The 57,094-nt window shown below is 72.2% G+C and carries 51 protein-coding genes (2 of these 51 cut by a window edge); 27 read left to right on the top strand and 24 right to left on the bottom strand.

The genetic code is table 11. The annotated features are described in order from the left end of the window. On the bottom strand, positions 1-913 hold the 5' portion of the coding sequence (locus A4E84_RS17940; RefSeq protein ID WP_062927557.1) for a DNA repair helicase XPB. The gene continues 731 nt to the left of window position 1, outside the view; the window shows 913 of its 1,644 coding nt (coding positions 1-913); it begins with the start codon at positions 911-913; its stop codon lies beyond the left edge, outside the window. 181 nt (positions 914-1,094) lie between these two features. On the opposite strand from A4E84_RS17940, the gene istB reads away from it, so the two are divergent. Further along, positions 1,095-2,324, top strand: coding sequence for an IS21-like element helper ATPase IstB (gene istB, locus A4E84_RS17935; RefSeq protein ID WP_062927556.1), 1,230 nt, complete (start codon positions 1,095-1,097; stop codon positions 2,322-2,324). On the opposite strand, the gene A4E84_RS17930 is transcribed toward istB, so the two are convergent. The 3 genes from A4E84_RS17930 to A4E84_RS17925 form a co-directional block, all read right to left on the bottom strand. Further along, entirely contained in the window at positions 2,302-2,490 is a 189-nt protein-coding gene (locus A4E84_RS17930; protein WP_062927555.1) for a hypothetical protein, read from the bottom strand. The genes istB and A4E84_RS17930 overlap by 23 nt on opposite strands. A gap of 97 nt (positions 2,491-2,587) precedes the next feature. After that, the gene (locus A4E84_RS45240; protein WP_257784341.1) at positions 2,588-2,719 is read right to left on the bottom strand and encodes a hypothetical protein; all 132 of its coding nucleotides are present in this window, start codon (positions 2,717-2,719) and stop codon (positions 2,588-2,590) included. Positions 2,720-2,888: 169 nt separating this feature from the next. Continuing rightward, positions 2,889-5,429, bottom strand: coding sequence for a helicase C-terminal domain-containing protein (locus A4E84_RS17925; protein ID WP_062927554.1), 2,541 nt, complete (start codon positions 5,427-5,429; stop codon positions 2,889-2,891). A 152-nt stretch (positions 5,430-5,581) separates the two neighbouring features. On the opposite strand from A4E84_RS17925, the gene A4E84_RS17920 reads away from it, so the two are divergent. Together A4E84_RS17920 and A4E84_RS17915 are read left to right on the top strand one after the other, a co-directional pair. Next, complete coding sequence (locus A4E84_RS17920; protein WP_062931502.1) at positions 5,582-6,571, top strand: hypothetical protein; 990 nt, start codon at positions 5,582-5,584, stop codon at positions 6,569-6,571. A gap of 79 nt (positions 6,572-6,650) precedes the next feature. Continuing rightward, on the top strand, positions 6,651-7,283 hold the full coding sequence (locus tag A4E84_RS17915; RefSeq protein WP_062931501.1) for an HAD family hydrolase: 633 nt from the start codon (positions 6,651-6,653) through the stop codon (positions 7,281-7,283). Here the strand turns inward: A4E84_RS17915 and A4E84_RS17910 are convergent. Continuing rightward, positions 7,262-7,510, bottom strand: coding sequence for a hypothetical protein (locus A4E84_RS17910; protein WP_033312232.1), 249 nt, complete (start codon positions 7,508-7,510; stop codon positions 7,262-7,264). The genes A4E84_RS17915 and A4E84_RS17910 overlap by 22 nt on opposite strands. Before the next feature lie 164 nt (positions 7,511-7,674). Between A4E84_RS17910 and A4E84_RS45365 the strand changes: the two genes are divergently transcribed. After that, on the top strand, positions 7,675-8,058 hold the full coding sequence (locus A4E84_RS45365; RefSeq protein WP_033312231.1) for a cold-shock protein: 384 nt from the start codon (positions 7,675-7,677) through the stop codon (positions 8,056-8,058). Between the two features lie 17 nt (positions 8,059-8,075). Here the strand turns inward: A4E84_RS45365 and A4E84_RS17900 are convergent, their stop codons facing one another. The 4 genes from A4E84_RS17900 to A4E84_RS17885 form a co-directional block, all read right to left on the bottom strand. Then, on the bottom strand, positions 8,076-8,924 hold the full coding sequence (locus tag A4E84_RS17900) for a 1,4-dihydroxy-6-naphthoate synthase (RefSeq protein ID WP_062927553.1): 849 nt from the start codon (positions 8,922-8,924) through the stop codon (positions 8,076-8,078). Then, on the bottom strand, positions 8,914-9,624 hold the full coding sequence (locus tag A4E84_RS17895) for a futalosine hydrolase (protein ID WP_079129376.1): 711 nt from the start codon (positions 9,622-9,624) through the stop codon (positions 8,914-8,916). The genes A4E84_RS17900 and A4E84_RS17895 overlap by 11 nt, the downstream gene beginning before the upstream one ends. Continuing rightward, a complete protein-coding gene (locus A4E84_RS17890; protein ID WP_174569436.1) occupies positions 9,594-10,067 on the bottom strand; it encodes a DUF2771 domain-containing protein in 474 nt (157 codons plus the stop codon). The genes A4E84_RS17895 and A4E84_RS17890 overlap by 31 nt, the downstream gene beginning before the upstream one ends. Positions 10,068-10,143: 76 nt before the next feature. Beyond that, positions 10,144-11,577, bottom strand: a complete 1,434-nt coding sequence (locus A4E84_RS17885) for an MFS transporter (protein ID WP_062927551.1) — start codon at positions 11,575-11,577, stop codon at positions 10,144-10,146. A gap of 272 nt (positions 11,578-11,849) precedes the next feature. Here A4E84_RS17885 and A4E84_RS17880 point away from each other — a divergent pair, with 272 nt between their 5' ends. The 3 genes from A4E84_RS17880 (at position 11,850) to A4E84_RS17870 (ending at position 17,652) form a co-directional block, all read left to right on the top strand. Continuing rightward, positions 11,850-12,776, top strand: coding sequence for a DUF3027 domain-containing protein (locus tag A4E84_RS17880; RefSeq protein WP_062927550.1), 927 nt, complete (start codon positions 11,850-11,852; stop codon positions 12,774-12,776). A gap of 693 nt (positions 12,777-13,469) precedes the next feature. Beyond that, positions 13,470-16,601 carry a sacsin N-terminal ATP-binding-like domain-containing protein gene (locus tag A4E84_RS17875; protein WP_062927549.1) on the top strand — a complete coding sequence of 1,044 codons (3,132 nt, stop codon included), beginning with the start codon at positions 13,470-13,472 and terminating at the stop codon, positions 16,599-16,601. A 184-nt stretch (positions 16,602-16,785) separates the two neighbouring features. Beyond that, positions 16,786-17,652, top strand: a complete 867-nt coding sequence (locus tag A4E84_RS17870) for a DUF5707 domain-containing protein (RefSeq protein WP_062927548.1) — start codon at positions 16,786-16,788, stop codon at positions 17,650-17,652. A gap of 128 nt (positions 17,653-17,780) precedes the next feature. On the opposite strand, the gene A4E84_RS17865 is transcribed toward A4E84_RS17870, so the two are convergent. The 3 genes from A4E84_RS17865 to A4E84_RS17855 all read right to left on the bottom strand — a co-directional run bounded on the left by A4E84_RS17865 (position 17,781) and on the right by A4E84_RS17855 (position 21,783). Further along, on the bottom strand, positions 17,781-20,174 hold the full coding sequence (locus tag A4E84_RS17865; protein ID WP_062927547.1) for an HAD-IC family P-type ATPase: 2,394 nt from the start codon (positions 20,172-20,174) through the stop codon (positions 17,781-17,783). Positions 20,175-20,319: 145 nt separating this feature from the next. After that, positions 20,320-21,165, bottom strand: coding sequence for a class I SAM-dependent methyltransferase (locus A4E84_RS17860; RefSeq protein ID WP_062927546.1), 846 nt, complete (start codon positions 21,163-21,165; stop codon positions 20,320-20,322). Positions 21,166-21,507: 342 nt separating this feature from the next. Further along, complete coding sequence (locus A4E84_RS17855) at positions 21,508-21,783, bottom strand: DUF2530 domain-containing protein (RefSeq protein WP_079129006.1); 276 nt, start codon at positions 21,781-21,783, stop codon at positions 21,508-21,510. A 117-nt stretch (positions 21,784-21,900) separates the two neighbouring features. Here A4E84_RS17855 and A4E84_RS17850 point away from each other — a divergent pair, with 117 nt between their 5' ends. Further along, positions 21,901-23,352 carry an NCS2 family permease gene (locus tag A4E84_RS17850; RefSeq protein ID WP_062927544.1) on the top strand — a complete coding sequence of 484 codons (1,452 nt, stop codon included), beginning with the start codon at positions 21,901-21,903 and terminating at the stop codon, positions 23,350-23,352. Here A4E84_RS17850 and A4E84_RS17845 read toward each other — a convergent pair. After that, positions 23,322-23,555, bottom strand: coding sequence for a ribbon-helix-helix protein, CopG family (locus A4E84_RS17845; protein ID WP_062931499.1), 234 nt, complete (start codon positions 23,553-23,555; stop codon positions 23,322-23,324). The two genes, A4E84_RS17850 and A4E84_RS17845, sit on opposite strands and share 31 nt — an antisense overlap. 155 nt (positions 23,556-23,710) lie before the next feature. Between A4E84_RS17845 and A4E84_RS17840 the strand changes: the two genes are divergently transcribed. After that, positions 23,711-24,148 (top strand): MarR family winged helix-turn-helix transcriptional regulator, encoded by a 438-nt coding sequence (locus A4E84_RS17840; RefSeq protein ID WP_062927543.1) that lies wholly within the window; start codon positions 23,711-23,713, stop codon positions 24,146-24,148. A 27-nt stretch (positions 24,149-24,175) separates the two neighbouring features. Next, entirely contained in the window at positions 24,176-25,552 is a 1,377-nt protein-coding gene (locus A4E84_RS17835; protein ID WP_062927542.1) for an MFS transporter, read from the top strand. An 8-nt stretch (positions 25,553-25,560) separates the two neighbouring features. Here A4E84_RS17835 and A4E84_RS17830 read toward each other — a convergent pair whose 3' ends face one another. Together A4E84_RS17830 and A4E84_RS17825 are read right to left on the bottom strand one after the other, a co-directional pair. Then, the gene (locus tag A4E84_RS17830; RefSeq protein ID WP_062927541.1) at positions 25,561-26,148 is read right to left on the bottom strand and encodes a Uma2 family endonuclease; all 588 of its coding nucleotides are present in this window, start codon (positions 26,146-26,148) and stop codon (positions 25,561-25,563) included. Positions 26,149-26,246: 98 nt separating this feature from the next. Then, on the bottom strand, positions 26,247-26,768 hold the full coding sequence (locus A4E84_RS17825; protein ID WP_062927540.1) for a GNAT family N-acetyltransferase: 522 nt from the start codon (positions 26,766-26,768) through the stop codon (positions 26,247-26,249). Between the two features lie 25 nt (positions 26,769-26,793). Between A4E84_RS17825 and thpR the strand changes: the two genes are divergently transcribed. After that, a complete protein-coding gene (gene thpR, locus A4E84_RS17820; RefSeq protein ID WP_062927539.1) occupies positions 26,794-27,366 on the top strand; it encodes an RNA 2',3'-cyclic phosphodiesterase in 573 nt (190 codons plus the stop codon). A 233-nt stretch (positions 27,367-27,599) separates the two neighbouring features. On the opposite strand, the gene A4E84_RS17815 is transcribed toward thpR, so the two are convergent. Both A4E84_RS17815 and A4E84_RS17810 read right to left on the bottom strand, forming a co-directional pair. Next, positions 27,600-28,592, bottom strand: coding sequence for an aldo/keto reductase (locus tag A4E84_RS17815; RefSeq protein WP_062927538.1), 993 nt, complete (start codon positions 28,590-28,592; stop codon positions 27,600-27,602). Positions 28,593-28,898: 306 nt separating this feature from the next. Then, entirely contained in the window at positions 28,899-29,573 is a 675-nt protein-coding gene (locus tag A4E84_RS17810; protein ID WP_062927537.1) for an SGNH/GDSL hydrolase family protein, read from the bottom strand. Positions 29,574-29,706: 133 nt separating this feature from the next. Between A4E84_RS17810 and A4E84_RS17805 the strand changes: the two genes are divergently transcribed. Further along, positions 29,707-30,678, top strand: coding sequence for a hypothetical protein (locus A4E84_RS17805; protein ID WP_062927536.1), 972 nt, complete (start codon positions 29,707-29,709; stop codon positions 30,676-30,678). A gap of 298 nt (positions 30,679-30,976) precedes the next feature. On the opposite strand, the gene A4E84_RS17800 is transcribed toward A4E84_RS17805, so the two are convergent. Then, positions 30,977-31,738 (bottom strand): TetR/AcrR family transcriptional regulator, encoded by a 762-nt coding sequence (locus A4E84_RS17800; protein ID WP_062927535.1) that lies wholly within the window; start codon positions 31,736-31,738, stop codon positions 30,977-30,979. Between the two features lie 108 nt (positions 31,739-31,846). On the opposite strand from A4E84_RS17800, the gene A4E84_RS17795 reads away from it, so the two are divergent. From A4E84_RS17795 to A4E84_RS17780, 4 genes are all read left to right on the top strand, one after another. After that, positions 31,847-32,806, top strand: coding sequence for an ATP-binding cassette domain-containing protein (locus A4E84_RS17795; RefSeq protein WP_062927534.1), 960 nt, complete (start codon positions 31,847-31,849; stop codon positions 32,804-32,806). Further along, positions 32,803-33,621, top strand: a complete 819-nt coding sequence (locus A4E84_RS17790) for an ABC transporter permease (protein ID WP_062927533.1) — start codon at positions 32,803-32,805, stop codon at positions 33,619-33,621. The genes A4E84_RS17795 and A4E84_RS17790 overlap by 4 nt, the downstream gene beginning before the upstream one ends. A gap of 148 nt (positions 33,622-33,769) precedes the next feature. Next, positions 33,770-35,287: a cellulase family glycosylhydrolase gene (locus A4E84_RS17785; protein WP_062927532.1), complete on the top strand. Its 1,518-nt coding sequence runs from the start codon at positions 33,770-33,772 to the stop codon at positions 35,285-35,287. A 232-nt stretch (positions 35,288-35,519) separates the two neighbouring features. Next, entirely contained in the window at positions 35,520-37,130 is a 1,611-nt protein-coding gene (locus A4E84_RS17780; protein ID WP_062927531.1) for an alpha/beta hydrolase, read from the top strand. A 165-nt stretch (positions 37,131-37,295) separates the two neighbouring features. On the opposite strand, the gene A4E84_RS17775 is transcribed toward A4E84_RS17780, so the two are convergent. From A4E84_RS17775 to A4E84_RS17765, 3 genes are all read right to left on the bottom strand, one after another. Beyond that, positions 37,296-39,497: a hypothetical protein gene (locus A4E84_RS17775; RefSeq protein WP_062927530.1), complete on the bottom strand. Its 2,202-nt coding sequence runs from the start codon at positions 39,495-39,497 to the stop codon at positions 37,296-37,298. After that, the gene (locus A4E84_RS17770; protein ID WP_237304946.1) at positions 39,485-40,168 is read right to left on the bottom strand and encodes an ABC transporter ATP-binding protein; all 684 of its coding nucleotides are present in this window, start codon (positions 40,166-40,168) and stop codon (positions 39,485-39,487) included. Before A4E84_RS17770 ends, A4E84_RS17775 begins: the two co-directional genes overlap by 13 nt. Before the next feature lie 83 nt (positions 40,169-40,251). Continuing rightward, positions 40,252-40,626, bottom strand: a complete 375-nt coding sequence (locus A4E84_RS17765) for a hypothetical protein (RefSeq protein WP_159029589.1) — start codon at positions 40,624-40,626, stop codon at positions 40,252-40,254. A 213-nt stretch (positions 40,627-40,839) separates the two neighbouring features. Between A4E84_RS17765 and A4E84_RS17760 the strand changes: the two genes are divergently transcribed. Next, positions 40,840-41,490 (top strand): formylglycine-generating enzyme family protein, encoded by a 651-nt coding sequence (locus A4E84_RS17760; RefSeq protein ID WP_062931498.1) that lies wholly within the window; start codon positions 40,840-40,842, stop codon positions 41,488-41,490. Between the two features lie 63 nt (positions 41,491-41,553). Here A4E84_RS17760 and serC read toward each other — a convergent pair whose 3' ends face one another. Next, complete coding sequence (gene serC / locus A4E84_RS17755; protein WP_062927527.1) at positions 41,554-42,672, bottom strand: phosphoserine transaminase; 1,119 nt, start codon at positions 42,670-42,672, stop codon at positions 41,554-41,556. A 72-nt stretch (positions 42,673-42,744) separates the two neighbouring features. Continuing rightward, complete coding sequence (locus A4E84_RS17750) at positions 42,745-44,091, bottom strand: glycoside hydrolase family protein (RefSeq protein ID WP_062927526.1); 1,347 nt, start codon at positions 44,089-44,091, stop codon at positions 42,745-42,747. Between the two features lie 207 nt (positions 44,092-44,298). On the opposite strand from A4E84_RS17750, the gene A4E84_RS17745 reads away from it, so the two are divergent. The 8 genes from A4E84_RS17745 to A4E84_RS17710 all read left to right on the top strand — a co-directional run bounded on the left by A4E84_RS17745 (position 44,299) and on the right by A4E84_RS17710 (position 54,711). Further along, positions 44,299-45,318, top strand: coding sequence for a LacI family DNA-binding transcriptional regulator (locus A4E84_RS17745; RefSeq protein ID WP_062927525.1), 1,020 nt, complete (start codon positions 44,299-44,301; stop codon positions 45,316-45,318). Positions 45,319-45,400: 82 nt separating this feature from the next. Next, a complete protein-coding gene (locus A4E84_RS17740; protein WP_062927524.1) occupies positions 45,401-46,741 on the top strand; it encodes an ABC transporter substrate-binding protein in 1,341 nt (446 codons plus the stop codon). A 103-nt stretch (positions 46,742-46,844) separates the two neighbouring features. Then, positions 46,845-47,837 carry a carbohydrate ABC transporter permease gene (locus tag A4E84_RS17735; RefSeq protein ID WP_062927523.1) on the top strand — a complete coding sequence of 331 codons (993 nt, stop codon included), beginning with the start codon at positions 46,845-46,847 and terminating at the stop codon, positions 47,835-47,837. Positions 47,838-47,844: 7 nt separating this feature from the next. Continuing rightward, complete coding sequence (locus A4E84_RS17730) at positions 47,845-48,687, top strand: carbohydrate ABC transporter permease (protein ID WP_062927522.1); 843 nt, start codon at positions 47,845-47,847, stop codon at positions 48,685-48,687. A gap of 23 nt (positions 48,688-48,710) precedes the next feature. Next, positions 48,711-51,596, top strand: coding sequence for an FAD-binding and (Fe-S)-binding domain-containing protein (locus A4E84_RS17725; protein ID WP_062927521.1), 2,886 nt, complete (start codon positions 48,711-48,713; stop codon positions 51,594-51,596). Positions 51,597-51,779: 183 nt separating this feature from the next. Beyond that, complete coding sequence (locus tag A4E84_RS17720; protein WP_062927520.1) at positions 51,780-52,916, top strand: lipid II:glycine glycyltransferase FemX; 1,137 nt, start codon at positions 51,780-51,782, stop codon at positions 52,914-52,916. Between the two features lie 160 nt (positions 52,917-53,076). Continuing rightward, a complete protein-coding gene (locus tag A4E84_RS17715; RefSeq protein ID WP_062927519.1) occupies positions 53,077-54,036 on the top strand; it encodes an EamA family transporter in 960 nt (319 codons plus the stop codon). A gap of 72 nt (positions 54,037-54,108) precedes the next feature. Beyond that, entirely contained in the window at positions 54,109-54,711 is a 603-nt protein-coding gene (locus tag A4E84_RS17710) for a DinB family protein (RefSeq protein WP_062931497.1), read from the top strand. Between the two features lie 32 nt (positions 54,712-54,743). On the opposite strand, the gene A4E84_RS17705 is transcribed toward A4E84_RS17710, so the two are convergent. Then, entirely contained in the window at positions 54,744-55,706 is a 963-nt protein-coding gene (locus tag A4E84_RS17705) for a hypothetical protein (protein ID WP_237304945.1), read from the bottom strand. 201 nt (positions 55,707-55,907) lie between these two features. Between A4E84_RS17705 and A4E84_RS17700 the strand changes: the two genes are divergently transcribed. Then, complete coding sequence (locus A4E84_RS17700) at positions 55,908-56,702, top strand: TIGR03084 family metal-binding protein (protein WP_062927518.1); 795 nt, start codon at positions 55,908-55,910, stop codon at positions 56,700-56,702. A gap of 31 nt (positions 56,703-56,733) precedes the next feature. Then, positions 56,734-57,094, top strand: the 5' end (the start) of a protein-coding gene (locus tag A4E84_RS17695; protein WP_062927517.1) for an acyclic terpene utilization AtuA family protein. The gene runs 1,310 nt beyond the window's last position; only the first 361 of its 1,671 coding nucleotides appear in the window; its start codon is at positions 56,734-56,736; its stop codon lies beyond the right edge, outside the window.

Here is a 57,094-nt window from a genome sequence, read left to right as displayed (position 1 = left end):
GCGCGGGCAGCAGGTGCACCTCGTCGTAGACGATCAGCCCCCAGTCCCGCGAGTCGAACAGCTCCAGGTGCGGGTAGACGCCCTTGCGCCGGGTCGTCAGCACCTGGTACGTGGCGATCGTGACGGGCCGGATCTCCTTCTTCGTCCCGCTGTACTCGCCGATCTCGTCCTCGGTGAGCGACGTCCGCTTCACCAGCTCGTGCTTCCACTGCCGCGCGGAGACGGTGTTGGTGACGAGGATGAGGGTGGTCGACTTCGCCTGGGCCATCGACCCGGCGCCGACCAGCGTCTTCCCGGCGCCGCAGGGCAGGACGACCACGCCCGAACCGCCGTGCCAGAAGTTCTCCACGGCCTGCTTCTGGTACGGCCGCAGCGCCCAGCCGTCCTCGGCCAGCTCGATCTCGTGCGCCTCGCCGTCGACGTACCCGGCGAGGTCCTCGGCCGGCCAGCCCAGCTTCAGCAGCGTCTGCTTGATCTGGCCTCGCTCGGAGGGGTGCACGACGACCGTGTCCGGGTCGATGCGGGCGCCGACCAGGGGCGTGACCCGCTTCGACCGCAGGATCTCCTCCAGCACCGGGCGGTCGGTGGTGGTCAGGACCAGTCCGTGCGCGGGGTGCTTGGAGAGGGTGAGACGGCCGTAGCGGTCCATCGTCTCGGCGATGTCGACGAGCAGCGCGTGCGGCACCGGGTAGCGGCTGTACTGCACGAGCGCGTCCACGACCTGCTCGGCGTCGTGCCCCGCCGCGCGGGCGTTCCACAGGCCCAGCGGCGTCACACGGTAGGTGTGGATGTGCTCCGGCGCCCGCTCCAGTTCCGCGAACGGGGCGATGGCCCGGCGGCAGCCGTCGGCCTGCTCGTGGTCGACTTCCAGGAGCAGGGTCTTGTCGGACTGGACGATCAGCGGACCATTCACGCGCGGCACCCTTTCTACGGCCGGAGGGCTCGGACGGCTCGACAGCGCGACGCCTCGGCCAAACGTCCAGTGTGCCTGATCGACCGCGTCAGGTGGTGTGATCTGCGCGTCCGGTCGTACTGAATGCCTATTCATCCCAACGTGTGGTGTGAATTCAGTTTTTCCAGTGCGGCCCCGAAGAATGGCGCAGGTGCAGAACCCGACGACCACCACGCTCGGCTACGCCCTGTTCGCCACCCGCTGGCTCCAGGCCCCGTTGTACTTCGGGCTGGTGGCCGCCCAGGGCGTCTACGTCTACAAGTTCTTCAAGGAACTCTGGACCTTAATCCTGATGTGCGTGACCGGGCACGCCACCGAGACGTACGTGATGCTCGCGGTGCTCAAGCTGGTCGACGTCGTCATGATCGCCAACCTGCTGATCATGGTGATCGTCGGCGGCTACGAGACGTTCGTCTCGCGCATCGGCCTCCAGGGCCACCGTGACCAGCCGGAATGGCTCTCGCACGTCAACTCCAACGTGCTGAAGGTCAAGCTCGCCACGGCGATCGTGGGCATCTCCTCCGTGCACCTGCTCCAGATGTTCGTGGACGTGCACCACACCTCCCGGCACGCCCTGCTGTGGGGGACGGTGATCCACATGGCGTTCATCGCCTCGGCGGCGATCCTGGCGTACATGTCGGGCCCGATGGTCGCCCACACGGACCGCGGACACGCCGACCCCTCACCGGCCGCGCCCGCGCAGGCCCCCGACCACGGAAGCCGGCAGCACACGGAACCGGAATCCGGGAGGGCCCCGGCTGCCGCCATCCCTCCACAGCCCGATCCCGACGCCGACGCCGAAGCCCGGATCCGTGCCGCCGGGTTCCCGGCGCGCAAGGTGCTGGAGGAGTTCGACCAGCGGCATCCCCGGGGCTTCGACCGGGAGGCCCTCGCGCGGCTCGGCAAGGCGGACTTCGTCGACGCCCGGCGGAACGTGGTCTTCGTCGGGCCGCCCGGCACCGGCAAGACCCACCTGGCCGTCGCCCTGGGCGTGCGGGCCTGCCAGGCCGGGCACCGGGTGCTGTTCGCGACCGCCGCCGAGTGGGCCGCCCGGCTCTCCGATGCCCGGGCCGCCGGCCGGCTCGACGCGGAGCTGGCCGCTCTCGACGATCACCCCCTCCTGATCGTCGACGAGGTCGGCTACACGCCCTGCGACGCGGCGACCGCGGGCCTGTTCTTCCAGCTCGTCGCGCACCGCTACGAGCGGGCCTCACTGATCCTGACCAGCGACCGCCCGCTCGGCCGCTGGGACGAGGTCTTCGGCCCGTCCGCCCCGGCGCTGACGGACCGCCTCGCCCATCACGCCGAGATCGTGCGGCTGGACGGCGACAGCTACCGGACGCGGCGCGCTACTTCAGCGTGGGCAGACTGACGTTGTTGACCAGCGGGCCTTCGATGGAGACCCCCTCGGTGACCAGCGGCTCCACCGCGGTGACCGGCAGGGGCAGCGGCGGTGGAGAGGCCGCGGCGGCGGAGGGCGCGAGCACCCCCACGAGCACGACGGCACAGACGGCGACGGCGGGCAGGTTCTCACGCATGAGGACGGCAGGGCCTTTCCAGGACCGAGGGACGGGACACCGCACCGCGGGCCGGTCCGGGGCGTCTGGACCGGCCCGGTGGGTGCGCGGGAGCGGATCAGATCTGCGGTGTCTCCAGGACGAGGCCGGCGACATCGATACTCACCGCGGAGGCCGGGGTGGCGAGCCCCCCGAACGTCATCAGGGCGGCGGTGGCGAGGACGGCGGCGACGCGACGGACAACGCGCATACGGGGGACTTCCTTTCGGCGATGCTCACAGGACACCCGGTGGCTGCCCCCGCGCACCCGGCGTGATGCGGCACGCCCGGGAAGGTCGCCCGAGCGTGGGACATCCCCGGCGTGGCGTGCATGAACGCCCGCCCGCACCCGAACGGGTGACGCGGGCCGCGAGCCGCCGTCAGCCCGCGTCGTCGGCGAGCTCCGCGACCCCGGTGATCCGGTGCAGCGGATACGTACGGACCTCGTCCGCGGTGTGGTCGTACGCCGTGACGAAGCCGCCCTCGACACGCACCGGGGCGATGACCCGCTGGCTGGCGGCCCCCTCGGCGTTGACGTAGCCGATCCACAGGGACTCGCCGGTGAGGACGGCGGCCTGCATGGTGGCCAGGGTCTCGGCGGCACCGGTGCGGGGCAGCTCGCCGTTGCCCGCCGGAGCCGTGCCGGGCTTGCGCGGGGTGGTGGAGGCGAGATCTCCGGCCCGGATCGCGCGCAGCGCGGCCGCCAGGAGGGTGTCGTCGGGGACCGGCGGGCCGTCCGGCACCGGCTCGGGCGCGGCGCGGGGCGGGGTGCGGCGGGCCAGGGCGCGGGTGATCAGCACATCGCCCTCGGCGGACTCGGCGGCCGGCGCGAATCCCATCGCCCGCAGGCCTTCCAGGAGCCCCGACGGGTCGGTCTGCGCGGCCAGTACGGTCGGCGCGAGCCGGCGCAGCCCCAGCCCGGCGGCCCGCTTGTCGGCGAGGATCTCGCTGAGCACCGCGTCGTCGTCGCAGCGCACGTACGCCGAGGCCGCGCCGACGCGCAGATGGCCGTGCCGGCGGGCCACGTCGTCGATCAGGTACGCCAGCGGCTGCGGCACCGGCGTGCGGGAGTGCGCGGCGAGGAAGGCGTGCAGGTCGGAGGCGGCCTGTCCGGCGTCCAGCGCCCGCCGCACCGAGCCGGGCGTGAAGCGGTAGACGGTCGCCCCGCCCTTGGACTCGACGTCCGCCAGCACTCCCAGCATGTCCGCGAGCGGCCGCCGCAGGGGCCCGGGCGCCACCGCCGTCAGGTCGGCCTGGAGCAGCACGTGGTCCAGCGGCTCGGGCAGCAGCGGCGCGAGCAGCCGCGCCGCGGCGGCCGAGGCGACGGCCTGCTCGGCGGGGGAGAGGGGAGCGAGCGGGGCGGGCCGGTGATGGTGGTGGACGGGCAGTTTGTCCCCCGGGCCGGAGGGCTCCCCCGCCGGGCCCGGCGCGGGAGCCGCGGGCGCGCCCAGCAGCGCCCGGCCCTGGGCCGACAGCGCGCCCCGGCCCGTGACGCCCAGCTGCTCCGCCTCGGACAGGGCCCACTCGGCGAGCCGGCCGCGCAGGTCGTCCTCGCGCCGGTCGCCGCGCAGGGGCCGCTCCCAGCGCAGCCGGGCCAGCACCGAGGCGGCGGCCGGAGCGGCGCCCTCCGGCAGCCCGGCCAGCAGCGCCAGCACCCGGTGCCGTACCTCGGGCGCCGCCGAGCGGTCCAGGCCCGGCCCGAGCGCCGACAACGTACGGTCCTTCGCGTCCCGCCCGCCCACCAGACCGGCCGTGCGGGTCGCCGCGAGCCAGGCCGTGACCAGCCGCGACCAGCGCTCGGCGGGGGGCTGCTCCAGCCACTCGTCGTACGCCGGGGTCGCCGCGTACCGCTCGTCGGCCTCGCCGTCCGAGGCGATCAGGCCCGCCGCGTACGCCAGCTCCACCCAGAACGCGGCGGTCGGCTCGGGCACGTCGAGGGCGACCGCGGTCCGCTTCAGGTCCCGCACGCTCAGCCCACCGGCCCGCAGCACCGCCGGCCCGCCCTCGTCCCAGTCCTTCAGCAGCTCCTCGACGGTCGCGAGCGCGGTGTACGCCTGCCCGGCCGCGGCGCTGTCCACAACCTGTGGACGGTGAACGGCGGCCGCCTCCACGACCGGCGGCACGGGCTCGGGCGTCCGGTGCGCCAGGCCCCGTCGCAGGTGCAGGGCGACCTCGCGCGGCAGGACGACCGTCCCGGGCGCCGTCGGCAGCAGCAGTCCGCGGTCCAGCAGCCAGCGCAGCCGGGGTGCCGGATCGTGCGTGACCTGCCCGTACGGCGGCCCCCACGTCAGGCGCTCCAGCACCTCGACGGAGTCGGCCGGGGCGGCGGCGAGCAGCGCGGCCATCCGGGCCCGGTCCGTGAACAGCCCGGCCAGCGCGGTCACGGCGGAGACCGAGTCGTGCGTCGAGGCCAGCCCGGCGGCCGTGACGATTTCCTGGATCCGCCCCGGGGACATCCCGGCGGTGGCCTCCTGCACCGTCGGGCCGAGCCCCGTCGGCGAGGGGTGCTGCGGCGAGGGGGCCAGCAGCTCACGCGCCGTGCGGACCAGCCGCAGCCGGTCGTCGTCGCCCCACACCAGGGCCTGCTCGCGCAGCAGGTCCAGGGCATGGGGCAGGGCGGTGACGACGACCGGGTCGGCGTCGTCCCCGGCCATGAGCCCGAGCAGTTCGCCGTAGGACGCCGGTTCCGCCGCCACGGCCAGGGCCTCCGCCGTCTGCAGCGCGAACCGGTCCAGCCGCTCCAGGGCCCGCACGACCGAGGCACGGGTGCCCGCGCGGGTCGCGAGCTGGGTGAGGTCGGTGGGGACGGGCGTGATGAGATCCGGGCGGCTGCGCAGGAGCGCGCCCAGCGCGGCGTCGCCCCGCGCGCGGAGCGCTTCCGCGAGGGAGCGGGGGGCCGGGGGCCTGTCCTCGGTGCTCATCCGGTCCACGGTAGCGGGTCGCCCACGGCGGCCGGGCCGACTGTGAGCGGCCTCGCCCCCGAACGCGGGACGGGCTTTTGGCCGCCCCGCCGGTCCTCGCGGTACCGTCGTCCGACGGCGTCACGCAACGCACCCGCCCCGGAGGGGACTTCGTGGGGATTGAGAGCGACCAGGTCGTTTACGAGTATCTGAGCCGCGTCGGCGACGTGGCCCAGCAGCGGCAGTTGTCGTCGGCCACCCGTATGCGACTGGTCGCGGACCTGCGCAACGAGATCGACAAACGCCGTGCGAAGGCCACCGTCGACTCGCCCGCCGCCGTCCGCCGCATCCTGTCCCGGCTGGGCAGCCCCGACGACATCGTGACCGCCGCGGCGGGCGGCACGGGCGGTGCGCCGCACAGCGCCGCTCCCGCCTCCGTCCCCGTGCAGCGCGAGGCCGAACCGCAGGAGCGGGCGAAGGGCGTCATGCGGCGCGTCGTACCGCGTCCCCGCCCGGGGCGGTCCGCCGAGGAGTCGCAGCCCGCGCCCTCCGTCGGTCCGGCCCCGCCGCATCTGGCCGCCGGGCACGAGCTGGGCGACAGCGCGGTCCAGCCGGACTGGTGGCGGGTGGACAGCAGCCCCTTCGGCGTGGGCGACGAGGTGCCGGGCTTCGTGGGCGGCGTGGAGCTGCCGGAACTGCTGAGGCCGCCGGCGCCGCGGAAGGCGGAGAAGGAGCAGCCGGACGCCGAGGAGACGGAGCCGGTCGTCGAGGCGGCGGCGGTGGCCGAGAAGGGGGGCCGCGGCCGTCTCCCGCGCCTTCCCGCCGGGAACTGGAGCAACCCGCTCCTCCTGGTCGCCGCGGGCCTGCTCGTCGCCGGTGCCGTACTCGGCAACTGGTTCGTCCTCCTGCTCGGCTGGCTCATCGCCTACGCGTCCCGGCGCCTGACCCAGGCCGAGACGAAGTGGGCGGTCGTGATCCTGCCGGGCCTCTCCGTGGCCGGGGGCCTGGTCTGGCTGTGGGGCCGGATGAACGGCCGCTGGGGCGACCCGATCGCCGAGGGGCACATGAACGCAGCGGTGGCGGAGACCTGGCCGTGGGTGGTCAGGGGCGCGGCGGTGGCGTCGGCCCTGTTCCTGGTGTGGCGTTCACAGCGCTCGCGCTAGCCCGCCACGGGCGAGCGCTCGCGCTAGCCCGCCACGGGCGGACGTCTGGCGTTCACACCGCCTGGGCACAATGGCCGATATGGCCTTCATGACCCCGCCCGCACTCACCGTCGGCTTCGACCTCGACATGACCCTCATCGACTCCCGTCCCGGCATCCGCGCCTGCTACCAGGCGCTGTCCGAGCGGACGGGGACGTACATCGACGCCGACCTGGCGGTCACGCGGCTCGGGCCGCCGCTGGCCGAGGAGCTGATCAACTGGTTCCCGGCCGGGGAGGTCGCGGCCATGGCGGACCTGTACCGGTCGATGTACCCGGCCATCGCCATCGCCGCGACCCCGGCGATGACCGGCGCCCGGGAGGCCATCGCGGCCGTGCGGGAGGCAGGCGGACGCGCGATAGTCGTCACCGCCAAGTACGAGCCCAACGCCAAACTGCACCTCGCCCACCTGCGCATCGAGCCCGACGCCGTCATCGGCGACCTGTGGGCCGAGCAGAAGGCGGAGGCGCTGCGCGAGCACGAGGCGGGCGTCTACGTCGGCGATCACGTCGGGGACGTGCGCGGCGCCCGCACCGCCGGGGCGCTCGCGGTCGCGGTGGCCACCGGCCCCTGCCCGGAGGAGGAACTGCGGGCGGCGGGCGCGGACGTCGTCCTCACCGACCTGACGGAATTCCCGCGGTGGCTTTCGGACTACCGTCCCGCGCGCGCCTGACGGCGCCCCGCCGCCACGGAACGCAGCACTCCCGCGCCGGCCATCAGGAATCCGACCGCCATGAGCATGCTCAATCCGAACATGTACGTCGGAAAGGGCGACGTCCCGAGGAACAACGGGGCGACCGTGACCAGTGTGGCCAGGGCGCCGATGAAGAAGACGACGGCTCCGGCACGGACCAGGCGGTCACCGGGAGCGGCGGAATTCGTTTGGGTTTTGTCACGCACCCGACCAGGGTAGTTCCCAGCGCGAAGGAACAACCGGGTGACGTCTTGTCACCGGCTGCAAGAGCATTAGCCTGGGTACCGGCGGGTCCGTACGACCCGCCCGAGTGCTATCAAGAGCCGTTTCCAGAAGCAGTTTTCCGACGAGTACGAGGACGAGGACAGACGTGCCTACCGGCAAGGTCAAGTGGTTCAACAGCGAGAAGGGCTTCGGCTTTCTCTCCCGCGACGACGGCGGTGACGTCTTCGTCCATTCCTCCGTCCTCCCCGCCGGAGTCGACACCCTCAAGCCGGGTCAGCGCGTGGAGTTCGGCGTCGTCGCCGGACAGCGCGGCGACCAGGCACTGTCCCTGGCGATCCTGGACCCGACCCCGTCCGTCGCCGCCGCGACCCGCAAGAAGCCCGACGAGCTGGCCTCGATCGTCCAGGACCTGACGACGCTCCTGGAGAACATCACGCCGATGCTGGAGCGGGGCCGCTACCCCGAGAAGACCGCCGGCAAGAAGATCGCCGGCCTGCTGCGCGCGGTCGCCGACCAGCTGGACGTCTGAGGCCCGGGGAAGAGGACTCAGGGAAAACGCAGCGCGTCCGGGCCGAGGGGCGGTACGAGCCCTTCGGCCGCCGCGCGGGTGAGCAGCCCGCGCACGGCCGCGTAGCCGTCCTCGCCGAGTTCCGCGGTGAACTCGTTGACGTACAGCCCGATGTGCTGGTCGGCGACGGCCGGGTCCATCTCCTGGGCGTGCTCCATGACGTACGGCCGGGACACCTCGGGGTCGTCCCAGGCGGCGCGCACGGACGTGCGGATGGAGTCGGCGAGCAGCCGCAGCTTCTGCTCGCCCAGCGACCGCTTGGCGATGATCGCGCCCAGCGGGATCGGCAGCCCGGTCGTGTTCTCCCAGTGCTCGCCCATGTCGGCGAGCTTGTGCAGCCCGTAGTTCCGGTACGTGAAGCGCGCCTCGTGGATGACGAGGCCCGCGTCGACCTTGCCGTCCCGCACGGCCGGCATGATCTCGTGGAACGGCATGACGACGATCTCGCCCACCCCGTCGGCCACGGTGTCCGCGGCCCACAGCCGGAACAGCAGATACGCGGTCGACTTCTCGCTCGGCACGGCGACGGTCCGGCCCTTGAGGTCGGTGCCCGCCTCCCGGGTCAGCACCAGCGGCCCGCAGCCCCGCCCCAGCGCGCCCCCGCAGGGCAGCAGGGCGTAGTCGTCGAGCACGTAGGGCAGCACCGCGTACGACACCTTCAGCACGTCGAACTCGCCGCGCTCGGCCATGCCGTTGGTGACGTCGATGTCGGCGAAGGTCACGTCGAGGGCGGGCGCACCCGGCACGCGGTCATGGGCCAGGGCGTCGAAGACGAACGTGTCGTTCGGGCAGGGCGAGTACGCGATCTGCAGCTGCTCAACTGTCATGCCGGTTCCAACCCTCCAGTACGGGCGTGAGCTTCCCGAACCCCTCGGTCAAGGCTGCCAGAGCCTCCGGGATGCGCCAGGCGGCGCGGTCCCTGGGCCCGACGGGATTGGAGATCGCCCGGATCTCCAGCACGGGCACCCCCTGCGCGGCGGCGGCCTCGGCGACACCGAAGCCCTCCATGGCCTCGGCGAGGGCGGTGGGGTGCCGCTCCCGCAGCGCGGCGGCCCGGGCGGCCGTACCCGTGACGGTCGACACCGTGAGCACGGCACCGGTCCGGGCCCCGGCGGCGTCGGCGACCCGCCGTACGAGCTCAGCGGGCGGCTGATGCCCGACGGTGCCGAAACCGAGCTCGGTGACCGGCACGAACCCGTTCTCGGTCTCCGCCCCCAGATCGGCCGCGACGATTGCGTCGGCGACGACGAGCGACCCCAGCGGCGCCTCGGGCTGGAACCCGCCCCCGATCCCGGCGGACACGACGAGACCGTAGGGCTCGCCCCGAAGGGCGGCGGCGGTGAGCGCGGAGGCGGTACAGGCAGCCGCGAGAGCGGGCCCGACACCGACGGCGATCACCTCGATGCCCGTGCCACCGGGGCAAGCCCTGGCCACCGCGTCCCGCTCCACGGGAACGGCGGTGGCGACCAGCACCCGGTCAGGCCCAGCGGCAGCGATCAGGCGTCCTTCTTGAGCTTGAAGTTCCAGAGGCCCGACGCGTCCTTCTCGCCCTCCTTGATGGAGACCAGCGTCGAGTTGCCCTGCGCGCCGTACTGGGCGTTGAAGAACACGCTGCCCGGGATCGTGCGGTAGGTCTTCGTGCTGGAGTCGGTCAGCGGCTGACCGTTCATCAGGATCGTCCAGCCCTTGTCGGCGATCTCGGGGTCGACACCGAAGCGCACGGTCTCGTCGGGGTCGACGGAGATGCTCTTGATGCCCTTGTCCTTCAGGCACCCGGCGAGATCGGACTGCTTCAGGGTGTCGCCCTCGCCACCGCAGGTGGCCTCGGAGTTCACCGAGTCGCTGCCCACGGTGACCGTGGCCATGGGCGTCGGCTTGTCACAGGCCGACAGGACGAGCAGTCCGGCGGATACGACGCCGGCGACGGCGACGGCGCGGCGGCGTCGCACAACGGATTGCAGCGTGTTCATGGGCGAAGGCTATCGGGCCCGCCGGTCGCGCCGCCCACGCGGGGTACGGCTCCCTCACAGTTCCATCAGAAGGGCCCTACGTCACGCGCGCCCGCCCCGTGGTCCCGCGCCGGGCCGAGCCGAGCAGCCCCCGTACGGTCGTCAGCCACCCGGTGCCGACGATCGCGGCGCCCACCGCCAGCCCGGCCGTGCCGTTGAGCGGCACCACGATGCCGACCGCCCCGCCCAGCACCCACGACATCTGCAGCAGGGTCTCGGAGCGCGCGAAGGCCGACGTCCGGACCAGTTCGGGCACGTCCCGCTGGATCAGCGCGTCCAGGGAGAGCTTGGCCAGGGCCTGGGCGAACCCGGCGATCGCGGCCAGGCCGGCCACCAGGATCGCGCCGAAGAACACCGCGGCCGTGATCGCGGCGCCCGCCACGCACGCCACCACCGTCACGATGATGATCTCCGGCGCCCGGGAGCGCAGCCACGCCCCGACGGCCGTGCCGAGCGCGTTGCCCACGCCCGCCGAGACGCCCACTATCGCCAGCGACACCGCGGCGCTCTGGCCGGAGATCGGGTGCTCGCGCAGCAGGAACGCCAGGAAGAAGATCAGGAAGCCCGTCAGGCAGCGGATGGCGGCGTTGGCGGCCAGGGCGTGGGTGACGGCCGGGCCGACCGTGCGCAGCCCGGGGCGCTTGACCGGCTTCTTGTGCGGCCCGTGCAGGTGCTGCTCGTCCGCCGCCAGCAGGGCGCGGTCCTCGCCCTTGGCGGAGTCGACCTTCGGCGGCAGCGTGAACGACAGGATCGTCCCCGCCACGAACAGCACGAAGGCGCCGTACAGGGGGTAGCGCGGCCCGATCTGCTGGAGTCCGGCGCCGATGGGCGCGGCGACGCCGGTGGCGAGGAGGCCCCCGAGGGTGACGCGCGAGTTGGCCTTCACCAGGGAGAAGCCCGGTGGCAGCAGCCGGGGCACGACGGCGCTTCTGACCACGCCGTACGCCTTCGACGAGACGAGGACACCGAGGGCGGCCGGGTACAGCTCCAGGCCGCCGCTGACGACCGCGCCGGACAGGACGATCGCGAGCAGCGCCCGCGCCAGCATCGCGCCGGCCATCGCGGCGCGGCGGCCGTGCGGGACACGGTCGAGGAGGGGGCCGATCACGGGCGCGAGGAGGGTGAAGGGCGCCATGGTGATGGCGAGGTACAGGGCGACGCGGCCGCGGGCCTCGTCGGTGGGCACGGAGAAGAAGACGGTGGAGGCGAGGGCGACGGTGATCATGACGTCGCCGGCACCGTTCACGCCGTGCAGTTCGATCAGCTTGCCGAGGCCGGACTCGCCGGCGCCGTGCGCGTGGGTGGCCTTGCGGATGCCGCGGGCGGTGCCGGTCACGGGGAAGTGCAGGGCACGGCCGACCGCACGGAGGGAGCCGCCCAGACGGCCCGGTCCGTTCAGTCGGCTGCTTCCCTTGACCCCTTTCGACCCACCGGTCCCGGTGGCGCCCGGGGGTGTCTTCGCGGCTGCCACGTCGTCATAGTGCCCCGATAAGGCTGTGGGTAGTGCCATTACCGCTTGTATAGGGCCTGTGGGGTGACTGTCCGGGGCGGCGGCTCGTGGTCCGGTGGACGGCGCAACAGGACCGTCGGTGTACGCGACGTGGGGCGGAAGGGTAGCGTGCGTATCTCAGCCATCCCGCAAAATGGATGAAGGATGTCGACGCGGTCCTCCGGTCCGCTCCGTCCGCCCCCGCGCTGGGAGTGGCGCACTCGTGAGACGGCGTATGGAGAGAAGCGATACCTGTGAGCGCAGCGACAACGCGAAGCCGCACCCCTGACCGCCTGTGCGCCGAGGCCGTCGACCTCGCACGCGCCGCAGCCGAGGAGGCCGCCGCGCCGGGGATCGTCGGGGAGCACGTGGGCCTGGTCTCCGAGGGGGACCGCGTGGTCACCCACTTCTTCCAGTGCCTGGAGCTCGGCTACCGGGGCTGGCGCTGGGCCGTGACGGTGGCCAGGGCGTCCCGCGCGAAGATCGTCACGGTGGACGAGGCGGCCCTGCTGCCCGGCCCGGACGCGGTGCTGGCCCCCGAGTGGGTGCCGTGGAGCGAGCGGCTGCGTCCCGGCGACATGGGCCCGGGCGATCTGCTGCCCACCGACGCCGAGGATCTGCGGCTGGAGCCGGGTTACACGGGCGAGGACGAACCGGCACCCAAGTCCCCCGTCTCGCACGAGATGGCCGACCTGGTCGAGGCGGAGGACGCGGACCTCACCGCAAGCCCCCCGTCCGGCTTCACCGTCGCCCCCTCCCGCGGCTCGATCCCGGCGATCGCCGAGGAACTGGGCATGCGCCGGGCCCGCGTCCTGTCCCGCTACGGCCTGCACACCGCGGCCGACCGCTGGGAGGAGGCGTTCGGCCCCAAGACGCCCATGGCCCAGTCGGCCCCCGCGGCCTGCGTCAGCTGCGGCTTCCTCGTCCCGATCGGCGGCTCCCTCGGCCAGGCCTTCGGCGCCTGCGCCAACGAGTTCTCCCCGGCCGACGGCCGCCTGGTCTCCCTCGCCTACGGCTGCGGCGGCCACTCCGAGGCCGCCGTCATGCCCCGGCCGCCCCAGCCTGCCGCCCCGGTCATCGACGAGACCCGGGTCGACCCGTTCCCCCTGCGCCCGTCCCCGGACTCGGGCTCGGTGACACCGACCGCGGACCAGGACACGGAGGAACTGGGCCACTCGTAGCCCCAAGCGACGACCGGCCCGGCAGGGGGTTTCCCACGCTGCCGGGCCCTTGGCGGCCCGCCGGGCTTCCGGGGGCCCGCATGCTGCCGGGCCTTGCGGTCTACCGGGCTCCGGGGGCCGCGCGCTGCCGGGCTCTTGGGGGCCCGCCGGGCTTCGGGGGTGCGCTCGGGGGGGGCGTCCCGTGCGTTGCCGGGCCCTTGGGGGCCCGCCCGGCTTCGGGGGCAGCGGCCGGCCGTGTCGTCGGGGGTTGGTCGGCATGGGGCCCGCACGCCGCTGCCCTTCGGCGGTTCGCTCGGCTTCGGGTCCGCAACCGGCCGAGTCGTCGGGGTGCGCTCGGGTGGAGGGCCGTGTGCTGCTGAGTCGTCGGGGGTGTGCTCGGGGGGCGTCCTGTGCGTTGCCGGGCCCTTGGGGGCCCGCCCGGCTTCCGGGGGCCCGCATGCTGCCGGGCCTTGCGGTCCACCGGGCTCCGGGGGCCGCGCGCTGCCGGGCTCTTGGGGGCCCGCCCTGCTTCGGGGCCAGCGGTCGGTCGCGTCGTCGGGGTTGGTCGGCATGGGGCCCCGCACGCCGTCGAGTCGCCTGCGGTCCGGCCGGGCGGGGCCCGGCCGCCCCGGGCGTCCGCGTCGGGGAGGTGCATGGGGGGTGCTTCCCAGGCGGTACCTTCATCCTCACGTCCACGAGGAGAAGGAACGGAACGTGAGCAGCAAGTTCGTGCGGCCCGCCGCCGAGGGGGCCGATCCGTTCGGTACCGCCCGTCTGCGGCGCGGTGTCCTCGACGCCTGGGCCACCAGCCCCGCCCGGTTCCGTGAGGACGCCAACGCCGAGGAGGACCTCGTCCTCGGCGGCTACCGGGACCGGCTCGTCGTGGAACTCGCCCAGAACGCCGCCGACGCCGCGGCCCGGGCCGGGGTGCCGGGGCGGCTGCGGCTCACCCTTCGCGACGGGGTGCTCGTCGCCGCCAACACCGGCGCCCCCCTGGACGCGGCCGGGGTCGAGTCGCTGTCCACGCTGCGGGCGTCCGCCAAGCGGGACACGCGGGACACGTCCTCCGTGGGGCGGTTCGGTGTCGGCTTCGCCGCCGTGCTCTCCGTCACCGACGAGCCCGCCGTCGTCGGCCGGCACGGCGGTGTGCGGTGGTCGCTCGCCGAGGCCAGGGCACTGGCCGCCGAGACCGCCCGGCACAGCCCCGGCCTCGGGGACGAGGTCCGGCGGCGCGACGGCCACGTACCCCTGCTGCGGCTGCCGTACGCCGCCGAGGGAACCGCCCCCGACCCGTACGACACCGCCGTCATCCTGCCGCTGCGGGACGCGGCCGCCGCCGATCTCGCCGAGCGGCTCCTGCGGGCCGTCGACGACGCCCTGCTGCTCACCCTCCCCGGACTCCAAGAGCTCGTCGTCGAGATCAACGGGGAGAGCCCGCGGACCCTCACCCGCCGCAGCGACGGTGCCTTCACCGTCGTCGACGACTCCGCCCACGGCGTCACCCACTGGCGCACCGCCGCCGCCCACGGCCCCCTCACGCCCGACCTCCTCGCCGACCGGCCCGTCGAGGAGCGGCTGCGGCCCCACTGGTCCGTCACCTGGGCCGTGCCGGTGGACAGCGACGGCAGCCCGGCCGGGCCCCGCACCAGCGCGGTCGTGCACGCCCCCACCCCGAGCGACGAACCGCTCGGCGTCCCGGCCCTGCTCATCGCCTCGTTCCCGCTGGACTCCACCCGCCGGCACGCCGCCCCCGGCCCGCTGACCGACTTCCTCGTCCAGCGCGCGGCCGACTCCTACGCCGAGCTCCTCGGCGCCTGGCGGCCGGTGACCACCGGGATCATCGACCTCGTGCCCGGCCCGCTCGGCCGGGGCGAGCTGGACGGCGCCCTGCGCCAGGCGATCCTGGAGCGCCTGCCGCGCACGTCTTTCCTGCCGCCCGCCGTCGAGCCCCCGGAGGACGGCGAGGAGGTGCCCGAGTCGCTGCGGCCGCGGGACGCCGAGGTCGTCGAGGGCGCGGGAGCGGACACCGTGCGGGTGCTCGCCGAGGTGCTGCCCACCCTCCTGCCCGCCGGGCTGGAACGACGTGCCGAGCTGCGGACCCTGGGCGTCGCCCGCGTCCCGCTGACCGACGCCGTCGACCGGCTGGCCGGTCTGGAGAAGGAACCCGGCTGGTGGCGGCGGCTCTACGACAGCCTGGCCGGGATCGACCCGGACCGCCTGTCGGGGCTCCCGGTCCCGCTCGCCGACGGCCGTACGACCATCGGGCCCCGGCAGGTCCTGCTGCCCGGGGCGGAGGCCGGGAGGATCGACCCCGAGGTGCTGGCCCGGCTCGGCCTGAAGGTCGCCCACCCGGACGCCGCCCACCCCCTCCTGGAGAAGCTCGGCGCCCTGCCCGCGACCCCGCGGGCCGTCCTCACCACCCCGCAGGTCCGGGCCGCCGTCGCCGCGTCCCTGGACGACGACGGCGGGGTGAACTGGGAGGAGGACTCCCTCGACGCCGACGAACTGGCCGACACCGTGCTCGCCCTGGTGCGGGACGCCGCTCTGGAGCCCGGTGACGAGCCCTGGCTCGGTGCGCTCGCCCTGCCCGACGAGGACGGCGAACCGGCCCCGGCCTGCGAACTCGTCTTCCCCGGCGGTCCGTTCGCCCAGGTCATGCGCGAGGGTGAACTCGCCTCCGTGGACGCCGAGCTGGCCGGGAAGTGGGGCGAACAGCCGCTCGCCGCCTGTGGTGTCCTGGTGAACTTCGCGGTCGTCCGCGCCACCGACGTCGTCCTCGACCCGGACGAACTGGAGCCCCGCGAGGGCGACTTCGCCGAGCCGGACGACGCGGGACTGCTGGACGCCGTCGACGTGTGGTGCGAGGACATCCTCGACCGCTTCCCGGACAGCCCGGTCCCGCCGGTCGCCACCGAGATCATCGCCGTCCGGGACCTCGACCTCGTGGACGAGGACAAGTGGGCACAGGCGCTCGCGCTGCTGTCCCAGCCACCCCTGCGGGACGCCATCGTGGAGCCCGTACGGATCCTGTTGCCGGACGGGACGCACGAGGTCGTCCGGCCGTACACCGCCTGGTGGCTGCGCGGGAACCCCGTCCTCGACGGCCGCCGCCCGGCCGGTCTGCGGGCCTCCGGCGGCGACCCGCTGCTCCGCGGGCTCTATGACGAGGCCGACGCGACCGGGTTCGAGGACGAACAGGTGCTGCGGGCGCTGGGGGTGCGCACCTCCGTCGCCTCGCTGCTGGACGAGCCCGGCGGTGCCGCCGAACTGCTCGACCGGCTCGCCGACCCCGAGCGGGAGGTGACGGGTGCTCAGCTGCACGCTCTGTACGGGTCGTTGGCCGAGCTGGACCCGGAGCAGGTGACCCTGCCGGACGACCTGCGGGCCGTCACCGACGGCCGGGTGGAGGTCGTCGACGCGGCCGGCGCCGTGGTGTGCGACTCGCCCGACCTGCTGCCGTTCACCGAGGGCGTCCCGCTGCTTCCCGTCCCGCCGTCCCGCGCCGCCGAACTGGCCGAACTCTTCCAGGTGCGGCGGCTCAGCGAGTCCGTCACCGGGGAGGTCACCTCCGAGGGCACCGAGCACGACGTCCCGGAGCCGGTGCGGGTGCTGCTCGGCCGGCGGACCCCGTCCTTCTACGTGGAGCACGAGGAACTCGTCGTCGACGGCGTGGAGATCGACTGGCGCCTCACCGGCGACGGCGTCCTGCACGCGGCCACCCTGGAGGGCGTCGCCGCGGGACTCGCCTGGGCGGCGGGGCAGTGGCCGCGGCGGTTCGAGGTGGCGGCACTGCTGGAGGACCCGTCGCGGACGGAGGAGTTGGCGCGGGACCGGTGGTTCGACTGACCGGTGCGGCCGATTCGCCGCCCGCGTACGGCCGTTGGTGAAAATCCCCGCACAAATTTTTCACCTGTCGTACAACCATGCGCACCACTGGGCTATCTGATCACGTGAGTCAACAGACTCCACGATCACTTGGGCCCCGAGAGCCGACGACGAGCGCCGGGGCCCCTCTCCACCTGGAGAACGCATGCGTATCCGAGCCACTGTGGCCGCCGTCACCGGCGCCCTGGCCCTTTCCGCCCTCGCCGTGCCCGCCGCACAGGCCGACAACCAGGTACCGGACCTGGCGTCGCTGGTGCCGTCCACCTCGAAGGCCACGCCGTTCGCCGCCGTCGCTCCGGCGGACGAGTCCCTGGGCGACACCAAGATCACGGGTGTGACCGTCAACGGCGGCAAGAACATCGTGGTCGGCACGACCGTCAAGAAGTCCTTCACCGTCTCCGTGACGGCCACCGACCCGGAAGGCGTCCAGGACGCCTTCGCGATGCTGTGGCACGGCCCGGACACCGAGAGCGCCGACGGCGCGATCGTGCCGGAGACCCTGGACAACGAGCAGGTCGGCAACTGCACCAACTCCAGCGCGACCACTGCCACGTGCAAGGTCACGCTGATCGCCGACCCGAAGGACAACCTCTACAAGAACCTTTTGGCCGGTACCTGGAAGGTGTGGGCCGCCGCTGCCGGTAACGACGGCGACTACGTGATCCGCGAGGCCTACAAGACGGCCAAGGTCCAGCGGGCCTCCAAGCTGACGGTCAACGCCTCGCCGGAGCCGGTGAAGAAGGGCAAGACCATCACGGTCACGGGCAAGCTGTCCCGTGCCAACTGGGAGACGTACAAGTACGCGGGCTACACCGGCCAGCCCGTCAAGCTGCAGTTCCGCAAGAAGAGCAGCAACACCTACACCACGGTCAAGACCATCAAGACCAACTCCACGGGCGAGCTGAAGACCACCGTCAAGGCCTCGGCGGACGGCTACTTCCGCTACTCCTTCGCGGGCACCACGACCACCCCGGCGGTCAACGCGACGGGTGACTTCGTCGACGTGCGATAACACCGCACGCAGCGACCGTCCACGCCACGACACCGCCGGTCCCGGAGCCGTCCCGGGGCCGGCGGCGCCATTTCCGGTGCGGGGCGGTCAACGCCACGGGCGACTACGTCGACGTGAAGTGGCTCCGGCTAGGCGGGAAAGCGGCGGTCCACCCACCTCCACAGGAGTTCCAGGGCGGCCGCCGCCACCGCCGCGATGCCGACGGCGGTCCACGGCATCGTCATCCCCACCAGCTTCAGCGCGAAGAAGTGCTGCAACCACGGCACGACAAGCACCAGCAGGAACGCCCCGGCCATGGACGTGACGAGGGCGACACGCCACCAGGTGTAGGGCCGGGCGATGATCGCCAGCACCCACATCGAGACGAGGAACAGCGTGAGCGTCGCCGCACTGGTCTCCGCGTCCAGCGCCCCCGCACCCGTGTAGTGCCCCCGGGCGATCAGATACGTCGCGAAGGTCGCCGCCGCGGCCACGACCCCGCCCGGGATCGCGTACCGCATGACCCGCCGTACGAAGTTCGGCCTCGCGCGCTCCTTGTTGGGCGCGAGCGCGAGGAAGAAGGCCGGGATACCGATGGTCAGCGTCGACAGCAGGGTCAGATGGCGCGGCAGGAACGGGTACTCCACCTGTGAGCAGACCACCAGGACGGCCAGCAGCACCGAGTAGACCGTCTTGACGAGGAACAGGGTCGCCACCCGCGTGATGTTGCCGATGACCCGGCGTCCCTCGGCGACCACCGAGGGCAGCGTCGCGAAGCTGTTGTTCAGCAGCACGATCTGCGCGACCGCCCGGGTCGCCTCCGAGCCGGAGCCCATCGCGACACCGATGTCGGCGTCCTTCAGGGCCAGGACGTCGTTCACCCCGTCGCCGGTCATCGCGACCGTGTGCCCCCGGGACTGGAGCGCCCCCACCATGTTCCGCTTCTGCTGCGGGGTGACCCGGCCGAACACCGTGCCGTCGTCGAGGGCGTCGGCCATCCCCTCCTGCTCGGCGGGCAGCCGGCGCGCGTCCACGGTGGTGCCGGACAGCCCGAGCTTGGCGGCGACCGCGCCGACCGACACCGCGTTGTCACCGGAGATGACCTTGGCCCGGACGTTCTGGTCGGCGAAGTAGCGCAGGGTGTCGGCGGCGTCCGGCCGCAGCCGCTGCTCCAGCACGACCAGGGCGACGGGCTTCGCCCCCTTCGTCACCTCGGGATCGTCCAGGTCCCGCGCGACCCGGGCGAGCAGCAGCACCCTCAGGCCCTGCTCGTTCAGCCGCCCGGTGTCGGCCAGGGCCGGATCGTCCTCGGCCAGCAGCACGTCGGGCGCGCCCAGCAGCCACCGGCCGGCCTGCCCGTCGCCCTCGCTGAACGCGGCGCCGCTGTACTTGCGGGCCGAGGAGAACGGCAGCGCCTCGGTGCAGCGCCAGTCCTCGACGGCCGGGTAGGTGTCGATGATCGCCTTCAGGGAGGCGTTCGGCCGCGGGTCCGACGCGCCCAGCGCCCCGAGCACCTTGCGTACGTACGTCTCGTCCGCGCCCTGGAGCGGCCGCAGCTCGGTGACGTCCATGCCGCCCTCGGTGAGGGTGCCGGTCTTGTCGAGGCAGACGGTGTCGACCCGGGCCAGTCCCTCGATCGCGGGCAGCTCCTGCACCAGGCATTGCTTGCGGCCGAGGCGGATCACGCCGATGGCGAAGGCGACCGAGGTGAGCAGGACCAGCCCCTCGGGGACCATCGGGACGATGCCTCCGACCGTGCGGGCGACGGAGTCGTCGAAGGCGTTCTCCTTCACGAACAGCTGGCTGATGATCAGGCCGATCGCGGTCGGGACCATCATCCACGTGACGTACTTGAGGATCGTGGAGATGCCCGACCGCAGCTCGGACTGGACGAGGGTGAAGCGTGAGGCCTCCTCGGCGAGCTGGGCGGCGTAGGCCTCACGGCCGACCTTCGTCGCCTGGAAGGCCCCGCCGCCCGCGACCACGAAGCTGCCCGACATGACCTGGTCGCCCGGCTGCTTGACGACCGGGTCGGCCTCGCCGGTGAGCAGCGACTCGTCGATCTCAAGACCGTCGGCCTCGACGCAGACGCCGTCGACGACGACCTTGTCCCCGGGCCCGATCTCGATCAGGTCGTCCAGCACGATCTCGGACGTGCTGACCTGCGCGGCGGCCCCGTCCCGGCGTACGGTCGGCCTGACCTCGCCGATCAGCGCGAGCGAGTCCAGCGTCTTCTTCGCACGCCACTCCTGGACGATCCCGATGCCCGTGTTCGCGAGGATCACGAACCCGAACAGGCTGTCCTGGATCGGCGCGACCACCAGCATGATCAGCCACAGCACGCCGATGATCGCGTTGAAGCGGGTGAAGACGTTCGCACGGACGATGTCGACGGTGGACCGGCTGCTGCGCACCGGCACGTCGTTGACCTGCCCGCGCTCCACCCGTTCGGCGACCTGAGCACCGGTCAGGCCGGTCTCGCGGGAGGTGACCGTCGCCGGCCGTGCGGAGTCGGGCCGGGCACCCGCGTCGAGATGCGTCATGCATTCGACGGTACGTGCGGATTTGCCGCTTCACCCGCTGAATGTGGCGAAGATCCGACCTGGGAAGGACGGACTTCGTGCCGTGGTCGTACGGCAGTTGTACGCCGTCGGACCCCGGTGCCACGCCCCGGTGACACGCCTTGTGTCAGCTCGCCCGGCGGGCGGTGAACAGCAGGTACTCCCACTCCAGGAGGGTCCCGCCGGAGCCCGTGCCCTGGTCGCCGTCGCGGGCGAGGTCGACCAGGGCGCCGTCCAGGGCGGCGGCGCGGTCGGGCTCGCCGGCGATGTTCTTGTAGACGCTGATGGCCGGGCCGTAGCGCTCCTTGAAGTAGTCGCGGAACATCTCCGGCGTCTCGAAGCGGTCGACCCGGACCGTGCGGCGCTCGGCGCTGACGTCCGTGACCCGGTCGCCGAGGAGGGCGCGGACGTGGTCCTCGTCCCCCCACAGCGGGGGCGGCTGGGCTCCGGGCGGGGGCGGTGGCGCGTACGGCTTCATCGCGGCGAACATCCGGCCGATGAAGCCCTGGGGCGTCCAGCTGAGCAGCCCGATGGTGCCGCCGGGACGGCAGACCCGGACGAGTTCGTCGGCGGCCTGCTGGTGGTGCGGGGCGAACATGACGCCCACACAGGACAGCACGGTGTCGAACTCGGCGTCCCCGAAGGGCAGGGCCTCGGCGTCGGCCTCCTGCCAGGTGAGGTGCGCACCCTGCTTCTCGGCCACCGCCCGGCCCGCCTCGAACAGCTCGGGCGTGAGGTCGGAGGCCACCACGTCCGCGCCGGTCAGGGCCGCCGGGATCGCGGCGTTTCCGGAGCCGGCGCCCACGTCCAGCACCCGTTGGCCGGAGCGCACCCCGCACGCCTCGGTCAGGACCGCTCCCAGCTCGGGGATGACCTCGGCGGCCAGGGAGGGGTAGTCGCCCTGGGCCCACATCGCCCGGTGCTTGGACTTCAGTGCACGGTCGGCCTCGACCGCGCTGTTCTGCGTCGTCATCGCTGCGCTCCTCACCGGTCCGGCGGCGGTCCCGCGCGACGGTTTCGAGCGTTTCGCCGCCCTCTCCTGAGCGTAGGGAGGGGGCGGGCGGGTGTCTCGTCGGAGGGTGCGGGTGCGTGTCCGCTTCGCGCCTCACCGCCGGGTGGTGGGTCGGGACCGGGGGTGTCCGTCCTCGGAACGGCGCGATGGGGTCTCACACCGGCTGACTGTCCGTTGACGCGCCAACCGCTGCGGGCGGCCCCCCGACACGGCCCCTCGCGGCGTACGGCGGCTGTGGACCGGCGGTGGTGCGGCGGGGCGTCGCCCTGCGGACCGGCGGTCGTGCGGCGGGTGTCGCCGGGGCTACTGGGTCGTGGGGGACGCCGCCGGGTCCTGGGAGGACGCTCGCTTGATCGCGGCGTCCCGCTTACGGACGTACCAGATGCCGATCAGTCCCAGCCCGGCGCCGGCCAGGCAGGTCCATACCCACCAGGTGTGGCCGTGGTCGTCGAACCAGCCGTAGAAGGGGAGCTGGACCAGGAAGAGGACGAACCACAGGATCGTGCCGCCGATGATGGTGGCGACCACGGGGCCCTCCAGGGGCTCCGGCGCCTCGTGTCTGGGGGTCCACTTCGCCATGGGGACAGCTTACGAGGCGATCGGGTCTACGCGCGGAGATGTGCGATCGGGGCCTTATATGTTCATACTGAAACGGTTTGTGTCTGACCACTTCTCTTCGTAGGAAACACCAAAGACATGTCCTCCTCGGCTCCTGCCAAGGTCCCCGCCCCTGAACAGCCGGGAGCCGGGCGCACGTACGGCGCACTCGACCGTTTCTTCCGGATCTCCGAACGGGGCAGCACCCCGTCCCGCGAGGTCCGGGGCGGTCTGGCCACCTTCTTCGCGATGGCCTACATCATCGTGCTGAACCCGATCATCCTCGGCAGTGCCAAGGACATGTACGGCCATCAGCTCGACAACGGGCAGCTGGTCACCGCGACGGCCCTCACCGCCGCGCTCACCACCCTCCTCATGGGCGTCATCGGCAACGTCCCGATCGCCCTGGCCGCCGGCCTCGGCGTGAACTCCGTCGTCGCCCTCCAGCTCGCCCCGCGGATGTCATGGCCGGACGCGATGGGCATGGTGGTCCTCGCCGGGTTCGTGGTCATGCTGCTGGTGGCGACGGGGCTGCGCGAGCGCGTCATGAACGCCGTGCCCTACGGGCTGCGCAAGGCCATCTCCATCGGTATCGGCCTGTTCATCATGCTGATCGGGCTCGTCGACGCGGGCTTCGTCTCCCGGATCCCGGACGCCGCCCAGACCACCGTCCCGCTCCAGCTCGGCGGCGACGGTCACCTGAACGGCTGGCCGGTCCTCGTCTTCGTGCTCGGCGTGCTGCTGACCCTGGCGCTCATCGTGCGCAAGGTCTCCGGCGCGATCCTGATCTCGATCGTCGCCATGACGGTCCTCGCGGTCGTCATCAACGCGGTGGCCAAGGTGCCGAGCTGGGGCCTGACCACGCCCACGTGGCCCGGCAACCCGGTCGCGAGCCCCGACTTCGGGCTGATCGGGCAGGTCAGCCTGTTCGGCGGCTTCGGCAAGGTCGGCGTGCTGACCGGGGTGCTGTTCGTCTTCACCGTGCTGCTGTCGTGCTTCTTCGACGCGATGGGCACGATCATGGGCGTCTCCGACGAGGCGAAGCTGACCGACGGCGAGGGGCAGATGCCCGGCATCAACAAGGTGCTGTTCGTCGACGGCCTCGCGGTCGCCGCGGGCGGCGCCAGCTCCTCCTCCGCGACGACCGCGTTCGTCGAGTCCACGGCCGGTGTCGGCGAGGGTGCCCGGACCGGTCTGGCGAACGTCGTCACCGGCGGCCTCTTCGCCGTCGCCCTCTTCCTGACGCCGGTCGCCACGATGGTCCCCTCCCAGGCGGCCACTCCCGCGCTGGTCGTGGTCGGCTTCCTGATCCTGGCCGGGTCGGTCAAGGAGATCGACTGGGCGGACTACACCATCGCCGTCCCCGCCTTCGTGACGATGCTGATGATGCCGTTCACCTACTCGATCACCAACGGCATCGGCATGGGCTTCGTCACCTTCGTGGTGCTGCGTCTGGCGGCCGGGCGGGGCCGGGAGGTGCCGTCGGCGATGTACGCGGTGGCGGCGGTGTTCGCGTTCTACTACCTGATGCCGGCGCTGGGTCTGACCTGATCCGGGTCCTCGTCGCCGGAGTCGGGTGACCCGTAGAACCTCTCCGTCTCCTCGACGGCGGCCTGGAACCGCTGGTCGAAGTCATTTCGAATGAGCGTCCGGACGACATAGTCCTGGACGCTCATTCCGCTTTTCGCGGCATGGTGCCGGAGCCGTTCGAGCAGGTCGTGGTCTATTCGCAGGCTGAGCACGCTGGTCCCCATGGGCACGAGGGTCGCGGCACCGTTCGGTGCGGCGGGCGCGGTTCCGCCGCCGGATCACCCATATGAGTGATGTCACGCTTCAGTGGCGGGCGTCACGGACCTCCTGGTGTGTTACCGCTGGTCTTTAGCGAGAGTAATGAGTTACGCTAAAGAACATGCCGGACCTCAGCCATGGCGACGATGTAGCCGCCGTGAACTCCCTCCGATCCGCAGTGATGCGGCTGTCCCGTCGGCTCAAGCACCAGCGGGTCGACGAATCGCTCAGCCCCACCGAGATGTCGGTGCTGGGCACCCTGTCCCTGTGCGGCAGGGCCACACCGGGCGAGCTCGCCCGCAAGGAGCACGTCCAGCCGCCGTCGATGACGCGCATCGTGGCGCTGCTGGAGGCCAAGGGCCTGGTCCGGCTGGAGCCGCACGCCGAGGACCGGCGCCAGAAGGTCGTCACACGCACCGAGCAGGCCGAGACCATGCTCGAGGAGAGCCGCGCCAAGCGGAACGCGTTCCTGGCGACGCTGGTGGAGAACCTCGACGAGGACGAGTGGGCGAAACTGCGCGCCGCCGCCCCCGTGCTGGAGAAGCTCGCGCACCTGTAAGCCGTATGTAGCAAGGAGGCGAACCCTTTGAGTTCGGGACCCGGAGCAGCTTCCGCCCCCGCACCTGATCCTCACGACTCCCCACCCGCCCTCGACGCACCCGCCTGCGCCCGGCCCGCCCGCAAGTCCTCGATGTTCTCCTCCCTGAGCGTGCGGAACTACCGCCTGTTCTTCATGGGACAGGTCGTCTCCAACATCGGCACCTGGATGCAGCGCATCGCCCAGGACTGGCTGGTGCTCAGCCTCACCGGCTCCTCCGCCGCCGTCGGCATAACGACCGCGCTGCAGTTCCTGCCGATGCTGCTCTTCGGCCTCTACGGCGGTGTCCTCGTGGACCGGCTGCGCAAGCGGCCCACGCTGCTCGTGACGCAGACCTCGATGGCGCTCACCGCGATCGCCCTGGCCGTCCTCACCCTCACCGGTCAGGTCCAGGTGTGGCACGTGTACGTCGCCGCGTTCGCCGTCGGACTCGCCACCGTCGTGGACAACCCGGCCCGGCAGTCCTTCGTCTCCGAGCTGGTCGGCCCGGGGCAGCTGCAGAACGCCGTCAGCCTGAACTCGGCGAACTTCCAGTCCGCCCGCCTGGTCGGCCCCGCCGTCGCCGGCCTGCTCATCACCGGCGTCGGCACCGGCTACGCCTTCCTCTTCAACGGCCTGTCCTTCATCGCGCCGCTCACCGGCCTGCTGCTGATGCGCGCCCGCGAGCTGCACGTCGTCGAGCGCGCCCCGCGCGCCAAGGGGCAGCTGCGCGAAGGCGTGCGGTACGTCACCGGCCGCCCGGAGCTGATCTGGCCGATCGTCCTGGTCGGCTTCGTCGGCACGTTCGCCTTCAACTTCCCCGTCTACCTGTCGGCCTTCGCGGACGACGTGTTCCACGCGGGGGCGGGCGCCTACAGCATGTTCAACACGCTGATGGCGGTCGGCTCGGTCGCGGGCGCACTGCTCGCCGCGCGGCGGGGAACGGCCCGGCTGCGACTGCTGATCGTGGCGGCCATGGCCTTCGGCGCGCTGGAGATCCTGGCGGCGACGACCCCCACCCTGTGGATGTTCGCCCTGCTCATGGTCCCGCTGGGCCTGTTCGGCATGACCGTCAACGTCACGACGAACACCAGCATCCAGATGTCCACGGATCCGGCCATGCGCGGCCGCGTCATGGCCCTCTACATGATGGTCTTCCTCGGCGGCTCGCCGGTAGGCGCCCCGGTCGTCGGCTGGATCACCGACACGTACGGCGCACGGGTCGGCCTCGCGGCCGGCGGCGCGGTCGCGGCGCTCGCCGCGGCGGTGATCGGCCTGATCCTGGCCCGCGTCGGCAACCTGCGCCTCTCGGTCGGCTGGCACCGAGGCCACCCCAGGGTGCGCTTCGTGCCCCGCGAGCAGGAGCAGCTGGCCCCGGCGGCGTAAGGGCGTCGTCAGTCCCGGGGGAACTCGCCGGTCTTGAGGACGAGCCCGACCACGGTTCCGGTCAGGTCGATCTCGTCCCCGAAGTCCAGGCTCAGCTCACCCCGGTACTCGCCGTCCTTGGGCTTGGTGTGCAGATGCCAGCGGCCGGTGTACGGATCCACGATCAGGTACACCGGCACCCCGGCGACGGCGTAGGCGTCCTTCTTGGGGCCGTAGTCGTTGGCGGCGGTCTTCCTGGAGATCACCTCGGCGACGAACTCGACGTCCTGGTAGCGCCACAGGCCCTTGTCGTTCTTCGCCGCGCCCTCCGCCATCACGGTGACGTCGGAGGCGAAGCCGTTGAGGTGGCCCGGGTAGTCGACACGGACGTCGGACTTCACGCGCTTGCGCGGGTACTTGCTGCGCAGTTGCTCGACGATGTCCAGGATGATGTCCCAGTGGGTGTCCCGCTGAGGCGCCATGAAGATGTTCCCCCCGACGATCTCGACCTTGTAACCCTCGGGGACGGGCATCGTCTCCACCCACTCGAACATCATGTCGAGGGTGAGTTCGCCGCTGCTGTCGGCCATCTCGATCCTGTCTGCAAGGACGGTCAATCGTGGCGTTCCTCCCCGGCCGCACCCGTGGATGGATCCGGCCGCGCGGTACAACGATACGCACGGTGACCTGGACACGCCCGGGACCCGGAGGCTGCCTACACCCGCCGGGCCAGCAGCTGCCCCGGCCAGTCGTTCTCGCCGACCGTGAAGGCCTCGGTGCGCGTGAAGCCGTTGGACTCGTAGTAGCGGACGAGTTTGCCGTCGTCCCCGGCGTAGCAGTCGACGCGCAGGAGGGAGACCCCGGCGCGGCGGGTCTCCTCGGCGGCGTGGGCGAGCAGGGCGCTGCCCACGCCGTGACCCTTGAAGCGGCGGTCGGAGGCCAGCCAGTGGATGTAGCGCTCGGGTTCGCCGGGCTGGGGGAGGTGGGACAGGTAGGCGCCCGCGGAGCCGGTGAGGGTGAGGGTGCCGGCGGGGACGCCGTCGGCGTCGGCCATGTACACGCTGCCCTCCGCCATGTACCGGCGGACCGACTCCACCGTCTTGGGGCTCTCCGACAGGGGCTTCGTCCCCCACTGCCCCGTGCGCCCCTGTGAGACCAGCCACTCCACACAGCTGTCGAGCATGCCGAGTATCGCGGGAATGTCGTCGGGCCCGCCGTCCCGGATGGTGATCCGCATGGCCTCATGATGCCAGGCTGGATCCATGAGACTCTTCGCGGCCGTGCTGCCCCCTGACGACGTGTGCCGGGAACTCGGCGGTGCGGTCGACGAGTTGCGCACGCTGCCCGGCGCCGACGGCATGCGCTGGACCGGCCGTCCCGGCTGGCACTTCACGCTCGCCTTCTACGGTGAGGTCGACGACGGTGTCGTCCCGGAGCTGACGGAGCGGCTGGAGCGGGCCGCGCGCCGGACCGAGCCGTTTTCGCTGGCCGTGCGGGGTGGCGGGCAGTTCGGGCACGGGAGGGCGCTGTGGGCCGGGGCCGAGGGGGACCTGGCGGCCCTCCGGCTGCTGGCCGAGCGGGCCGAGGCGGCCGCGCGCAAGGCCGGGGTGCCGATGGGGGAGCACCGGCGGTACAAGGCCCATCTGACCGTGGCGCGGAGCCGGGAGGCGGGGGACGTGCGGGCGTTCCTGGACGTGCTCGCGGGATTCTCGGGCCGGAGCTGGACCGTGCGGGAGCTCTGCCTGGTGCGGAGCAATCTGCCGACATCGGGGGTTCCGGGGGAGCAGCCCCGGTACGAGGCGGTCGGGCGCTGGCCGCTCGGGGGAGCCGGTTAGGCTCGGTGTCGTGGACCCGAAAACCCGCAACCGGATCATGGCCGGTGTGCTCGTGCTGATGTTTCTCGTCGTCGCCTTGGCTTCCGTGCTCGGGAGGTAGGGCGGCGGGGGGACTGCGGACGGTTGCTCTCCGGCTGCGGGCCGGTGGAGGCCGGTCGCGCAGCTCCCCGAGCCCCCTCGGGGCGCGGCGGAGCCGTATGGTGCGGCAGCTCCCGCGCCCCTGAGGGGTGGACCTACCAGGCGAAAGCCTCCGGGCTCGGGCCCGGGCCCGGGAAGATCTCGTCCAGGGCGGTCAGGAGGTCCTCGGACAGTTCCAGCTCGGACGCGCGGACGGCGGAGGAGAGCTGTTCGGCGGTGCGCGGGCCGACGATCGGGCCGGTCACGCCGGGGCGGGTGAGCAGCCAGGCCAGGGCGGCCTCGCCGGGCTCGATGCCGTGCTTGTCGAGCAGGTCCTCGTAGGACTGGATCTGCGCGCGGGTGGCGGGGTCGTTCAGCGCGTCGGCCGCGCGGCCGGTGGCGCGGCGCTTGCCCTCGACCTCCTTCTTGAGGACACCGCCCAGCAGACCACCGTGCAGCGGCGACCACGGGATGACCCCCAGGCCGTACTCCTGCGCGGCCGGGACGACCTCCATCTCGGCGCGCCGCTCGGCGAGGTTGTACAGACACTGCTCGCTGACCAGGCCGATGGTCCCGCCGCGCCGGGCGGCGATCTCGTTGGCCTGGGCGATCTTGTAGCCGGGGAAGTTCGACGAGCCGACGTAGAGGATCTTGCCCTGCTGGACCAGGACGTCGATCGCCTGCCAGATCTCCTCGAAGGGGGTGGCCCGGTCGACGTGGTGGAACTGGTAGACGTCGATGTAGTCGGTCTGGAGCCGCTTGAGACTGGCGTCCACGGCCCGCCGGATGTTCACCGCGGAGAGCTTGTCGTGGTTGGGCCAGGCCGGGCCGTCGGCGCCCATGTTGCCGTAGACCTTCGTGGCGAGGACGACCTTGTCGCGGCGTCCCTCGCCCTTCGCGAACCAGTTGCCGATGATGCTCTCGGTGCGGCCCTTGTTCTCGCCCCAGCCGTACACGTTGGCGGTGTCGTAGAAATTGATACCTGCGTCCAGCGCCGCGTCCATGATGGCGTGGCTGTCGGCCTCGTCGGTCTGGGGGCCGAAGTTCATGGTGCCGAGGACGAGCCGGCTGACCTTGAGTCCCGTGCGTCCGAGCTGCGTGTACTTCATGGTCCCCAAGCCAACGTCTTGAAGTGCGCTCCAAGCAAGCACGCGATCCGGGCCTGCCGTCAGACGTCGGAGCTGTGGTCACCGTGCGATGCGCACGGTGACCACGACAGGGGGGGGCGAGCGTGGACAACCTGGCCGGACTGCGGGAGCCGACCGGTCATGAGCAACGCCGTTCGCTGGTGGAGGAGTTGCTCAGGGCCTCCGGGGGCGGGGAGGGGCTGCGGCCCGTCGAGCCGACCGTCGTCGTGCAGGACGGCGTACGGCCCTGGCGGGCCCGGTTCCGGCCGCCGGCCCCCGGCGGGCAAGTCAATCCGCGTAGGGCCCCGCCAGGCCCCAGCCCTGGTGCATCGCCTCCGCGAAGGCCGCCGCGATCTTGTGCTCGCCGCTCGCGTTGGGGTGGGTGCCGTCGTAGGTGTCGGTGGCGACGTCGTACGACGTCGGGGGCGAGGCCAGGAGGACGGGGGAGCCGGGCTCGTCGAGGTCGGCTGCCGTCTTGGCGAGGAGTTCGTTGAAACGGGCGACCTCGACGGCGAAGTCCGCATCCGACTGGGCGCGCACGTTCGGGGTGACCGGCAGCCACACCATCCGCACCCGGCGGTTCGCCGCCCGGGCCCCGGCCGTGAAAGCCCGGACGTTCTCGGCGGTCTGCTCGGCGTTCGTGTAGAAGCCGAGGTCGATCAGGCCCAGGGAGACCAGGAGGACGTCCGCGCGGTACGAGCGCACCGCGTCACCGATCAGCGGCGCCATGTGCTGCCAGCCCTCGCCCCAGCCGGCCAGGTGGGCGCGCGGGAAGTCCGGTTCGGCGTAGGCGTACGACACCGGGGCCCCGGCGAGCTGGTCGTAGAGCGTCTCGCGCGGCCCGACGAGGGTGAAGGGGCCGCCGTAGGAACGGCACAGGTGCTGCCACAGCCGGTAGCGCCACGTGTGTTCGCCCGTGCTCCCGATCGTCATGGAGTCACCGACGGGCATGAACCTGAGCATCCGCTCATCATGAACGATCGGATCACCCGGCGGGGTGTGAGTCGGGCCACGCCCGGCGCCCGGCCGTCCACCTTGATCCACCGGCCACGGTGAACCGCCGCTGAACCGCCGGGCGGGATGGCAGGCTTGGGGCATGCGCAGACCGTTCGCCCTTCTCGCCGCGGCCCTCCTCACGGGTGCCCTCGCCGTGCCCGCCTCCGCCGCCGACGGCGACGAGAAGTTCACGATCAAGGACCCGCGCATCACCGAGTCCAGCGGCCTGGCGGCCTCGCGGCAGCACCCCGGCATCTACTGGACGCACAACGACAGCGACGACGGCGCGTATCTCTACGCCGTCGACAGCGCGACGGGCGAGACGGTCGCCACGGTCACCATGTCCGGCGTGGGCAGCCCGCGCGACGTCGAGGCCGTCTCCATCGGACCGGACGACCAGATCTACGTCGGTGACATCGGCGACAACCTCGGTGGCACCTGGCCGTACGTGTGGATCTACCGGCTGCCCGAGCCGAAGAACCTGCGCGACCAGACGATCAAGGCCACGCAGTACGTCGTGAAGTACTCCGACGGCGCGCGGGACGCCGAGTCGCTCGTCGTGCATCCGAAGACCGGCCGCGTCTACATCGTCGACAAGAACGAGAAGGGCGGGCACCTGTACGAGGGGCCGGCCCGGCTCTCTCCGTCCGGGTCGAACACGTTCCGGCCCGTCGCGGCCGTCCCCGACCTGGAGGCCACCGACGCCACGCTCTCCCCGGACGGCGAACACCTCGTCGTACGCAGCTACTTCGGCGCGATCGCGTACGACTGGAACGGCGGGAAGATCAAGAAGAAGGAACGGCTCGGCGTGCCGTTCCTGGGTCAGGGGGAGTCCGTCACCTACACCGCGGACGGCAAGAAGCTGATGTACGGCGCCGAAGGGGCGGACAGCCCGGTGGAGCCGCAGGACGCCCCGGGCGGTGGCGGGTCCGACGCGCCTTCCGGGAGCGGGAGTTCGGCCACATCCGGTGGGGGAGACGGGCTGAGCGGCAATCTCAGGACCGGCGCGATCGCCGCGGGTGCCGTGCTGATCGCCCTGTTCGGCCTGCGGCGGCTGATGCGCCGGGGCTAGCGACCCCGCCCCCTGTCCGCCCGTCCCCCCTGGGCCCCCTTTCCCCCCGGGTGACCGCTCCCTCAGCCGTGCGGCCTGCGCGGATCCCACCTCTGTGGAGCGGCGCAGGTAGCGCTCGGTCACCCGGAGTTCCTCATCGCCGAACTCGGCGAGGAGGGCGGCGAAGGCGCTGCCGGGGGCGTCCCACGCGGCTTCGGCCTCCGGTGCGCGCCGAGCGGTGAGCGAGACACGGGTCCTTCTGCGGCCCCAACGGTCCGGCCCGGTCCTGACGGTCCGGCCCGGTCCTGACGGCCCGGCCCTACGCCTTGCGCCGCGCGACCAGGACCTCCAGCCCGTCCAGGATCCGCTGCAGGCCGAACTCGAAGTGGTCGAAGTCCGTGCCGAAGGCGTCCTCGGAGAGCGACGCCATGACCGGGTAACGGCCCGACGCCATGGCCTTCTCCAGCATCGGCACCTGCGCCTGCCAGAACTCGGCGTCCGTCAGGCCCGTCCGGCGCTCCGCCTCCTGCTGGTACACCTGCGTGCGCGCGGCCCCGACGACGTACCCGTCGATCATGATGATCGCGGAGACCAGCTCGGGGTCGCTCAGCCCCATCGGGCGGATCAGGGTCATCACCTTCTCCATGCCGTCGAGGGCGCTCGGGCCGAGGATCGGGCGGGACTGGTTGACCTGGAGCAGCCAGGGGTGGCGGCGGTAGAGGGCGAGGGTCGCGCGCGCCAGTGCCTCCAGGGCCGCGCGCCAGCCGGTGCCGGGGTCGGCGGGGTTCTCGGAGGGACGCTGCACCCGGTCCAGCATCAGGTCGAGCAGCTCGCCCTTGCCGGGGACGTACCGGTACAGCGACATGGTGCCGGTGCCGAGTTCGGCGGCGACGCGGCGCATGGAGAGCCCCTCCAGGCCCTCGGTGTCCGCGAGTTGGACGGCCGCTTCCACGATCCGGTCCAGAGTCAGGGCCGGTTTGGGGCCGCGGCTGGGGCGGCGGCCGGTGTCCCACAGCAGTTCGAGGGTGCGGGCGATGTCGCCGCTGCCGCTGGTCTCCGTACCGCCCGTGCCGCTCGTCATGGAGTCCAGCTTAGGTCCCCGCGAAAAAATTGGGTACGGCGTACGCGTAATCGGGTACGCTGTACCCAGTTCGAGCCGACGGGGCGCGAGCGCAAGGGAGGGGGCGGCATGGACGGATACGCGGTGCGGGCCGAGGCACTGGAGAAGCGGTACGGCGAGAAGCGCGCACTCGACGGCTTCGACCTGGCGGTGCGCGAGGGCACGGTGCACGGCCTGCTCGGGCCGAACGGGGCGGGCAAGACCACCGCCGTCCGCATCTTGTCCACGCTGATCCGGCTGGACGGGGGCAGGGCGACGGTCGCCGGTCTCGACCTGGCCCGGCAGTCGCGCGAGGTCCGGGCCCGGATCGGGCTCACCGGCCAGTACGCGGCGGTGGACGAGGTGCTCACCGGCCGGCAGAACCTGGAGATGTTCGGCCGTCTGTTCCACCTGGGCGGGAAGCGGGCCAGGCTGCGGGCGACCGAACTGCTGGAGCAGTTCGACCTGACCGACGCCGGTGACCGGGGGGTGGGCAAGTACAGCGGCGGCATGCGGCGCCGCCTCGACCTCGCGGCGTCCATGATCCTCGCCCCGGCCGTCCTCTTCCTCGACGAGCCGACGACCGGTCTCGACCCCCGCAGCCGGGGCGAAGTCTGGGACTCCGTAAGGGCGTTGGTGGCCGGCGGCACGACCGTGCTGCTGACCACGCAGTATCTGGAGGAGGCCGACAGGCTCGCCTCGCACATCACCGTCATCGACCAGGGGCGGGCCATCGCCGACGACACCCCGGACGGGCTGAAGAACCTGGTCGGCGGCGACCGTATCGAGGTCGTGGTCGCCGAGCGGTCCGAGATCCCGCGTGTGGTGAAGGTCGTCGCCCGGGTCACGGACGGCGAACCCGAGGCGGACGAGACGGAGTTGCGGGTGCACGCCCCGGTCACCGACCGGGTCACCGCCCTCACCGAGGTCGCCCGGACCCTCCAGGACGAGGGCGTCCGCGTCGAGGACATCGGGCTGCGCAGGCCGAGCCTCGACGACGTCTTCCTGCGCCTGACCGGCCACCGCACCGAGAAGGAGCCCGCAGCATGAGCGCCACCGACCTGAGCACACCCGGCACGCGCAGCGCTGCCCACTGGCTGCTCGCCGACTGCTGGAACATCGTCCGCCGCGGCCTGACCCACTACCAGCGCCAGCCGGTCAACATCGCCTGGCAGCTGGGCTTCCCGATCATGTCCGTGCTGCTCTACGGCTATGTCTTCGGCAGCGCCATGAAGGTGCCGGGCGGCGGGGACTACAAGGACTTCCTGATGCCGGGCATGTTCGCGATGACCATGGCGTTCGGCTTCATCAACACGGCGACCGTCGTGGTCTACGACTCCACCAAGGGCGTCATCGACCGCTTCCGCTCGATGCCGATGGCCTCCTCGGCCGTGGTGGCCGGGCGCGGGGTCACCGACATCATCGTCGCCTGCGCCGAGTTGGCGATCATGATGCTCACCGCGCTCGCCATGGGCTGGCGGCCGGACGGCGGCGCGGGCTTCCTCGGCGCGTTCGGGCTGCTGCTGTGGCTGCGCTTCTCACTGATCTGGATCGGGGTGTGGCTCGGCCTGATCGTGCCCAACCCCGAGGCGGCGGGCGGCCTCTTCGCGGTCGCCTTCCCCTTCACGATGATCTCCAGCATCTTCGTCGCGCCGCAGCTCATGCCCGACTGGCTCGGCTGGGTGGCGGTCTGGAACCCGATCTCCTCCACGGCGGCGGCGACCCGCGAGCTGTTCGGCAATCCGGTCGATGGCGACACCTGGGTCGAGCAGCACGCGCTGCTGATGGCCGGGGTGTGGCCGGTGATCCTGACGGCGATCTTCCTGCCGCTGGCCGTACGGCGGTTCCAGAAGCTGAGCCGATAGCGGTTGCCACGGTCGCGCACCTCCCAGGGTCTTGACGTGCTGATGTTGCGTCAGTTCTCTGGGAGGTGCGCGGCATGATGGGAGCGCTCCCAGTCAGTTCCGGGTGCCGTGCCTCACCGTCCCCGGAGGACCGAGAGGAAGCAGCCACATGTTCCGCACCCTGCGCAGAGCCCTGTGTGTTGCCGCGGCGCTCCTGTTACCGCTGGCCGGCGTGCAGTCGGCACGGGCCGATGTCACCGCGGAGGCCGCCGGCGCCGGCTACTGGCACACCAGCGGCCGGCAGATCCTGGACGCGGCCGGGCAGCCCGTCCGTATCGCCGGCGTCAACTGGTTCGGCTTCGAGACCGCCAACCACGTCGTCCACGGCCTGTGGGCCCGCGACTACAAGAGCATGATCGACCAGATGAAGTCGCTGGGCTACAACACCATCCGCATGCCCTACAGCGACGACCTCCTCAAGCCCGGCACCATGCCGGACAGCATCAGTCACGACGGCAAGAACACCGACCTGCGCGGGCTGACGTCCCTCCAGGTCCTGGACAGGATCGTCGCCTACGCGGGCCAGTCCGGCCTGAAGATCGTCCTGGACCGGCACCGGCCGGACGCGGCGGGCCAGTCGGCGCTCTGGTACACCGCGTCGGTCCCCGAGTCGACGTGGATCACCAACCTCAAGGCCCTCGCGACGCGTTACAAGGGCAACTCCACGGTGATCGGCATCGACCTGCACAACGAGCCGCGCGACCCGGCCTGCTGGGGCTGCGGGGACACCTCCCGCGACTGGCGCCTGGCCGCCCAGCGCGCGGGCAACGCGGTCCTGTCGGTCAACCCCGAGCTGCTGATCATGGTCGAGGGCGTGCAGTCGTACAACGGCGCGAACGGCTGGTGGGGCGGCAACCTGATGGGCGTGGCCCAGCACCCGGTCCAGCTGGACGTGCCGAACCGGCTGGTGTACTCCGCGCACGACTACGCGACGTCGGTGGCCCAGCAGTCCTGGTTCTCCGACCCCTCCTTCCCCGCCAACATGCCGGGCATCTGGGACAAGTACTGGGGCTACATCTTCAAGCAGAACATCGCCCCGGTGTGGCTCGGCGAGTTCGGTACGACGCTCCAGCCCTCGGTGGACCAGAAGTGGCTGGCCGAGCTGGTGAAGTACCTGCGCTCGACGTCCGTGTACGGGGCCGACAGCTTCCACTGGACGTTCTGGTCCTGGAACCCCAACTCCGGTGACACGGGCGGCATCCTGAAGGACGACTGGCAGACGGCCGACACGGTGAAGGACGGCTACCTGGCGTCCATCAAGGCCCCGGGCTTCGACCCCGGTCCCGGTCCCGGGCCGGGCGGTCCCGGCGACCCCGGAGGCGGCAACGCAACTTGCTCCGCCGCGTACACGGTCGGCAGCGACTGGGGCGGCGGCTTCAACGCCGAGGTGAAGGTGACCAACACGGGCACGCTGCCGCTGAAGTCCTGGAAGGTGACGTGGACGTGGAGCGGCTCGCAGAAGGTCACGAGCATGTGGAACGCGTCGCACACCCAGAACGGGGCGACCGTCACCGCGGTCAACGCGGCGCACAACGGGAGCGTGGCGGTGGGAGGTTCGGCGAGCTTCGGCCTGGGCGGCGCGCCCGGGGGCGGAGGTGCGACGGATGTGAGGTGTACGGCGACGTGAGCGCGCGGCGGTGAGTGGGTACGCCCGGTGACCGCCGGGCGTACCCATGCCGAGGCGGCGTGTCCGGATTGCCGTAACTCCCCTTTTCTGAGGGGTGTCTGAGAGCAGACTATGACTCGATTCGGTCAAGTCTTGGTCGAATCCGTACGTGTGTTGCGCGCTCTTCGAAACGATGCGGCACGGCCCGTGTCACTCACGGGCCCGACCCCCCTCACCGTTGCGAGAGAACTCCATGAGAAGAAGCGCAGCCGTACTGTGCGGCGTCACGGTCGTCCTGGCCGGGACGCTCGCCGCCGCCCCCGCCAACGCCGGCGCGTCACACTCCGCGAACACCGCCGCCCTGACGACCGCCGCGGCGCAGATCGCATGGAAGAAATGCGGTACGGACGACGCCCCGACGCTCCAGTGCGCGTCGTTGAAGGTGCCGCTCGACTACGCGAAGCCGCGGGGGAGGCAGATCACGCTGGCGCTGTCCCGCGTGCCGCACACCGCGCCGAAGTCCCAGGGCCCGCTGCTCGTCAACCCCGGCGGCCCCGGTGGCAGCGGTCTGTCGCTGGCCCCGTTCGTCGCGTCGTCCCTGCCCAAGGAGGTCGCGGCCCAGTACGACGTGATCGGCTTCGACCCGCGCGGAGTGGGCGAGAGCCAGCCCGCCCTGGACTGCAAGCCGGGCTACTTCGACCCGGTCCGCCCCGACTCCGTACCCAGCACACCGGCCCTCGAGAAGGCCAACCTCAAGCGCGCCAAGTCCTTCGCCAAGGCCTGCGGCACGAAGTACAAGGACGTCCTGCCGTACATCGACACGGTCAGCGCCGTGAAGGACATGGACTCGATCCGCAAGGCCCTGGGCGCACCGAAGATCAACTACTTCGGCTACTCGTACGGCACCTACCTGGGCGCCGTCTACGCCAAGCTGTTCCCCGAGCGGGTGCGGCGCCTGGTCCTGGACTCGATCGTCGACCCGACCGGTGTCTGGTACGACGACAACATCCAGCAGGACTACGCCTTCGACAAGCGTCACAAGGCGTTCATGACGTGGATAGCCAAGTACGACTCCACGTACAAGCTCGGCACGGACCCGAAGAAGATCGAGGCCAAGTGGTACGCCATGCGGGCGGCCCTGGCCAAGAAGCCCGCGGGCGGCAAGGTGGGCGCCTCCGAGCTGGAGGACATCTTCCTCCCCGGCGGCTACAACAACGGCTACTGGCCCACGCTCGCCCAGACGTTCGCGGCCTACGTCAACAGCCACGACACCGCCGCGCTGGTCGAGGCCTACGACAACATCGCGGCGATCGACGCCTCCGGCGACAACGGCTACAGCGTCTACACCTCGGTGCAGTGCCGTGACGCGTCCTGGCCGCGCGACTGGAAGCAGTGGCGCAAGGACAACTGGGCGGTGTACGAGAAGGCGCCGTTCATGGCCTGGAACAACGCCTGGTACAACGCACCGTGCGCGTTCTGGCCGACGAAGACGCTGAAGCCGGTGAACGTCGCCAACAGCAAGCTCCCGCCGGTGCTGCTGTTCCAGGCGACGGACGACGCGGCCACGCCCTACCAGGGCGGTGTCACCATGCACCGGCTGCTGAAGGGCTCCAGCCTGGTGGTGGAGCAGGGCGGCGGCAACCACGGCGTCACGCTGAGCGGCAACGCCTGCCTGGACAAGCACCTCGCCACGTACCTGACCGACGGCAAGGTCCCGCACGGCAACGGTGTGGCCGACGCGGTGTGCAAGAAGAACCCCGACCCGAAGCCGCAGCCGGCGGCGCAGAAGGCGCCGAGCACGCCGCAGCCCGCCGTCGCGGCGGTCGGTGACGGCCTGCGCGGGATCCTGGGGTTCGGCCGGTGAGTTCTTCCGGCTGAGCAGCGGCTGATCTGACGGGAGAGGCGCCCGGGGCTTCCCGGGCGCCTCGTGCGCGCGCGGGGGCCCGGGCGGCGGCGGTCGCTTCGTGCGATGCGCGTGCTCCGCGGGCCGGGCGCTGGACGCAGGGAGCCCCCTGCGCCCAGCAGCCGATCAGTCGGCGCCCGGTCTCCAGCTCCTGGCCCGGGCGACCACTCCCTGGCCTCCCGCGAGGCCGACGCAGATCGCCAGCAGCGTGCTCCCCGCCACCGTCACCGCGGTGAGCTCCGGTGCCCAGCGGGCCCCGCCCGTGGTCACCATCGGATATCCGAGGACGGCGGACACGACGGCGCCGGCGCAACCGGCCACGCCGATCGGCACGGACAGGTACCACAGTGCGGTGGACCGGAACACGTGTGTGTCTCCCGCCAGGACGCCGACGGGAGCGAGCCGGCTTCCGAAGACCTGGAACTCCGCCAAGGCGCTGAAGGCGGCGGCGAGTGCGGCCATGAGCATGCCCCCCAGGCCGAGCAGCGTCACCCAGTTCGCGATGGTCTCGTCCAGCAGGGCGCCACCCAGCTGCGCGCCTGCGAGGACGTTGACCAAGGGCGCCGTACCCAGATGGCGGTAGGCCGCTTCCCGGACCGTGCCGGCGGCCGACGCGTCACCCGGGCGGGAGATCACCACGAGTTTGATCTCTGCGACGCCACCGCGTGCGCCCGTTGTGGGGATGCCGTCGCTGGCGATGCGCAGGTCCGGCGTCCCGGTTTCCCAGCGCCCCAGCTCGCTCAGCCGCCGGTCACCGTCGCGCAGGACGGTGGACCGAGGGGGCGGGCAGGGGAGCTGAACAGCCTTCCAGCTCGCACAGGGACCGGTGAGCACGGCCGGCTCCCCGCGATCCTGGACCAGAGCGAACACAGCGCGCCCCTGTCCCGTGTCCTCTTGGAACGCCTTGATGTGCGAGGCCGGCTGGACACGGCTTCTGATGATCAGGACGCTGTCCCCCAGAGCATCGAACGTCTGCCTGGCCTCGGCGGCCGCCACCGTGGTCCGGCTCACCCACAGCTGCACCTGGCTGACCAGACCCAGGCCCACCACGACGGCGACCACCAGACGCGCGATGACTCCCGGATGGGCGTGCAGCCAACGGCCGGCGATGAGCCCGCCCGGATACCGCTTCGCGATGGACCGGCCGGCCAGCCGTCGCCCGAGGGCCGTCATCGCCCAGGCGATCAACGCGGGCAGGGTCGCGAGCGTCAGGACGATGCCGATCGCGTACTGCACGATGCTGACGCGGTAGTCCGGAGCGAGCGGCCCGAGATCGACCGGCATGGCCAGCACGAGACCGAGCGCGCACAGCAGCGCGTAACGCCGCTTCACCCGGCCCTCGGTCAGCGTGCGGGGGGAGCGGCCGTCCCCCTTCTTCCGGTGCAGCAGCACCGAGGCGACCAGCACCCCGGCTGCCGCACCCGCCGCGCCGAGGAGGACCGCCGGCAGCCAGGCGCGAACGGCCGCCGCCGAGAGCGTGTAGTCGGTGAGCGGAACGGCGACGTCGGTGTACGCCGCCGTCACGAGCGGCAGCGTCCCGATCAAGGCACCTGCCCCGACCGGCCACAGCGCTTCGCCCACGCACACGAGGGCCCGGTGCCGCCACGTGCCGCCGAGCGCGTCGAGCAAAGCCGTACGACGGTCACGTGCAGCAGAACCGCAGCGCAGGGCCACCACGGTCAGGACGGCGGCCGGAAGGCCCAGAAAGCCGAGCACGGCCGCCATGAACGCATCGGCGTCGACCACGCCGATCGAGTCCCCGAACGGCGTGGGATCGGGGTCGCCGAAGCCGGAGATCTCCATCGTCCTGTCCCACTCGGGGGATTTGGCGGCCGTCGGTCTGACGTAGACCAGGCGCTCCGACGGAGACGTGAGACCTTCGGCGGAGATCCTCCCCGCGTCCCGTCCGTAACGGTGGGAGATCCCCTCCCGCTGCCCGGCCGCGGCAAGCGCCGGGGAGAGCACGGCCTCCCCCGGCCGTGGCCATGCGGACAGGCCGGGGGGCGGCGAGGCGCCGGGAGTCAGCGGCTCGACGAAGATGACACTGTGCTGAAGTCCGCCGACCGTGTCACCGCTCTCCCGCCAGTGGGCGACGGCACGCTCTCCCGGGAACTTGCCGGTGAACCGGGGTGCTCTCGCCTGGGCGTGGCTCTGCTCCGCGCTGTCCGCCGCCATGGTGATGACCGCCGTGCCGGCGGCGCAGCAGAGGAACGCGGTGGCCAGTGCCAGCGCGAGACTCCGCAGCCGGTGCCCCGGACCGCCCTTTGAGGCCCGTAGCCCCATGGCCATCAGCTGCCGCGTCAGGCCGCGCCCGCTCAGCCGCCCCACGTCGGAGCCCCCATGCTGATCTGCCCGTCCGTGATCCGTGCGACGCGCTCGGCGCCGAGCGCCACCTTCTGGTCGTGCGTGACGAGCAGAAGCCCGCAGCCCCATCGGGAGGGCAGCGAATACAGCAGTTGACTGACGCGGTCGCGGTTGTCGTCATCGAGCGCGCCGGTGGGTTCGTCGGCAAGGATCAGGGACGGCCTGTTGACCAGGGCCCGGGCGATCGCCACCCGCTGGCGCTCCCCGCCGGACAGCGATCCCGTCGCCACCGAGGTGTCCGAGATGCCGAGGTCGTGGAGGAGTTCTTCGGCAGCGCTGCGTCCGCGGGAGCTTCGCACACCGCCCAGCATGGCGGCGAGCATCACGTTCTCCAGAGCCGTCAGCTCCGGGAGCAGTTCGCCGAACTGGAAGACCATGCCGATGTGGCGTGACCGGTGGCGCGCCCTCGCACCGGCCCGCAGGGACGTGACGTCCGCGCCCGCCACCTCGATGGTTCCGCTGTCCGGGCTGATGAGCCCCAGGACACACGAGAGCAGCGTGCTCTTCCCGCTGCCACTGGGGCCCGTCAACGCGACGGACTCGCCCTCCGCGACGGTGAGATCGACGCCGCTGAGCAGCACGCGGTCGGCCAGTTCGAGCCGGACGTCACGCAGGTGGAGGACGGGATTGCGCACCAGGAGTCCCTTGCGAGGAAGGCAGTGGTCGAACATGAGAACGCGCCCGTCGCCACGGCGGCGACGGGCGCACGGCAGTCGCTCTAGATCCGGTAGGCCCAGGAACCGCACGCGTCCGGCTTGGCGAACTGCTGCTCGCAGACGCGGATCTTGTTGAGGATCGCACCCGCGCCGGTCCTCACGCAGTTGTCCGGGCCGGCGCCGTTCTTGTCCCAGAGGTGACTCGAGTCGTTGTCGTAGACGCGGAAGTACTCGCCCTCCACCGCGTTCGTGTCGGCCTCCATGTCGCAGACGCGGAGACGGCGGTCACCCTCGAAGCCCTTGGCGTTGTCGTCACCCTGCCAGGCCTCGATGTAGGCCCACGCCGGACCGCTGCCGACGCTCACCCCGAGGGCGAGAGTTGCGCCGGCCACCGCGAGGGCGAGGCGCCCGGCCCTGCCGGTTATTCGAGTCATCATCCGTTCCGTCCCTCCCCCGGAGGATCGATTCCTCCAGGACTTCACCTGTACTGCGGCCCCGGGCCCCCGGCCCAGAGCCAAAGGATCATGACAGGCCTCTCACAGGCTGTCCACTTGATAGGTTCACAACGTCCCCGCGCCGACCGCGACTTGGAGCGACCGGCGGCCGCTCGGGGCGCCACGACTCGCGCTGGGGGCGATGTGCTGAACGACATGGTGGCCGTCCCGGCGGGGCCCGTCACGCTGTCCGACCGGCGGACCGAGCGCAGCTGGACGGTCGAGGTCGCGTCGTTCCGGATGTCGGCGGTGCCGGTCACCCAGGCCTGGTACGACGAGGTCACCGGCGAGCGTCCGAGCGCGGCCCGGGGTGAGCTGCTGCCCGTCGAGGGCGTGTCATGGTGGGACGCGGTCCGGTTCTGCAACGCCCTGTCCCGGCGCGAGGGCCTGACCCCGGCGTACGAGGTGCGGTCCGGCGACGGGGCCGCCGACTGGGACACCGCCGCCGACGGCTACCGGCTGCCGACCGAGGCCGAGTGGGAACACGCCTGCCGCGCCGGCGGCACCGGGCCCCGTCACGGCCCGCTCGACGAGATCGCCTGGTACCGCGGCAACGCGGACGACCGCATCCACCCCGTGGGCGGCAAGCAGCCCAACGCCTGGGGCCTGTACGACATGCTGGGCAACGTCTGGGACTGGTGCTGGGACCTCTACGACGCGGAGGTCTACGGCACCTACCGGGTGCTGCGCGGCGGCGGCTGGTCCGACGAACACTGGAGCTGCCGCGCCTCGGTGCGCCGCCGGAGCCATCCGACGTTCCGGATCGACGACGTGGGGTTCCGGGTGGCGCGTTCGATGCCGGCCTGAGCGCGGCAGAGGGCGCCCCGCACGAGCGGGACGCCCTCGACACTCACGTCGTGTGCGAGAAGGTCAGAGCTTCTCGATCACGTAGTCGACGCACTTGGTGAGCGCCTCGATGTCCGCCGGGTCGATCGCCGGGAACATCGCGACGCGCAGCTGGTTGCGGCCGAGCTTGCGGTAGGGCTCGGTGTCGACGATGCCGTTGGCGCGCAGGACCTTGGCGACGGCGGCGGCGTCGACCTCGTCCGTGAAGTCGATCGTGCCGATGACCTGCGAGCGCTTGGCCGGGTCGGTGACGAACGGGTTGGCGTACTTGATGTCCTCGGCCCAGCCGTAGAGCGTACGGGCGGAGGTGGCGGTGCGCCGGACCGACCAGTCAAGGCCGCCCTGGCCGTTGATCCACTCCAGCTGCTGGTTCAGCAGGAAGAGGGTGGCCAGCGCCGGGGTGTTGTACGTCTGGTTCTTGCGGGAGTTGTCGATCGCCGTCGGCAGCGAGAAGAACTCCGGGACGTGCCGGCCGGACGCGTGGACGCGCTCGGCGCGCTCGATCGCGGCCGGGGAGAAGACGCCGATCCACAGGCCGCCGTCGGAGGCGAAGGACTTCTGCGGGGCGAAGTAGTAGACGTCCGTCTCGGCGATGTCGACGGGGAGGCCGCCCGCGCCGGAGGTGGCGTCCACCAGGACCAGGGCGCCCTCGTCGGCGCCCGCCACGCGCTTGATCGGCATGGCGACACCGGTAGAGGTCTCGTTGTGGGTGAACGCGTAGACGTCCACGCCCGCCCCGGCGACCGCCTCCGGGTGGGTGCCCGGGTCGGCGGAGATGACGTCCGGCTCGGCCAGCCACGGGGCGAGCTTCGCGGCCTTGGCGAACTTGGAGGAGAACTCGCCGAAGCTGAGGTGCTGCGACTTGTTCTCGATCAGGCCGTGGGTCGCCACGTCCCAGAACGCGGTGGAGCCGCCGTTGCCGAGGATCACCTCGTAGCCGTCGGGGAGCTGGAACAGCTCGCTGATGCCTTCGCGCACCTTGCCGACCAGGTTCTTGACGGGAGCCTGGCGGTGGGAGGTGCCGAGCAGGGACGTGCCGGTGGCGGCCAGGGCGTCCAGCGCCTCCACCCGCACCTTGGAGGGGCCCGCGCCGAATCGACCGTCGGCGGGCTTGATGTCAGCAGGAATCTGGATCTCAGCCACGCAGGGGAGCGTAGCCCTTTCCAGAAACCTGGGCGAAACGTCGTCCGTCGGGTGAGACGGCGTGTGGACAGGTCAGTGCGGCGGGCCGGGCCAGACGGCCGAGGCGTCGTCGCGGTGCGGGTCCGGCAGCCGCAGGGGGCGGACGGCGACGGGGCGGACTCCGCCCTCGGTGGTGGCCGTCCAGGGTGCGGGGCGGCCGGAGTAGCACAGGGTGGTGAGGACGAAGACGCCGTCGGCGTAGACCTCGACGTACTCACCGACGGTGAGGATGCGCAAGCCGGCGGCGGGTTCCGGCAGGAGGGTCTCGCCGAGCGGGGTGCCCTCGGGGCCGGTGACCCACAGGTTCTTGCCGTCGCAGCCGACCGTGAGCGCGGGCCGGTCCGGGCCGGAGGCCTGCGTGCGCAGGACGATCTCGGTGCGGCCGGAGAGGCTGACGTCGCCGACCGCGTGCAGGAGGGCGTCGTACGTCTCCCCACCGAGCCAGGGGTCCAGGCCCGGCCACCACTCCAGGCGGGGTGCCGAATCCGCGGGTACGGCGAGGGCCTTGGGCTGGGCGAGCATGCCGCGGCAGCGCTCGCCGGTGTCGCTGAGGCCGACGCGGCGCGGGGTGGTGTGCAGCACGACGCGCGAGCCGTCGGGGGCGGCGACGACGCGCGGGGCGTACGCGCCCGTCGGGCCGAGCGGGCCGCGGCGGGTCCACGGGCCGCGCAGGCGCGGAGCGGTCCACGCCTCGAAGCCCCGGGTGGCGCCGATGGAGCCGAGCAGCAGCCAGCCGCCGTCGTCGAGGCGTTCCAGGACGGGGCACTCGAACTCGTCGACGTCGCCGGGGGAGACCAACGGCGGGTGGACGGTCCAGTGCTCCAGGTCGTCGGAGGTGGCCCAGGCGACGCACCCGCCGACCTCGACGGGCAGGGAGGCGTCGGCGGCGCAGACCACCATCACCCAGCCGTCGGACTCGTCGTCGCGCACGACGAAGGGGTCGCGCCAGCCCATGCGGTCGCCGGTGCGGTACCAGCGCCCGTCCGCCTCGACGACCGGCCCCGTGCCGTGGCGGCGCCAGCCGGTGCCGTCGGTGCGCTCGGAGCGGGCCAGGCCGATCGACTGCAGGGGCCAGCCGTCCGGGGTGAGTCCGGAGACGGCGGTGTAGAGCATCGCCATGCCGGGGCCGTGCGGGAAGGCGTGCATGGTCCACACCGCCTGCTGGTCGAAGCGGCCCGGCAGGCCGTTGCCGAAGGCCGTGCCCTGCGGCTCCCAGTGGACCAGGTCGGTGGAGGTGGCCCGGCCGTACGAGGTCTCCATGCGCAGGTGGTCGAACTCGGACGTCCACGGGCCCTGGAGGTGCAGCACGGTGTAGGTGCCGTCCGCGTGGCGCAGGAGGTCGAAGTCGTTCACGCAGAGGCCGGGCGGCGCGTATCGCATGGACAGGTCCTGTCTGCCGACAGCGGCACTCAAACGCGTGCGCTGTGATCTTGCTGGGGGGAGTTCCTCTGGGAGTCAGCCGAAGTAAATCTGAACGCAAACGCTTGCGCAACCAGGTGAGCGGGTTTACGGTCTCGTCACTCCCCCTCCCGCCGACGTGCTCCGGACCCCCGGCCACGCGGCGCGCACCCGACCAAGGAGCGACCCGTGACGGTCAGCATCACCGATGTCGCCGAGGCCACCGGCGTCTCGGCGTCCACCGTGTCCCGCGCCCTGCGCGGCCGTTCGGGAGTGTCGGAGGAGATGCGGGCCCGGATCGTCGCGGCCGCCGCCGAACTGGGCTACACCGCCTCGCGCTCGGCCTCCAGCCTGGCCAGCGGGCGCACCTACACCATCGGCGTCGTCGTCCCGTACGTCGGCCGCTGGTTCTTCGGCACGGTGCTGGACGCGGCCGAGAAGGTCTTCAGCGCCGCCGGTTACGACGTCCTGCTGTACAACCTCGGCTCACCGGAGGCACGCAAGCGTTTCTTCACCAAGCTGCCGATCCGCAAGCGGGTCGACGCCGTGCTGTCCCTGCTGATCCCGGACCCGGAGGAGGCCGCCGCCCTGTGCTCCCTCGGCGTGCCGCTGGCGACCACGGTCGGCGGCGCCCGGCCCGGCTTCATGGTGGTCGGCATCGACGACCGGGGCGGCGCGGAGAGCGCCGTACGGCACCTGGTGAACCTGGGCCACCGGCGGATCGGCATGATCTCCGGCGCCAGCGAGCCGCTGCACTGGACCACGCCCCTCGACCGCCGGCAGGGCTACCTGGACGTGCTGGCCGACGCGGGGATCGAGTCCGACCCCGCCCTGGAGGCGGACGGCGGTTACACGGTCGAGGGCGGTGAGCGGGCCATGACCGAGCTGCTGGCGCTGCGCCATCCGCCGACCGCCGTGTTCGCGCAGTCCGACGAGATGGCGATGGGCGCGCTGCGTGCCCTGCGCCGGCACCGTCTGAGGGTTCCGGAGGACGTGTCCGTGGTCGGCTTCGACGATCACGAGCTGTCCGAGGTGGTCGGGCTGACCACCGTGGCCCAGCCGGTCGCCGCCCAGGGCCGGGAGGCGGCCCGGCTGTTGCTGACGCGGCTGGAGGGGCCGGATGCCGGTTCGCCGCGCCCCGTCGAGATGCCCATCCGCTTCATCCTCCGCGAGACCACCGCTCCGCCGCACACCGGCCGGCAGCGGTAGCCCCGCGCCCTCCCCCGTTTTCCCTGCTCCCCCTCCCCACCGTCCGCGCACCCACCCGCACACCCCGCTCGGAGGCACCACCATGATCACCGGCCACGGAAGACACCGCCGTACGGGCCTGACGGCCCTCGCCCTGCTGCCACTGGCCGCACTGGCCGCCTGCGGCGGTGGGGGCGGCAGCGACACCTCTGCCGAGGAGGGCAGCGGCAAGGGCACCATCAGCGTCTGGGCCCACCAGGGCCAGGCGAGCGAGACGGCCGCGCTGCAGAGCGCGGTGAAGTCCTTCAACTCCTCGCAGAACGCCGTCAAGGCCGAGCTGAAGCTGATCCCCGAGAAGGACTACACCAAGACCATCACCGCCACCGACGCCTCCGAACTTCCGGACGTGCTGGAGTTCGACGGCCCGACGATGGCGAACTTCGTCTACAACAGCAAGCTCGCCCCGGTCGACGGCCACGTCTCCGCCAAGACCCTCGGCAACGCCACGGACGCGATCAAGGCGCAGGGCGAGATCGAGGGCAAGCACTACGGCCTCGGCATGTTCGACGCCGGGCTCGGCATGTACGCCAACAAGAAGCTGCTGGACGCGGCCGGCGTGAAGTACCCGACGAGCGTGGACGACGCCTGGACGGCCGAGGAGTTCGGCAAGGCCCTCAAGGCGCTGAAGGGCGAGGACCCCGACGGCAAGGTCCTCGACATATCGGAGCAGTACGGCCTGGCCTCCGAGTGGGGCACCTTCGGCTTCTCCCCGATCGTCTTCTCGGCCGGCGGCGGGCTGCTGAAGGACGGCAAGGCGGAAGGCGCCCTCGACAGCCCGAAGACCGTCTCCGCGATGAAGACCTTCCAGTCCTGGAAGCCCTACGTCGACCCCAACACCGACGGCAACGCCTTCGCCAAGGGCAAGGTGGCGCTGAGCTGGGTCGGCCACTGGAACTACCCCGCCTACAGCAAGGCCCTCGGCGACGACCTCGCCGTGCTGCCGCTGCCGGACTTCGGCAACGGTCCCAAGACCGGACAGGGTTCATGGGCCTGGGGCATCGGCGCCGACAGCAAGAACGGCAAGGCCGCCGGCACCTTCCTGGACTACCTGCTGAACGACGACAACGTCGGCGCGATGACGAAGGCCAACGGCGCGGTGCCCGCCACCAGGACCGCCCTGGCCAAGAGCGACCTCTACAAGAAGGGCGGCCCGCTCCAGCTCTTCGCCGACCAGTTGGCCAAGCCCTGCGGCGACAGCGACATCAGTGCCTCCTGCGTCGCCGTCACCCGCCCGGTGACCGCCGGATACCCCACCGTCACCGCCAAGTTCAACACGGCCCTGAACTCGATCTACGGCGGCGCCGACCCCGAGGAAGCCCTGCGGAAGGCCGCCCGCGCCATCGACCGGGACTTCACCGACAACGCCGGCTACGAGATCCCGTAACCCGCAGGACGTATCGGCCCGGGCGGGCCGCCGTCGACGTGGCGAGGCAATGACGCAGCCATGTACCGACCGCGCCCGCCCCGCCGGGAAGAGGACCCCTCCCGTGAAAACCGTGGAACCCGCGCACGCCGCGGCCCCAGGCCGGGCGCAGGCCGTCTCGTCCGCGCCCCCCGCGAAGCCCCCGCGTCACGCGCGCGGCAACCGTGACCGGCTGCACGGGCTGCTGATGTCCGCCCCGGCCGTCGGCGGGCTGATCGCCTTCGTCGGCATCCCGTTCGGCTACGCCGTGGTGCTCTCCTTCTACAACGTCCGCCTCGGCTCGCCGCTGGAGCCCGCCTTCTTCGGTGTGGAGCACTACCGGCGGCTGTTCACCGACCCCGATCTGTCCGGCCCGTTCCTGCGGGCGCTGCTGAACAACCTGACCTTCGCCGTCGTCGTCGTACCGCTCCAGACGGGCCTCGCCCTGGCCCTGGCGATCCTGCTCAACCGCAAGCTGAAGGCCATCGGCGTGTTCCGGTCCTTCTTCTTCATGCCGGTGGTCTTCCCGATGGCGCTGGTCGCCGTGATCTGGCGGCTGATCCTCGCCCGCAGCGAGCAGGGCATGCTCAACTCGCTGCTGGACGCGGTGAGTTTCGGCCACTGGGGCGCCTTCGACTGGCTCGGTGACGGCCTCACCGCGATGGGCTCGATCATCGTGCTGTCGGTGTGGCAGGGCGTCGGCTTCCAGATGGTCATCCTGCTGGCCGGCCTCCAGCAGATCCCGGGCGAGCTCTACGAGGCCTCCCAGCTGGACCGGGCCTCCCGCTGGCAGCAGTTCCGGCACGTCACCCTGCCCGGCATCCGCGGCACCCTCGTCTTCGTCGCGATGCTGACCTCGGTGCTGTCCTTCCGGGTCTTCGACCAGGTGTACATCCTCATCCGCGGCGGCGGCCTGGACGAGGACGCCACCCGCACGGTGATGTACCAGGCCGTCACCACGGCCTTCGACCAGAACAACATCGGCCAGGCCTCGGCCGTCACGGTGGTGTTCTTCCTGATCGTCGTCGCCCTGACCATCGTCCAGCGCCGCGTCGTCCGGCCCGACAACGAGGACTGACCCACCCATGGCCATGACCCGTACGCCCGTGCGCCGCGTCCTCGACTACACCGTCCTGAGCGTCCTGGCGTTCGTCTTCGCCCTCCCCGCGCTCTACCTCTTCCTCGGCAGCCTCAAGCCGTCCGACGAGGTCCTGAACGGCCTGTCCGGCTTCCTGCCCACCCATCTCTCCTTCGACAACTACGCCGCCGTCCTCGACAGCCTCAACTCCGACAGCACGGGCTACTTCTGGCAGTTCATGGGCGTGTCGGTGCTGCTGTCGTTCGTCGTGGTGACGGGCGGGCTGATCGTCAACTCGATGGCGGCCTACGGGCTGACGCGGCTGAAGTGGCGGGGGCAGAACGCGGTGTTCACCCTGGTCCTGCTGCTGATGCTGATCCCGTTCGAGTCGGTGGCGGTGCCGCTGTTCTACATGTTCAACGGCCAGCGCAACACCCTGTTCATCCAGGCACTGCCGTTCGTCGCCAACGCCTTCGCGATCTACCAGTTCCACACGTTCTTCAAGAAGATCCCGCCGAGCATCGAGGAGGCGGCCCGGCTGGACGGCGCGGGGCCCTGGCGGACCTTCTTCGCGATCATCGTGCCGATGTCCCGGCCGGTGTTCGCCTCGGTCGCGATCCTCACGTTCCTGATCCAGTGGGGCTCCTTCCTGTGGCCGGTGCTGATGGTGTCCGACCCGTCCGTGCGCCCGCTGCCGCTGGAGATGAGCGTCTTCCAGGGCCAGCAGCCCCCGGACTGGGGTCAGATCCTCGCCTTCGGAGTGCTGCTGGTGCTGCCCGTGCTGATCGTCTTCGCGTTCTTCCAGCGCTGGTTCGTCGAGGGCGTGGCCAGCTCCGCCGTCAAGGGCTGAGGCTCCGGGGGCATGCTGGACGCATGACCGATCTCGAAGCGCGGTTGCGTGCCGTCGTCCGGGGTGACGTCGGGTTCGACGTCACCTCCCGGGCGCTGACGACCATGGACGCGTCCAACTACCGGCGGGTCCCGGTCGGCGTGGTCGCTCCGCGTGACGCCGACGACGTGGCGGCGGTGCTCGCGGTGTGCCGGGAGCAAGGGGTGCCCGTCGTCGCCCGGGGCGGCGGCACCTCCATCGCCGGGCAGGCCACCGGCACCGGTGTCGTCCTGGACTTCACCCGGCACATGAACCGGCTGGTCGCCCTGGATCCCGACGCGCGGACGGCTGTGGTGCAGCCGGGGCTGGTGCTGGACCGGCTCCAGGAGGCCGCCGCCCCGCACGGGCTGCGCTTCGGGCCCGACCCGTCCACGCACAGCCGCTGCACGCTCGGCGGCATGATCGGCAACAACTCGTGCGGCTCGCACTCGGTGGCGTGGGGCACGACCGCGGACAGTGTGCGGGAGCTGGACGTCGTCACCGCGCGGGGCGAGCGGCTGCGGCTCGGGCGGGACTGGGCCGGGGCGCCGGACGGGCTGCGTGCCCTGGCCGAGGAGGAGTTGGCGCGCCTGCGCACCGGCTTCCCCGACCTGCCCCGCCGCATCTCCGGCTACGCCCTGGACGCCCTGCTGCCCGAGCGCGGCGCCGACGTGGCCCGCTCCTTCTGTGGTTCTGAGGGCACCCTCGGCGTGCTGACGGAGGCGGTCGTACGCCTCGTCGAGGCCCCCCGCGCGCGGGCGCTGGCCGTGCTGGCGTACGCCGACGAGAGCGCGGCCGCCCAGGCCGCGGCCGGGCTGCTGCCCCTCGGCCCGCTGACCGTGGAGGGCATGGCGGCGGACCTGGTGCCGTCCCCGCAGGCGCTGCCGAGGGGCGGAGCCTGGCTGTTCGTGGAGACCGGCGGGGAGTCGGCGGCTGAGGCACGCGCGCGTGCGGAGGCGGTCGTGCGGGCCGCCGATGTGGTGGACGCGCTCGTGATCACCGACCCGGCGGGGCAGCGCGCGCTGTGGCGGATCCGGGAGGACGCGAGCGGTACGGCGACCCGGATGCCCGACGGGACCGAGGCGTGGCCGGGCTGGGAGGACTGCGCCGTGCCGCCCGCCCGGCTGGGGGCGTACCTGCGGGACTTCCGGGCGCTGATGGCGGCGCACGGCCTGCGCGGCACGCCGTACGGGCACTTCGGGGACGGCTGCATCCACGTCCGGATCGACTTCGACCTGCTCACCGAGGCGGGCGTCGCCCGTTTCCGCCGCTTCTCGGAGGAGCTCGCGGAGCTGGTGGTGGCGCACGGCGGCTCACTGTCCGGGGAGCACGGGGACGGGCAGGCGCGGGCGGAGCTGCTGCCGCGGATGTACGGCTCGGAGATGGTCGGCCTCTTCGAGCGGGTCAAAGGGGTGTGGGACCCGGACGACCTGCTCAACCCCGGCATGCTCGTCCGCCCCGCGCCACTCGACAGCGGCCTGCGCTTCTCCGTCCTGCCCCGCGAGCCCGTCGACGTGGCCTTCGGCTACCCGGCCGACGGCGGTGACTTCCCGGCGGCGGTGCGGCGCTGCGTGGGCGTCGCCAAGTGCCGTACGACCTCGGTGTCCGGCCCGGGCGTCATGTGCCCGTCCTTCCGGGCGACGGGCGCGGAGGAGCACTCCACGCGCGGGCGGGCCCGGCTGCTGCACGAGATGCTCGCCGGTGAGGTGGTGACGGACGGCTGGCGCTCGACCGAGGTCCGGGACGCGCTGGACCTGTGCCTGTCCTGCAAGGGCTGCCGCTCGGACTGCCCGGTCGGGGTCGACATGGCCACGTACAAGGCGGAGTTCCTGCACCACCACTACGCCGGGCGGCTCCGGCCCGCCGCGCACCACACCATGGGCCGGCTGCCCGTGTGGCTGCGGGCGGTGGCCCGTACGCACACGGCGTGGCTGGTCAACGCCCTGGCAGCGGTACGGCCTCTCGCCTGGGCGGCGAAGCGGCTGGGCGGCATCGCGCCCGAGCGGGAACTCCCGCGGGTGGCCCGGCGGACGTTCAGCCGGTGGTGGGAGCGGCGGCGGGCGCACCGCCCGGCCACGCGGGGCGACGTGGTCGTCCTGTGGCCCGACACCTTCACCGAGCACCTCTCCCCGGCCGTGGGGCAGGCCGCCGTACGGGTCCTGGAGGCGGCCGGGCTGCGGGTGGCGCTGCCGCCGACCGTGCACCTGGCGAAACCGCCCGTGGGGGACGGCAGGACCGTCGCCCTCGACCCGCTGACCCTGCTGCGCGGCCGGGGGCGGGTCTGCTGCGGGCTGACGTACGTGTCGACGGGCCAGCTGGACCGGGCCCGGGCCGTCATGCGCCGCACCCTGGACCTGATGGAACCGGTACTGGAGACCGACGCGCCGGTCGTGGTCCTGGAGCCGAGCTGCGCGGCTGCCCTGCGCACGGACGTTCCCGAGCTGCTCCACGACGACCCGCGCGCGGCCCGCCTGGCCGCGAAGGTGCTCACCTTCGCGGAGGCGCTGGAGCGCCACGCCCCCGGCTGGAGGCCGCCGCGCGTGTCCCGCCCGGTGGCCGGGCAGACCCACTGCCACCAGCACGCGGTGCTCGGCGACGCCGCCGACCGCCGGCTGCGGGAAGCGGCCCGGCTCACCGGCGAACTGAGCGGCGGCTGCTGCGGCCTCGCGGGGAACTTCGGCTTCGAGAAGGGCCACTACGAGGTGTCCGCCGCCTGCGCCGAGGAACAGCTCCTGCCGTCCGTGCGGGACGCCCCCGACGGCACGGTGGTCCTGGCGGACGGCTTCTCCTGCCGTACCCAGCTCCGGCAGCTGGCGGGCGTACGGGGCAGGCACCTCGCGGAGGTACTGGCCGAGGCGCTCGACGAGAACCCGGGGCGCGACGGCACGTGAGGCGTTCGGGCCACGGGAGGGCGGACCCGAGTGTCTGAACCGGGGGAGGGCCGAAGCCGCTCCTAGGCTCGCGGAACCAGCCACTGCCCGTCCAGGCCGTGTCCGCGAAGCCCCCGCCTGCCCCGGGCGGACGACGGGACTTCGCGGGCACGACCTGAGGCCGCTGCTCGAAGGAGCCCGCGCATGAGCGTCCGCGTCCAGCCGATCACCCGTGACGAGCACCTCGCGTTCGTCACGGCCCGCCCCTCCGCCAGCCACACCCAGCTGCCCTCCTGGGGTGCGGTCAAGCCCGACTGGCGGGCGGAGAGCCTCGGCTGGTTCGACGGCGGCGGGCAGCTCGTCGGCGTGGGACTGGTGCTGCTGCGCCCCCTGCCCGGGCCGCGCCTGCCCGGGCTGCCGCGGTACCTCGCCTACCTCCCCGAGGGCCCGCTGATCGACTGGCAGGAGCCCGGCCTCGAACGGCTGCTGGAGCCGATGCTCGCGCACCTGAGACGGCGGGGCGCCTTCGCGGTGCGGATGGGCCCGCCGGTCGTGGTGCGCCGCTGGAGCGCCGACGCGGTCAAGGCGGCGATCGCGGACCCGGCCGCCCGGCGGCTGCGCGACGTGCGGGCGACGTCGTACGAACCGCGGGCCGGCCAGGTCGCGGACAGCCTGCGGCGGATGGGCTGGCGGCAGTCCGAGGCCTCCGGCGAGGACGGATTCGCCGCGGGCCAGCCCCGCTACGTCTTCCAGGTGCCGTTCGCCGGCCGTTCGCTGGAGGACATCCACAACGGCCTGAACCAGCAGTGGCGCCGCAACATCAAGAAGGCGGAGAAGGCCGGGGTGAAGGTCGTGCGCGGCGACCTGGAGGACCTGCCGGCCTTCCACGAGCTGTACTGCGAGACCGCCGAGCGGGACCGCTTCATCCCGCGCCCGCTGCCGTACTTCCAGCGCATGTGGAGCGCGCTCACCGCCGAACACCCGGACCGCATGCGGCTCTACCTCGCCCACCACGACGGGGAGGTGCTCGCCGCGGCCACGATGCTGACCGTCGGCGACCACGTCTGGTACTCCTACGGCGCCTCCACCGCCCGCCGCCGCGAGGTGCAGCCGAGCAGCGCCGTGCAGTGGCGCATGATGACCGACGCGCACGAACTCGGCGCCGCCGTCTACGACCTGCGCGGCATCACCGACACCCTGGAGGAGTCCAGCCACCTGCTGGGCCTGCTGCGCTTCAAGGTGGGCACCGGCGGTGAGGCCGTCGAGTACCTCGGCGAATGGGACTACCCGCTCAACCGGCTGCTGTACAAGGCGCTCAACCTGTACCTCGCCCGCCGCTGACGTCTCACAGCACGAGACAGAGGCAAAAGGGGTTCACGCACCTGACGAAGTCCATTACCCTGGACTGCGCAGTGCATCGGGCTGTACGTAGAGTGCATCCCGGTGTACGCACCGCACATGTGCAGCACCCCTGACACCGATCCCGAGCACAGGACCGCCCGTGACCACGCCGGAGACCGCCACCTCGCCCTCGTCCGCGACCGCCGACGCCACCTCCCCGGCCACCGGCCCGGGCCGGCTCGGCTCCCTCGGACCCGTGGGCCTGGTGCTCGCGGGCGGGATCTCCGTGCAGTTCGGCGGCGCCCTGGCGGTCACGCTCATGCCCAGGGCGGGCGCCCTCGGCGTCGTCGCGCTGCGCCTGCTGGTCGCGGCCGTCGTACTGCTCCTGGTCTGCCGCCCGCGGCTGCGCGGCCACTCGCGCACCGACTGGGGCACCGTCGTCGTCTTCGGCATCACCATGGCCGCCATGAACGGCCTCTTCTACCAGGCCGTCGCCCGCATCCCGCTGGGTCCCGCGGTCACGCTGGAGGTCCTCGGCCCGCTCGCCCTCTCGGTCTTCGCCTCCCGCCGCGCGATCAACGTCGTCTGGGCGGCGCTGGCCCTCGGCGGTGTCTTCCTCCTCGGCGGGGGAGGCTTCAGCGGCCTCGACCCCACAGGAGCGGCCTTCGCCCTGGGGGCCGGCGTCATGTGGGCGGCCTATATCGTCTTCAGCGCCCGTACGGGCCGCCGCTTCCCGCAGGCGGACGGGCTGGCGCTGGCCATGGCGGTGGGGGCGGTGCTGTTCCTGCCCCTGGGTATCGCCGAGTCGGGGACGAAGCTGCTCGACCCGGTGACGCTGGGCCTGGGCGCGGCGGTGGCCCTGCTCTCCTCGGTGCTGCCCTACACGCTCGAACTCCTCGCCCTGCGCCGCCTGCCCGCCTCCACCTTCGCGATCCTGATGAGCCTGGAACCGGCCATCGCCGCGACGGCCGGCTTCCTCATCCTCGACCAGGCCCTCAGCGCCGCCGAGGCCGCCGCGATCGCCCTGGTCGTCGCGGCGAGCATGGGCGCGGTGCGCACCCAGGTGGGCGGCGGGCGCAAGAAGCGCGCGGCGCTGGAGAGCACCGGCCTGGAGGGCTGAGCCGCCCCGCCAGGGGAGCGGCCGCTCATGCGGTCCGGCCCGGCTGTCAGTGCCGGCTGCCACACTGCGCGCATGACCACACCGGACCCGAAGGCCGACCTCCTGCGCTACCTCCAGGACGCGCGTGACGCCCTGCTGTGGAAGCTCGACGGACTCTCCGAGTACGACATCCGCCGCCCCCTGACACCGACCGGCACCAACCTGCTCGGGCTGGTCAAACACACCGCCGGAGTGGAGCTGGGGTACTTCGGCGACACCTTCGGCCGGCCCTTCTTCGGCGAGAACCCACCGTCCTGGTGGTACACGCAGGACGCCGAACCCGAGGCCGACATGTGGGCCACCCCCGACGAGTCACGTGAGGACATCGCCGGGCTGTACCGCCGGGCATGGGAGCACGCGGACGCCACGATCGCGGCGCTGCCGCTGGAGGCGACCGGTCACGTCCCCTGGTGGCCCGAGGAGCGGCGCGAGACCACGCTGCACCACATCATGGTGCGCGTGATCGCCGACACCTGCCGTCACGCCGGTCACGCCGACATCGTGCGCGAACTCATCGACGGCGCGGTCGGCCTGACGCCGGGCAAGGACAGCATGGGGCCGGGCGACCGGGCCGGGCGGGAGGCCCACCGGCGCAGGCTGGAGGAGGCGGCGAGGCAAGCGGGCGTGACGGGCTGAGCCCCGAGGTGCCGGCGGGGCACGAGCGAGCGCTAGCGCACCAGCATCCCGCGCACCGAGATCCCGTAGTGCGCCCGCAGCCGGCGCAGCTCCCACAGCCCCACCGCGGTCACCGACAGCGGCGCCCCGAGCATGAACACCGCCCGCACCGGGACCGGCACCCCCGCGTACGCCCCGGTGAACAGGTCGATCAGCGTCATCTCCCACACCAGCGCCATGGCGAGCAGCGGCGGCATGGTCTGGTGGATGTCGGCCGTGCGGAACACGTGCAGCAGCGCCAGGCCGACGCCCCATGCGATGAACGGCAGCACCCACACCAGGACGAGCACGATGACCACCCACGTGATCACGGTCATCGCCGGGCTGGTGGCGAACCGGCCGTCGACGAAACCGGTGAGCACCATCAGCGGGAACACGAACACCGCGGCGATCAGGGCCACCATCGCACCGAACGGCTTGGCCGCCCGGCGCAGCAGATCCCGGCGGGCCGACGGGGCGGTCAGGGCCAGGAGGACGCCCACGCCCACCGGGAACGTCACGGACAGCACCAGCACGCTGTGCCAGGACTGGTCGAGGCGGTCGTCGGCGACGTCCCGCAGGGAGTCCGCGACCTTGTAGCTCACCGACACCCACACCACCGCCGCCAGCCCCACCAGCGTGCGGATCTTCTGCATGCGGGCGACGAAAACGTCCTCGACGAGGTCCGGCCGGGACGGCCTGAACACCCGGCGCGCGGTGTGGACGGGGCCGATCCGCCGCCGCAGCCGCGCGACCGGGCCGGGCGGCGGCGCCTGCGGCGGCCCGGGGTGAGGCATATAGGGATGCGGCACATGGGGCGGATAACCGGTCCCGGGCGGCGGCGCATGGGGCGGATACCCACCCCCCGGCGGTGCGTACGGCCCCGGTGAGGGCGGGTAGGGCCCTGGCTGGGGCGGGTACGGCTGCGGGCCGTTCGGGTCGTACGGCGGCTGCCCGCCCGGGTTCCAGGTGCTCATCCTTGTGTCTCCCCCGACGCGTGACCAATGGAACGAGCGCGACCCGCAGTGTATTGATCCCGCCGCCGAAGAGCACATAGAGCACACCTCCGGCCCCCCGACCATTTCATGCAAGCACGCTTGATTGTTTCCTGTGCTGCTGCCATGCTCCTCAGCACGCCGCACCACCCCGCACACCGCCGTGCCCCGAGGGGAGCGCCCGTGTCCGATCCGACCTCCGTGATCGACGATCTGCGCGAGGAGAGCGAGGAACTCGACCGTCTCGTGGCCGAGTCGTCCCCGCTGCGCTGGTCGCTCGCAACCCCCGCGCCCGGCTGGACCGTGGCTCACCAGATCGCCCACCTCGCCTGGACGGACGGCTCGGCCCTGCTCGCCGTCACGGACGCCGACGGCTTCCACGCACTGGTCGAGAAGGCCCTCGCCGCGTCCGGCTCCTTCGTCGACGAGGGTGCCGAAGAGGGCGCGGGAGCCCCGCCCGGCGCGCTGCTCGCCCGGTGGCGCGCAGGCCGTACGGCACTGATGGACGCCCTGCGGGCCGCCCCGCCCGGGGCGCGTTTCCCCTGGTACGGCCCGCCCATGTCGGCCGCCTCCATGGCAACGGCCCGTCTCATGGAGACCTGGGCCCACGGACAGGACGTGGCCGACGCCCTGGGTGTGGTGCGCGAACCCACCGACCGGCTGCGGCATGTGGCCTGGCTCGGGGTGCGGACCCGGGACTTCGCCTACGGCGTGCACGGCCTGACCCCGCCCGCCGACCCCTTCCGCGTCGAACTGCGCGCCCCCTCCGGCGACCTGTGGACGTACGGCCCCAAGGACGCCCCGCAGCGCGTCACCGGATCCGCCCTCGACTTCTGCCTCCTGGTCACCCAGCGCGCCCACCGCACCGGCCTCGCCCTGCGCGCCGACGGCCCCGACGCCGACCGCTGGCTCGGCATCGCCCAGGCCTTCGCGGGACCGCCCGGCCGCGGACGCCCGCCGAAGAAGGCCGGCTCGTGACGCCCGAGCGCAGCGGCGAGGAGGCGGCCTCGTGACGATCCTCCGTATCGGCAACGCCTCCGGCTTCTACGGCGACCGCTTCGACGCGATGCGCGAGATGCTCACCGGCGGCGAACTCGACGTCCTCACCGGTGACTACCTCGCCGAGCTGACCATGCTCATCCTCGGCCGCGACCGCCTCAAGGACCCGGCCGCCGGATATGCCCGCACGTTCCTGCGGCAGCTGGAGGACTGCCTCGGTCTCGCGCACGAGCGGGGCGTGCGGATCGTCACCAACGCGGGCGGTCTCAACCCGGCCGGACTCGCCGACGCCGTACGGCAGTTGGCCGGCCGGCTGGGCATCCCTGTGCGCGTCGCCCATGTGACGGGCGACGACCTCGGCGCCGCCCACC

The organism is Streptomyces qaidamensis (assembly GCF_001611795.1).
In the GTDB taxonomy this organism is placed as follows: domain Bacteria; phylum Actinomycetota; class Actinomycetes; order Streptomycetales; family Streptomycetaceae; genus Streptomyces; species Streptomyces qaidamensis.
This window is presented reverse-complemented; position numbering and strand designations above follow the sequence as displayed.

Bases quoted from the DNA above. Each gene is read 5' to 3' on its own strand.
- A4E84_RS17805 (WP_062927536.1), top strand. From the start codon at position 29,707: ATGCGCAGACCGTTCGCCCTTCTCGCCGCGGCCCTCCTCACGGGTGCC.
- A4E84_RS17720 (WP_062927520.1), top strand. From the start codon at position 51,780: ATGAGCGTCCGCGTCCAGCCGATCACCCGTGACGAGCACCTCGCGTTC.
- A4E84_RS17760 (WP_062931498.1), top strand. From the start codon at position 40,840: ATGGTGGCCGTCCCGGCGGGGCCCGTCACGCTGTCCGACCGGCGGACC.
- thpR (WP_062927539.1), top strand. From the start codon at position 26,794: ATGAGACTCTTCGCGGCCGTGCTGCCCCCTGACGACGTGTGCCGGGAA.
- A4E84_RS17710 (WP_062931497.1), top strand. From the start codon at position 54,109: ATGACCACACCGGACCCGAAGGCCGACCTCCTGCGCTACCTCCAGGAC.
- A4E84_RS17930 (WP_062927555.1), bottom strand. From the start codon at position 2,490: ATGCGTGAGAACCTGCCCGCCGTCGCCGTCTGTGCCGTCGTGCTCGTG.
- A4E84_RS17865 (WP_062927547.1), bottom strand. From the start codon at position 20,174: ATGACGCATCTCGACGCGGGTGCCCGGCCCGACTCCGCACGGCCGGCG.
- A4E84_RS17785 (WP_062927532.1), top strand. From the start codon at position 33,770: ATGTTCCGCACCCTGCGCAGAGCCCTGTGTGTTGCCGCGGCGCTCCTG.
- istB (WP_062927556.1), top strand. From the start codon at position 1,095: ATGGCGCAGGTGCAGAACCCGACGACCACCACGCTCGGCTACGCCCTG.
- A4E84_RS17740 (WP_062927524.1), top strand. From the start codon at position 45,401: ATGATCACCGGCCACGGAAGACACCGCCGTACGGGCCTGACGGCCCTC.
- A4E84_RS17725 (WP_062927521.1), top strand. From the start codon at position 48,711: ATGACCGATCTCGAAGCGCGGTTGCGTGCCGTCGTCCGGGGTGACGTC.
- A4E84_RS17870 (WP_062927548.1), top strand. From the start codon at position 16,786: ATGCGTATCCGAGCCACTGTGGCCGCCGTCACCGGCGCCCTGGCCCTT.
- A4E84_RS17730 (WP_062927522.1), top strand. From the start codon at position 47,845: ATGGCCATGACCCGTACGCCCGTGCGCCGCGTCCTCGACTACACCGTC.
- A4E84_RS17765 (WP_159029589.1), bottom strand. From the start codon at position 40,626: ATGATGACTCGAATAACCGGCAGGGCCGGGCGCCTCGCCCTCGCGGTG.
- A4E84_RS17845 (WP_062931499.1), bottom strand. From the start codon at position 23,555: ATGGGGACCAGCGTGCTCAGCCTGCGAATAGACCACGACCTGCTCGAA.
- A4E84_RS17840 (WP_062927543.1), top strand. From the start codon at position 23,711: ATGCCGGACCTCAGCCATGGCGACGATGTAGCCGCCGTGAACTCCCTC.
- A4E84_RS17800 (WP_062927535.1), bottom strand. From the start codon at position 31,738: ATGACGAGCGGCACGGGCGGTACGGAGACCAGCGGCAGCGGCGACATC.
- A4E84_RS17795 (WP_062927534.1), top strand. From the start codon at position 31,847: ATGGACGGATACGCGGTGCGGGCCGAGGCACTGGAGAAGCGGTACGGC.
- A4E84_RS17705 (WP_237304945.1), bottom strand. From the start codon at position 55,706: ATGAGCACCTGGAACCCGGGCGGGCAGCCGCCGTACGACCCGAACGGC.
- A4E84_RS17915 (WP_062931501.1), top strand. From the start codon at position 6,651: ATGGCCTTCATGACCCCGCCCGCACTCACCGTCGGCTTCGACCTCGAC.
- A4E84_RS17790 (WP_062927533.1), top strand. From the start codon at position 32,803: ATGAGCGCCACCGACCTGAGCACACCCGGCACGCGCAGCGCTGCCCAC.
- A4E84_RS17810 (WP_062927537.1), bottom strand. From the start codon at position 29,573: ATGCTCAGGTTCATGCCCGTCGGTGACTCCATGACGATCGGGAGCACG.
- A4E84_RS17900 (WP_062927553.1), bottom strand. From the start codon at position 8,924: ATGACAGTTGAGCAGCTGCAGATCGCGTACTCGCCCTGCCCGAACGAC.
- A4E84_RS17750 (WP_062927526.1), bottom strand. From the start codon at position 44,091: ATGCGATACGCGCCGCCCGGCCTCTGCGTGAACGACTTCGACCTCCTG.
- A4E84_RS17855 (WP_079129006.1), bottom strand. From the start codon at position 21,783: ATGGCGAAGTGGACCCCCAGACACGAGGCGCCGGAGCCCCTGGAGGGC.
- A4E84_RS17780 (WP_062927531.1), top strand. From the start codon at position 35,520: ATGAGAAGAAGCGCAGCCGTACTGTGCGGCGTCACGGTCGTCCTGGCC.
- A4E84_RS45240 (WP_257784341.1), bottom strand. From the start codon at position 2,719: ATGCGCGTTGTCCGTCGCGTCGCCGCCGTCCTCGCCACCGCCGCCCTG.
- A4E84_RS17815 (WP_062927538.1), bottom strand. From the start codon at position 28,592: ATGAAGTACACGCAGCTCGGACGCACGGGACTCAAGGTCAGCCGGCTC.
- A4E84_RS17825 (WP_062927540.1), bottom strand. From the start codon at position 26,768: ATGCGGATCACCATCCGGGACGGCGGGCCCGACGACATTCCCGCGATA.
- A4E84_RS17850 (WP_062927544.1), top strand. From the start codon at position 21,901: ATGTCCTCCTCGGCTCCTGCCAAGGTCCCCGCCCCTGAACAGCCGGGA.
- A4E84_RS17860 (WP_062927546.1), bottom strand. From the start codon at position 21,165: ATGACGACGCAGAACAGCGCGGTCGAGGCCGACCGTGCACTGAAGTCC.
- A4E84_RS17890 (WP_174569436.1), bottom strand. From the start codon at position 10,067: ATGAACACGCTGCAATCCGTTGTGCGACGCCGCCGCGCCGTCGCCGTC.
- A4E84_RS17925 (WP_062927554.1), bottom strand. From the start codon at position 5,429: ATGAGCACCGAGGACAGGCCCCCGGCCCCCCGCTCCCTCGCGGAAGCG.